The 55,749-nt window shown below is 60.3% G+C and carries 57 protein-coding genes (2 of these 57 cut by a window edge); 24 read left to right on the top strand and 33 right to left on the bottom strand.

What is annotated here, in order from left to right; all coding sequences use genetic code 11:
• Positions 1-1,047: the 3' portion of a PAS domain S-box protein gene (locus ACUCV3_RS01120; RefSeq protein WP_482240287.1), read on the top strand. The gene continues 2,025 nt to the left of window position 1, outside the view; the window shows 1,047 of its 3,072 coding nt (coding positions 2,026-3,072); its start codon lies beyond the left edge, outside the window; the stop codon is at positions 1,045-1,047.
• Positions 1,048-1,095: 48 nt separating this feature from the next.
• On the opposite strand, the gene ACUCV3_RS01115 is transcribed toward ACUCV3_RS01120, so the two are convergent.
• The 6 genes from ACUCV3_RS01115 to ACUCV3_RS01090 all read right to left on the bottom strand — a co-directional run bounded on the left by ACUCV3_RS01115 (position 1,096) and on the right by ACUCV3_RS01090 (position 11,592).
• On the bottom strand, positions 1,096-1,872 hold the full coding sequence (locus ACUCV3_RS01115; RefSeq protein WP_026109575.1) for a Crp/Fnr family transcriptional regulator: 777 nt from the start codon (positions 1,870-1,872) through the stop codon (positions 1,096-1,098).
• 364 nt (positions 1,873-2,236) lie between these two features.
• A complete protein-coding gene (locus ACUCV3_RS01110; RefSeq protein ID WP_293921994.1) occupies positions 2,237-2,866 on the bottom strand; it encodes a hypothetical protein in 630 nt (209 codons plus the stop codon).
• 41 nt (positions 2,867-2,907) lie between these two features.
• Positions 2,908-4,098 carry a DUF932 domain-containing protein gene (locus ACUCV3_RS01105; RefSeq protein WP_293921992.1) on the bottom strand — a complete coding sequence of 397 codons (1,191 nt, stop codon included), beginning with the start codon at positions 4,096-4,098 and terminating at the stop codon, positions 2,908-2,910.
• 113 nt (positions 4,099-4,211) lie between these two features.
• The gene (locus ACUCV3_RS01100; RefSeq protein ID WP_293921990.1) at positions 4,212-8,543 is read right to left on the bottom strand and encodes a strawberry notch-like NTP hydrolase domain-containing protein; all 4,332 of its coding nucleotides are present in this window, start codon (positions 8,541-8,543) and stop codon (positions 4,212-4,214) included.
• Positions 8,544-8,665: 122 nt separating this feature from the next.
• Entirely contained in the window at positions 8,666-10,672 is a 2,007-nt protein-coding gene (locus tag ACUCV3_RS01095) for a ParB/RepB/Spo0J family partition protein (protein ID WP_293921988.1), read from the bottom strand.
• A gap of 32 nt (positions 10,673-10,704) precedes the next feature.
• Positions 10,705-11,592: a DUF7146 domain-containing protein gene (locus ACUCV3_RS01090; protein WP_026109727.1), complete on the bottom strand. Its 888-nt coding sequence runs from the start codon at positions 11,590-11,592 to the stop codon at positions 10,705-10,707.
• Positions 11,593-11,772: 180 nt separating this feature from the next.
• Here ACUCV3_RS01090 and ACUCV3_RS01085 point away from each other — a divergent pair, with 180 nt between their 5' ends.
• From ACUCV3_RS01085 to ACUCV3_RS01065, 5 genes are all read left to right on the top strand, one after another.
• On the top strand, positions 11,773-12,573 hold the full coding sequence (locus ACUCV3_RS01085) for a helix-turn-helix domain-containing protein (RefSeq protein ID WP_293921984.1): 801 nt from the start codon (positions 11,773-11,775) through the stop codon (positions 12,571-12,573).
• Between the two features lie 62 nt (positions 12,574-12,635).
• A complete protein-coding gene (locus ACUCV3_RS01080) occupies positions 12,636-12,986 on the top strand; it encodes a hypothetical protein (RefSeq protein ID WP_017503688.1) in 351 nt (116 codons plus the stop codon).
• A gap of 65 nt (positions 12,987-13,051) precedes the next feature.
• Positions 13,052-13,480 (top strand): hypothetical protein, encoded by a 429-nt coding sequence (locus tag ACUCV3_RS01075; protein WP_017503687.1) that lies wholly within the window; start codon positions 13,052-13,054, stop codon positions 13,478-13,480.
• A gap of 32 nt (positions 13,481-13,512) precedes the next feature.
• Positions 13,513-14,049 (top strand): JAB domain-containing protein, encoded by a 537-nt coding sequence (locus tag ACUCV3_RS01070; protein WP_017503686.1) that lies wholly within the window; start codon positions 13,513-13,515, stop codon positions 14,047-14,049.
• A gap of 64 nt (positions 14,050-14,113) precedes the next feature.
• Complete coding sequence (locus tag ACUCV3_RS01065; RefSeq protein ID WP_293921980.1) at positions 14,114-14,536, top strand: helix-turn-helix domain-containing protein; 423 nt, start codon at positions 14,114-14,116, stop codon at positions 14,534-14,536.
• A gap of 113 nt (positions 14,537-14,649) precedes the next feature.
• Here ACUCV3_RS01065 and ACUCV3_RS01060 read toward each other — a convergent pair whose 3' ends face one another.
• The 4 genes from ACUCV3_RS01060 to ACUCV3_RS01045 are packed head-to-tail and all read right to left on the bottom strand — an operon-like array spanning position 14,650 to position 20,760.
• Entirely contained in the window at positions 14,650-17,862 is a 3,213-nt protein-coding gene (locus ACUCV3_RS01060; RefSeq protein WP_482240374.1) for an error-prone DNA polymerase, read from the bottom strand.
• Complete coding sequence (locus ACUCV3_RS01055; protein WP_157228574.1) at positions 17,862-19,673, bottom strand: DUF6504 family protein; 1,812 nt, start codon at positions 19,671-19,673, stop codon at positions 17,862-17,864. The genes ACUCV3_RS01060 and ACUCV3_RS01055 overlap by 1 nt, the downstream gene beginning before the upstream one ends.
• On the bottom strand, positions 19,588-20,349 hold the full coding sequence (locus ACUCV3_RS01050; protein ID WP_026109607.1) for an ImuA family protein: 762 nt from the start codon (positions 20,347-20,349) through the stop codon (positions 19,588-19,590). The genes ACUCV3_RS01055 and ACUCV3_RS01050 overlap by 86 nt, the downstream gene beginning before the upstream one ends.
• A gap of 12 nt (positions 20,350-20,361) precedes the next feature.
• Positions 20,362-20,760: a hypothetical protein gene (locus ACUCV3_RS01045; RefSeq protein WP_157228575.1), complete on the bottom strand. Its 399-nt coding sequence runs from the start codon at positions 20,758-20,760 to the stop codon at positions 20,362-20,364.
• Positions 20,761-20,891: 131 nt separating this feature from the next.
• Here ACUCV3_RS01045 and ACUCV3_RS01040 point away from each other — a divergent pair, with 131 nt between their 5' ends.
• Complete coding sequence (locus ACUCV3_RS01040) at positions 20,892-21,065, top strand: DUF6771 family protein (protein WP_293921977.1); 174 nt, start codon at positions 20,892-20,894, stop codon at positions 21,063-21,065.
• Positions 21,066-22,418: 1,353 nt separating this feature from the next.
• On the opposite strand, the gene ACUCV3_RS01035 is transcribed toward ACUCV3_RS01040, so the two are convergent.
• Positions 22,419-22,796, bottom strand: coding sequence for a hypothetical protein (locus tag ACUCV3_RS01035; protein WP_157228576.1), 378 nt, complete (start codon positions 22,794-22,796; stop codon positions 22,419-22,421).
• 77 nt (positions 22,797-22,873) lie between these two features.
• Between ACUCV3_RS01035 and ACUCV3_RS01030 the strand changes: the two genes are divergently transcribed.
• Together ACUCV3_RS01030 and ACUCV3_RS01025 are read left to right on the top strand one after the other, a co-directional pair.
• A protein-coding gene (locus tag ACUCV3_RS01030) for an IS5 family transposase (RefSeq protein WP_086012830.1) occupies positions 22,874-23,634 on the top strand; the annotation gives its coding sequence in 2 pieces (ribosomal slippage) (positions 22,874-23,207 and positions 23,207-23,634; 762 coding nt in all).
• A 612-nt stretch (positions 23,635-24,246) separates the two neighbouring features.
• Entirely contained in the window at positions 24,247-24,501 is a 255-nt protein-coding gene (locus ACUCV3_RS01025; RefSeq protein ID WP_017503124.1) for a hypothetical protein, read from the top strand.
• A 445-nt stretch (positions 24,502-24,946) separates the two neighbouring features.
• Here the strand turns inward: ACUCV3_RS01025 and ACUCV3_RS01020 are convergent, their stop codons facing one another.
• Complete coding sequence (locus ACUCV3_RS01020; RefSeq protein WP_017503125.1) at positions 24,947-25,864, bottom strand: NAD(P)H-hydrate dehydratase; 918 nt, start codon at positions 25,862-25,864, stop codon at positions 24,947-24,949.
• Positions 25,861-26,619: a histidine phosphatase family protein gene (locus ACUCV3_RS01015; RefSeq protein ID WP_017503126.1), complete on the bottom strand. Its 759-nt coding sequence runs from the start codon at positions 26,617-26,619 to the stop codon at positions 25,861-25,863. The genes ACUCV3_RS01020 and ACUCV3_RS01015 overlap by 4 nt, the downstream gene beginning before the upstream one ends.
• A 152-nt stretch (positions 26,620-26,771) precedes the next feature.
• On the opposite strand from ACUCV3_RS01015, the gene ACUCV3_RS01010 reads away from it, so the two are divergent.
• From ACUCV3_RS01010 to ACUCV3_RS00990, 5 genes are all read left to right on the top strand, one after another.
• Positions 26,772-26,981 (top strand): hypothetical protein, encoded by a 210-nt coding sequence (locus ACUCV3_RS01010; protein ID WP_081600971.1) that lies wholly within the window; start codon positions 26,772-26,774, stop codon positions 26,979-26,981.
• Between the two features lie 123 nt (positions 26,982-27,104).
• Complete coding sequence (locus ACUCV3_RS01005) at positions 27,105-28,223, top strand: DUF3182 family protein (protein ID WP_017503711.1); 1,119 nt, start codon at positions 27,105-27,107, stop codon at positions 28,221-28,223.
• The gene (locus tag ACUCV3_RS01000; protein WP_026109732.1) at positions 28,220-29,014 is read left to right on the top strand and encodes an alpha/beta hydrolase family protein; all 795 of its coding nucleotides are present in this window, start codon (positions 28,220-28,222) and stop codon (positions 29,012-29,014) included. The genes ACUCV3_RS01005 and ACUCV3_RS01000 overlap by 4 nt, the downstream gene beginning before the upstream one ends.
• Before the next feature lie 99 nt (positions 29,015-29,113).
• The gene (locus ACUCV3_RS00995) at positions 29,114-29,557 is read left to right on the top strand and encodes a pyridoxamine 5'-phosphate oxidase family protein (RefSeq protein ID WP_026109733.1); all 444 of its coding nucleotides are present in this window, start codon (positions 29,114-29,116) and stop codon (positions 29,555-29,557) included.
• Positions 29,557-29,754 (top strand): hypothetical protein, encoded by a 198-nt coding sequence (locus tag ACUCV3_RS00990; protein ID WP_017503714.1) that lies wholly within the window; start codon positions 29,557-29,559, stop codon positions 29,752-29,754. The genes ACUCV3_RS00995 and ACUCV3_RS00990 overlap by 1 nt, the downstream gene beginning before the upstream one ends.
• A gap of 49 nt (positions 29,755-29,803) precedes the next feature.
• Here the strand turns inward: ACUCV3_RS00990 and ACUCV3_RS00985 are convergent, their stop codons facing one another.
• Complete coding sequence (locus ACUCV3_RS00985; protein WP_313326191.1) at positions 29,804-31,702, bottom strand: glycoside hydrolase family 15 protein; 1,899 nt, start codon at positions 31,700-31,702, stop codon at positions 29,804-29,806.
• Between the two features lie 109 nt (positions 31,703-31,811).
• Here ACUCV3_RS00985 and ACUCV3_RS00980 point away from each other — a divergent pair, with 109 nt between their 5' ends.
• Complete coding sequence (locus tag ACUCV3_RS00980) at positions 31,812-32,705, top strand: SDR family oxidoreductase (protein WP_026109644.1); 894 nt, start codon at positions 31,812-31,814, stop codon at positions 32,703-32,705.
• 107 nt (positions 32,706-32,812) lie between these two features.
• On the opposite strand, the gene ACUCV3_RS00975 is transcribed toward ACUCV3_RS00980, so the two are convergent.
• The gene (locus ACUCV3_RS00975; RefSeq protein ID WP_026109643.1) at positions 32,813-33,247 is read right to left on the bottom strand and encodes a DUF3597 domain-containing protein; all 435 of its coding nucleotides are present in this window, start codon (positions 33,245-33,247) and stop codon (positions 32,813-32,815) included.
• 125 nt (positions 33,248-33,372) lie between these two features.
• Here ACUCV3_RS00975 and ACUCV3_RS00970 point away from each other — a divergent pair, with 125 nt between their 5' ends.
• On the top strand, positions 33,373-33,945 hold the full coding sequence (locus tag ACUCV3_RS00970; RefSeq protein ID WP_017503310.1) for a DUF4142 domain-containing protein: 573 nt from the start codon (positions 33,373-33,375) through the stop codon (positions 33,943-33,945).
• 227 nt (positions 33,946-34,172) lie between these two features.
• Here the strand turns inward: ACUCV3_RS00970 and ACUCV3_RS00965 are convergent, their stop codons facing one another.
• From ACUCV3_RS00965 to ACUCV3_RS00935, 7 genes are read right to left on the bottom strand one after another with little or no spacing between them, the layout of a single operon-like run.
• Positions 34,173-34,484 carry a response regulator gene (locus tag ACUCV3_RS00965; protein WP_081600982.1) on the bottom strand — a complete coding sequence of 104 codons (312 nt, stop codon included), beginning with the start codon at positions 34,482-34,484 and terminating at the stop codon, positions 34,173-34,175.
• Positions 34,485-34,523: 39 nt separating this feature from the next.
• Complete coding sequence (locus ACUCV3_RS00960; protein ID WP_017503308.1) at positions 34,524-34,820, bottom strand: hypothetical protein; 297 nt, start codon at positions 34,818-34,820, stop codon at positions 34,524-34,526.
• Between the two features lie 11 nt (positions 34,821-34,831).
• Positions 34,832-35,926, bottom strand: a complete 1,095-nt coding sequence (locus ACUCV3_RS00955; RefSeq protein WP_017503307.1) for a catalase family protein — start codon at positions 35,924-35,926, stop codon at positions 34,832-34,834.
• 28 nt (positions 35,927-35,954) lie between these two features.
• Positions 35,955-36,137, bottom strand: coding sequence for a hypothetical protein (locus tag ACUCV3_RS00950; protein ID WP_026109641.1), 183 nt, complete (start codon positions 36,135-36,137; stop codon positions 35,955-35,957).
• A 9-nt stretch (positions 36,138-36,146) separates the two neighbouring features.
• On the bottom strand, positions 36,147-36,929 hold the full coding sequence (locus ACUCV3_RS00945) for an SDR family NAD(P)-dependent oxidoreductase (RefSeq protein ID WP_026109640.1): 783 nt from the start codon (positions 36,927-36,929) through the stop codon (positions 36,147-36,149).
• Between the two features lie 11 nt (positions 36,930-36,940).
• On the bottom strand, positions 36,941-38,131 hold the full coding sequence (locus ACUCV3_RS00940) for a zinc-dependent alcohol dehydrogenase (protein WP_017503305.1): 1,191 nt from the start codon (positions 38,129-38,131) through the stop codon (positions 36,941-36,943).
• A complete protein-coding gene (locus ACUCV3_RS00935; protein WP_482240286.1) occupies positions 38,131-38,706 on the bottom strand; it encodes an SRPBCC family protein in 576 nt (191 codons plus the stop codon). Before ACUCV3_RS00935 ends, ACUCV3_RS00940 begins: the two co-directional genes overlap by 1 nt.
• Before the next feature lie 290 nt (positions 38,707-38,996).
• On the opposite strand from ACUCV3_RS00935, the gene ACUCV3_RS00930 reads away from it, so the two are divergent.
• The 3 genes from ACUCV3_RS00930 (at position 38,997) to ACUCV3_RS00920 (ending at position 41,222) form a co-directional block, all read left to right on the top strand.
• Positions 38,997-39,785, top strand: a complete 789-nt coding sequence (locus tag ACUCV3_RS00930) for an alpha/beta hydrolase (protein ID WP_017503303.1) — start codon at positions 38,997-38,999, stop codon at positions 39,783-39,785.
• Between the two features lie 154 nt (positions 39,786-39,939).
• Entirely contained in the window at positions 39,940-40,596 is a 657-nt protein-coding gene (locus tag ACUCV3_RS00925) for a DUF6766 family protein (protein WP_017503302.1), read from the top strand.
• Between the two features lie 113 nt (positions 40,597-40,709).
• On the top strand, positions 40,710-41,222 hold the full coding sequence (locus tag ACUCV3_RS00920) for a hemerythrin domain-containing protein (protein ID WP_293922949.1): 513 nt from the start codon (positions 40,710-40,712) through the stop codon (positions 41,220-41,222).
• A gap of 307 nt (positions 41,223-41,529) precedes the next feature.
• On the opposite strand, the gene ACUCV3_RS00915 is transcribed toward ACUCV3_RS00920, so the two are convergent.
• Positions 41,530-42,087, bottom strand: a complete 558-nt coding sequence (locus ACUCV3_RS00915) for a PRC-barrel domain-containing protein (RefSeq protein ID WP_051035826.1) — start codon at positions 42,085-42,087, stop codon at positions 41,530-41,532.
• Between the two features lie 483 nt (positions 42,088-42,570).
• Between ACUCV3_RS00915 and ACUCV3_RS00910 the strand changes: the two genes are divergently transcribed.
• The 4 genes from ACUCV3_RS00910 (at position 42,571) to ACUCV3_RS00895 (ending at position 43,591) form a co-directional block, all read left to right on the top strand.
• Positions 42,571-42,774 (top strand): hypothetical protein, encoded by a 204-nt coding sequence (locus ACUCV3_RS00910; protein WP_017503140.1) that lies wholly within the window; start codon positions 42,571-42,573, stop codon positions 42,772-42,774.
• Positions 42,775-42,860: 86 nt separating this feature from the next.
• Entirely contained in the window at positions 42,861-43,118 is a 258-nt protein-coding gene (locus tag ACUCV3_RS00905) for a hypothetical protein (RefSeq protein ID WP_017503139.1), read from the top strand.
• Positions 43,119-43,131: 13 nt separating this feature from the next.
• Complete coding sequence (locus tag ACUCV3_RS00900) at positions 43,132-43,302, top strand: DUF2256 domain-containing protein (RefSeq protein WP_375188345.1); 171 nt, start codon at positions 43,132-43,134, stop codon at positions 43,300-43,302.
• An 82-nt stretch (positions 43,303-43,384) separates the two neighbouring features.
• Positions 43,385-43,591: a DUF3253 domain-containing protein gene (locus ACUCV3_RS00895; RefSeq protein WP_293922950.1), complete on the top strand. Its 207-nt coding sequence runs from the start codon at positions 43,385-43,387 to the stop codon at positions 43,589-43,591.
• A gap of 7 nt (positions 43,592-43,598) precedes the next feature.
• Here the strand turns inward: ACUCV3_RS00895 and ACUCV3_RS00890 are convergent, their stop codons facing one another.
• The 8 genes from ACUCV3_RS00890 to ACUCV3_RS00855 form a co-directional block, all read right to left on the bottom strand.
• Positions 43,599-44,708, bottom strand: a complete 1,110-nt coding sequence (locus ACUCV3_RS00890) for an extracellular catalytic domain type 1 short-chain-length polyhydroxyalkanoate depolymerase (RefSeq protein WP_445949892.1) — start codon at positions 44,706-44,708, stop codon at positions 43,599-43,601.
• Positions 44,709-45,062: 354 nt separating this feature from the next.
• Positions 45,063-45,968, bottom strand: coding sequence for a glycosyltransferase family 2 protein (locus ACUCV3_RS00885; RefSeq protein WP_293919451.1), 906 nt, complete (start codon positions 45,966-45,968; stop codon positions 45,063-45,065).
• Entirely contained in the window at positions 45,968-46,549 is a 582-nt protein-coding gene (locus ACUCV3_RS00880) for an SAM-dependent methyltransferase (RefSeq protein WP_017503135.1), read from the bottom strand. Before ACUCV3_RS00880 ends, ACUCV3_RS00885 begins: the two co-directional genes overlap by 1 nt.
• Entirely contained in the window at positions 46,546-47,211 is a 666-nt protein-coding gene (locus ACUCV3_RS00875; protein WP_051035824.1) for a PIG-L deacetylase family protein, read from the bottom strand. The genes ACUCV3_RS00880 and ACUCV3_RS00875 overlap by 4 nt, the downstream gene beginning before the upstream one ends.
• Positions 47,208-48,314 carry an acyl-CoA dehydrogenase family protein gene (locus ACUCV3_RS00870; protein WP_017503133.1) on the bottom strand — a complete coding sequence of 369 codons (1,107 nt, stop codon included), beginning with the start codon at positions 48,312-48,314 and terminating at the stop codon, positions 47,208-47,210. Before ACUCV3_RS00870 ends, ACUCV3_RS00875 begins: the two co-directional genes overlap by 4 nt.
• Positions 48,311-49,360, bottom strand: coding sequence for a hypothetical protein (locus ACUCV3_RS00865; RefSeq protein ID WP_017503132.1), 1,050 nt, complete (start codon positions 49,358-49,360; stop codon positions 48,311-48,313). Before ACUCV3_RS00865 ends, ACUCV3_RS00870 begins: the two co-directional genes overlap by 4 nt.
• Entirely contained in the window at positions 49,357-50,277 is a 921-nt protein-coding gene (locus tag ACUCV3_RS00860; RefSeq protein WP_017503131.1) for a glycosyltransferase family 2 protein, read from the bottom strand. The genes ACUCV3_RS00865 and ACUCV3_RS00860 overlap by 4 nt, the downstream gene beginning before the upstream one ends.
• Entirely contained in the window at positions 50,274-51,380 is a 1,107-nt protein-coding gene (locus tag ACUCV3_RS00855) for a glycosyltransferase family 4 protein (protein ID WP_017503130.1), read from the bottom strand. Before ACUCV3_RS00855 ends, ACUCV3_RS00860 begins: the two co-directional genes overlap by 4 nt.
• Before the next feature lie 324 nt (positions 51,381-51,704).
• Between ACUCV3_RS00855 and ACUCV3_RS00850 the strand changes: the two genes are divergently transcribed.
• Positions 51,705-52,487, top strand: coding sequence for a transglutaminase-like domain-containing protein (locus ACUCV3_RS00850; protein ID WP_017503129.1), 783 nt, complete (start codon positions 51,705-51,707; stop codon positions 52,485-52,487).
• 349 nt (positions 52,488-52,836) lie between these two features.
• On the opposite strand, the gene treY is transcribed toward ACUCV3_RS00850, so the two are convergent.
• On the bottom strand, positions 52,837-55,230 hold the full coding sequence (gene treY / locus ACUCV3_RS00845; protein WP_293919452.1) for a malto-oligosyltrehalose synthase: 2,394 nt from the start codon (positions 55,228-55,230) through the stop codon (positions 52,837-52,839).
• Positions 55,227-55,749, bottom strand: partial view of a 4-alpha-glucanotransferase gene (locus tag ACUCV3_RS00840; protein WP_157228591.1) — the 3' end only. The gene runs 1,271 nt beyond the window's last position; the window shows 523 of its 1,794 coding nt (coding positions 1,272-1,794); its start codon lies off the right edge, out of view — the gene reads right to left on this strand; its stop codon occupies positions 55,227-55,229. The genes treY and ACUCV3_RS00840 overlap by 4 nt, the downstream gene beginning before the upstream one ends.

The raw sequence follows: 55,749 nt of genomic DNA, 5'->3' as shown, positions 1-55,749 counted from the left end.
ATTATACAGCGTCGCGTGATGCAGGGGCGCGTCACCGAACTCGATCGATACATCGCCGGCGCGTCTAACGCCGCTAACAGGGCAGCGGGCCTCACCCACCGTCTGTTAGCTTTCTCCAGGCGCCAGCCGCTCGATCCCAAGCCCGTGCGTGCCAATAGGCTCGTAGCGTCTATGGAGGATCTCCTGCGCCGGCCCCTGGGCGAGCGCATTGAGCTCGAGCTTGCTCTCGCCGGCGGATTGTGGATTACCAAATGCGACCCCAATCAGCTTGAAAGCGCGATCCTCAATCTTGCGATCAACGCTCGCGACGCGATGCCAGATGGGGGCAAATTGACGGTCGAGACCTGCAACGCCCATCTCGATAGCGCCTACGCTGCGCGCCAGCGGGGGGTGAATCCGGGCCAGTATGTCTGCATCTGCGTGACCGACACCGGCGTGGGCATGGATGCTGACACCATTGCCAAAGCATTCGAGCCCTTCTTCACGACCAAGCCGATCGGTCAGGGCACCGGTCTTGGTCTATCGATGATCTATGGTTTTGCGCAACAGTCTGAAGGCTACGCAAAAATCTACAGCGAGGTCGCAAAGGGCACGACGTTCAAGCTCTACCTGCCCCGCTTCCGCGGCACCGAGGAAACGGATGAGCGCGCGCCTCAGCTAACCGACGCGCACATGGCTGACGCCGGCGAGGTCGTCCTTGTCGTCGAAGACGAACCGATCGTCCGCGGGCTGATCGTCGAAGAGCTTAAGGAACTGGGCTACCAGGCGCTGGAGGCTGCGGATGGGCCAAAGGGCCTCGAAATCCTTCAGTCCAGACGTAGGATTGACTTGCTGGTGACCGATATCGGGCTGCCAGGCCTGAATGGGCGACAGGTTGCTGATGCCGCGCGCGATCTGCGCCCTGAGCTCAAAATTCTCTTCATGACTGGCTACGCGGAAAATGCGGCTCTTGCCTCTGGTTTCCTTGAACCAGGAATGGAAATGATAACCAAGCCATTCGCGATGGAAGCGCTCGCAACGCGGATCAGGGCAATGATCGAAGGGTGACAGCCGACCCCATCGAAACCAATTCGTCCTATTCATATGGATCGATTCTTAGCAGGCCGCGGCAGCCGAAGAAATAGAACGGCCAGGCATTTGTGAAGTGCGGGTCGTTTTTTGATCCTGGGAATGTCTAATCAGTCCGGCTGCGAGCTCTATCGCGTTCCAGTCCGTTATCTGAAGGCGACCGCGGGAAAGTGCGAGAACGCCGTCCTCCCGCAAACTCTTCAGCATCCGGTTGACATGAACCGCCGTCAGCCCTGTCAGATCTCCCAGTTGCTCCTGTGTCCAAGGCCATTCAATGGATTGAGATTGGCTCGCACCCGACGCCCTTTGTCGCGAAGCCATTTCGCAGGCAAATCTAGCTATACGCTGCCTCGCATTACATCGTCCAAGACTTACCAGGCGCGATTGCAGCAGAGCTAGCTCAGCTGCTGCCTCTCGGCGAAAGGCGGCTCCAACATTAGGAAATTCAATAAATATCTGGTCCAGCGCATCGAGAGGAATCAGCGCTACCATGACTGGCGTTATAGCGATGACATCCCGCATTTCCTCAGCAAAGCCGGGATCTACGTTAGCGACGTCGCCCGACAGATACACACTCAAAATCTGGCGGGTGCCAGCCCTCGTCGTCTGCTGCTGGCACGCGATGCCTGTCAGCATCACGAAGGCGTTCTTAGCGAAATCTGTTTGCCGGGAGATAAATGAGCCGCGTTCATAGTTCATGACCCGCAAGGACAGCGCTGAAATTGCTACCGATTCTGCATTCGATAAATGCGAGTGAGTGGTAAGCTTTCGCATTAAAATATCTGGGGCGGAGATGTTCTGCATGACGGTCTCTAAACAGTAATCGCTCGCCATCTTTTACCCAACGAAGTCAGGCTCAGGCAGCACATTAATACATGTTAGCCCGCCTTGTTCCGTCATATGTCCAGGAGGTTGAGGGCCATCCGATGCTGTCTACCATGGCCGCGCGCGCCCTTGGACACCGAGGCTGAAGCCACGCGCGTAGAGGCCGAATGCGGTCCTGGCCATGTCCCGTGATGCGTCGCGCGATATGAGGTCGAGGAAGTTCCCCTCTTCGCCCCTCAGCTCTAGCATCCCAGAATGGGCGTCGAGGCGTATCAATGCGACGCGCGCCGAGTTCACAAGGCGCGCGTTGAAGCGATGCACATATGCCGCATCGGGCATCGGACTAGGCATGATCACCTCCTGTACCGGGACGGCGGTCTACGCTGTCCGCCGATAATCGCGGCCCAACGGCTTCGACCCATTCGGCGCGAGCGTCTTCGACCGTGTGGGTGAGCGCGTGATCGACGCAGAACAGCTGGAATAAGGTGTCGAAAGCGAGTTCCGGAGAGGACAGCGCGTCTGCTAGGGCGGCGCTGAAGCGATCTAAGGGTGTGAGATCACCCGCCGGCACCCATCGAGCCAGATCATCGCTTTCCGCATTGCAGAGGTCGCAGAAGGTGCAGTCATAGACGCCGGAGATCGCCCAGGCCTGCCGCTGAATGTCCCATCTTGCGCTGGCGTCGCGAACGAGCATGTCGCAACCGCAGTCCCTGCAGACAGGTTTGAGGCCACCGGCAGGCGATGTTGGATCGGGATCGTCGGGAAAACTCGGAACGAAGCTGAAGCTGTACGAAAGATCAGGAATCCGCAGGTCGAAATAGGTCGAACCCTCCGCGGCGAGATAGGCCGCGGTCCAGACGTCAGCCCCGTCCTCGATCTCGAATGAAATGACATCGGAAGCGAACAGGTCGCCTCCACTAAAGAATTCGACATCGATCCGATAGGCGCGCAGCGTCGTGGTCATGTGAGCCATGACAAATCTCCTTGAATTTTGGTCGGGTGGTGCCGGCTCGCTCAGCGAGCGCGTTCGAGCAGCTTGCGGGCCTTGCCTTCGAGCTCCAGGCGTCCGTCCTGATGCGGGCGGCTGCGTGCAAGCGCGGTGATCCCCTGGACGAAATCATAAACCGAAGCCGGAGGATGCCCCTCTTCAGCCAGAACCGTCGCGATGACCTTGGCGGTCTCTGCCTTGGAAAAGCCTTCCTTGCGCAGGAAGCTTTCCCGATCCTCGTCCTTGCGCGCGACGATGGCTGATCGCGCCGCCGATATCCCGTCGATGAACGAGCGCGGCGAACTATCGGCGAAGTGCGCGAGCGCTGGTGCTGCCTCATGCGCGAAGCGGTTCGCCGCGAACTTGGAGTGCCGGATATTCACTTCCTGGAAGTTTTCGACGCCCCATAAATTGCGGTTCTGACATACGGCACGGAGGTAGAAAGTGGCTATTCCCAGTGACTTGCTGCCAACCTCTGAGTTCCAGCAATAAAATCCGCGAAAATAGAGATCCGGCTCCCCATTGGGCAGTCGGCCGGCCTCGATCGGGTTGAGATCGTCAACCAGGAATAGGAACACATCCCTGTCCGAAGCATAAAGCGTTGTCGTGTCGCTCGTCACATCGACACAGGGGTTGTAGGTCATCGATCCCCAATCGAGCACGCCCGGCACCTTCCATCTTGTGTCGCCCGTGCCATTGCCCGCGATCTTCATCACCGCGGCGACCAGTTCATGATCCCAGATGCGACCATAATCCGGTCCGGTGACCGCCCGCAGTTCGGCCCGGCCATCGTGCGTCTGGAGCAGCTTCACATGCTCGGCCGGATGGCGGATGAGGCCATGCTGGAGGTTGATGCCGGCAAGCGCGGCGGGAAGTTGCCGCAGATAGGAGGCCGGGGCGCCAACCAGGCTGCACAGCTGCCCGAACGACCAGTTGGTGGGTGCAACCGGTGCGCTGTCACCGGGAAGAAGGAGCGAAAGCCGTTCGGGCTGGTCGCTACGGGCCTCGACCCGCACCGTCCGGCTCTCGATGATCCGCGTCGTCGCCCGTTCCGCGCGCGAGCGCACGCTGGCGTAGAGATCGTTCAGCGAGAGATAGCGCTCATCCTGGGGGCGATTGAACCATTCGGACGAAACGCGAGAAACAACGGTCCCGCGGGATATATCGACGCGATAAGGCTGCGCCTGCTGGCGCGGGGCAGAAGATAGGGCGTTCATGAATGCCTCCGAAGGTGGGAAAGTTGGCGATCCCGCGCAGCTTCCAACCGCGCTTCGCCGCCGCCCTTCCCCACCCCCCTTCCCTTCTGCTCGCCTGACTGGTCGGCGCTGCCTCAGGCCGCCTTCACGCCAGCAAGCCGGCTCCATTGCTCGCCGGTGCGGACGATCTGGTCGAGGATGGCCTCGGCACGGTCAGTGGGCACGAACAGCCTCGTCTTGTAATTGATGATCTCGGTGAAGCAGCCGATCGACTTCAGCCAATCCCGCCGTGCGGCGGGAAAATCACGAATTTCGAGCCGTCGCGCATCGTTCATATGGACCTGCACCAGTCGTGCAGTATCCATGCCGACGATCGGAACCCCTTGCCTCCCTCTGGCGCCAGCGATCATCTCCGCCGGGCTCAGCACAGTGGACATGTCGACACCGAAGGAACGGGCGAGTTTCTCCAGTCCATAGGGCGAAATGATGCGTCCGAGCAGCGAGTTGCCTTCCGCGTCAGTAACCCGCCAGACCCGCATATCGTCATCAGGAAGGCGATCCCAGACCGGAAGCAGGAGGCCGGTTGCCATGCTGATCGTTTCAACGTCGAGCTTTGATCGGGTCTCTTCGACCTCTGTGTCCCAGAGGCGTTCGAATTCCTCCTTATCGACAGGAGACCAGAGGCTCTCCTGTAGGGCGGTATCGCGGATGCGGTCGCGGCCGGTTGGACGAACAAGCTGCCACATGGCGATCGCATTGCCATCATTGTCCATACTGCTCCAGCTTGGCACCCGGAGTGCAACGCGACCCGACCGACCGTTGCGCAGCCGAATAGCTTCGACACCGCCATAATCACGCTCCAGCCGCAAGAGGCTGAGGGCACGCTTGCGAAAATGCAGTTCGATCCGACTAAGCCGTGTTTCGGCGCCCGTCACAGGATCACGCCGCAGTACCTGCTCGTCGAGGAGGGCCATCCGCTCTGCCTGCATGGTTTCGACGCCGACATCGAGCGTCCCGGCCTCACGCGCCGCATCGATGCGCGCCCGGATCAGCGCCATATATTCCTCGAAGATCGCATTCTGGATCGCGATCCGCAGAGCCAGCAGGCGATTGAGCCATCGCTGGATAGGCGGGAGATCATCGAGCAGACCGCCGCTTTCCTTGTCCAGGAGGCGCAGGCCCGTCATGTCGATGAAGGCGGCAAGGGTCGTGCTGGTGAGCTTGCCGCGGTAAAGAAGATGGTACCACTGGATGAGCGCATCGCGGGCATAATCGCTTTCGAGATTGTCCGAGGGGTCGAACATATTCTGTCCGCCCGTCTGTCGCTGGCCGCGAGTGAGGGCGCCAAGGCTGTCGAGCCGCCGCGCAATGGTGCTGATGAAGCGGCGCTCGCCCCGGCAATCCGTGGTCACTGGCCTGAAGACGGGCGCACTCTCCTGATTGGTGCGGTTGGAGCGACCAAGACCCTGAATGGCGTTTGCCGCGCGCCATCCAGGCTCCAGCAAGAAATGGATCCGCCGGCGGTCCGCGGATTTGCAGTTGCGATCGGCATGGTAGCTCCGCCCCGTGCCGCCGGCGTCGGAGAAGACCAGTATCTGCTTGGCCCCAGACATGAAGGCTTCGGCTTCAACGATGTTGCTTCGACCGCTCCGGCTTTCGACACGCTGGCGGCCATTTGCGTCAACAATGAGCCGTCGGGTCCGTCCGGTCACTTCCGCCACGGCTTCGGTGCCGAAATGTCGGATGATTTCATCGAGCGCCGAGCCAATTGGCGGCAAGGCGCAAAGCGCCTCGATCATCTCGTCACGCATGGCGAGGGCCGCCTGGCAGAAGACAGGGTTGCCAGCCTCATCGACCATCAGTTCGGAGCGCTCTGCATCGTCGCTCCCCGTGATGATCTTCATCATGCGGACTGGGAAGGCCGTCTTGAGGTAATCGATCATCGCCTCCCGAGGCGATAGTTCGATATCGAGGTTGGCGCGCTCCTCGGCAGACAGACTTGCGAGCCGTCGCCCCAGCATGGCTTCGGCCGTCGTCACAAGCTGGATAATCGCATGATTGCCTGCATCAAGCTCTCGGGTCACGGCATCGATCAGGCTGGGCACTTTCATTGCGATCAGCAATTGCGCGAAGAAGCGTTGCTTGGCGCTCTCAAACCGCGAGAGCGCAGAGCCCTTGGCCTGGGCATTGAGCGCCTTGTCCTCCATCCGGTCGACGATGTTGGTGAGCGCGAGCACTTCATCGAGATTGCGGTGGATGACGGCCCAACCATCGGCATAAGCGTTGTAAGTCTCGATCTGGGCCGGGGTCAGCGGATGAACGAGGGGATCATATTCAACGCCGCGGAATGTCAGCGCGCGCGCCGTGTAGAGCCCAAGGGCTTTCAAATCGCGCGCGACGATTTCCATCGCGGCGATCCCGCCCTTCTCGATGCCGCCCATGAAAGCGGCTCGATCATCGAACGACGTGCCCGCCCCCCAAAGGCCCAGGCGGATCGCGTAGCAAAGATTGGCGGGGTCGGTGGCGCCGGTCGCCGAAATGTAGAGGACGCGGGCGCGTGGGCGCAGGTTCTGAAGGCGAACGCCGGCCAGACCCTGCTCCGACCCCTTCTGGGTGCCGAACTTGGTTTCGGTGCCTGCGGCGTTGGCCATTTCGTGCGCTTCATCAAAGCAGATGACGCCTTCGAAATCATCTTCGAGCCAAGCCAGCAGCTGCGAAAGGCGCGAGGCCGTGTCATGGCGCTGGGACCGCAGCGTCGCATAGGTCAGAAAGATGATGCCGCTTTCCATCGAGATCGGCGCCCCGAATGGAATGGCGTCCAGCGGCTGGATGTCGATCGGCAGGCCGCCCAGCGCCGCCCAGTCACGGCGCGCATCCTCGATCAGTGCCGAGCTCTTGGATATCCATATCGCCTTGCGGCGACCGCGGCTCCACTGGTCCAGGATACAGGCTGCGACCTGCTGACCTTTGCCGACGCCAGTGCCGTCGCCGATGAAAAAGCCCATGCGATAGGCGCGCCCCGCACTGTCAGGCATAAGCATCGTGCCAGCTTCATTGGGCGCGTGGAGACCGGGCAGATCGCGCTCGAACGCCTGTCCCGCGTAGACAAGGGTTTCGAGCTGCGCGTCCGACATCGCGGTGACGGCGCAGCGGGGCAGCATCGGGACATAGGTCGGCGCGGGAGGAAGGATCGAGGACATTGCGATCGACTCGACGAGCTGGTCGGGATGCGGCTTTCCGCCCGGAATATCCATCCGCGAGAGACGCCAGGGCACATAGATGCCGATCTGCTCGTCGGCGGACCGCGGCGTTTCGCGAACAGCGTAAGCGAGCGGTTCTACCGTCGTATCCAACGCGGCGGTAGCGCGCGGCCTGAGCTTGCGTCCAATTGTGGTTGAAGGCAGCGCTATCAGCGGCGCATGGGTTCTGACAGGCATTCGCACCGGGATCCGTGCTTTAGTCGTTCCTGCCGGCTCACGCTGCGCGCTATCGAGCGATCCCAGCCTTGGCGGCATCGAAAGAATATGCGGCAGGGCCGCTCTTATGTCTGGCACGCAAATCCGTTCTTGCGCGCCGGTCCAGCCCTTGTCGTAGATCATCAGACGGACCGACACGCTGGTGCCATGCTTTGCAAACGGCCTGCCCTGGATCGTGATTTCCACGCGCGGCGGGACAAGGTCAGCGACAGCCCGGTAGCCTTTCTCCCCGCTTCCATCATGGGCAAATGCCGGCGACATGATCGCAACGCATCGGCCGCCGGGCGTCAGACGCGCGAGGGCGGAGCGAAGATGCCGGGCACCGGCATGCGCGTCGCGTCCCCGCTGTTCGCTGCGGGCGAAAGGTGGGTTGATAAGCACGACATTGGGCCGCACGGCTGTAGGTAAAAAGTCGTCGATGAACTCGGCATCGTAGCAGCTGACTTCGGCACCTAGGGCCTGCCCAAGAAGGCCGGCTCGCACGGGATCGCGTTCGTTCAAGAAAAGGCCCGCGCCCGCCAGTCGCGCAAAAATGGCCAGCAGCCCGGTACCAGCAGAGGGTTCAAGGATCAGATCGTCGGCCCCGATGACGGCAGCGCGTGCTACGAGATAGGCCAGTGGCAACGGCGTTGAAAATTGCTGCATGTCGACCTGGCGCTCCGATCGGACCGACTGGGTTGGCAGCCGCTCGGATCGCGCCAGCAGGTCAGCAAGGACAGCTTCGGGCGACGCCTCGTTCAGCGGATCTCGCATGAGCGCCAAGGCCTGAGCTGTCTCCAGCGCGTCGAACGCCTCGCGCAGCGACCAGACGCCCGTCGCGTCGCCAGCACCGAAATAGGCGGTCATCAGACGGGTGAGACGGTGCCGGCTGATCGGCTGACCGCTCGCTATGAGTTCGCAGAGGTCCTTCGCGACCGAAGTGAGAGTCCAGATTTTTTGATCGTGCGGCCCGGTGCCAGCGGTAACGGCGGCGAAATGATCTGAGGTCATGGCAAGCTCCTGATGCCCGTAGCCGAACGGCTCCAGGCGAGATTGTCGGACGGCAGGGCCTGCCCGACTTCGATGTTCGGAAAATTTGGGCGAGGCTCGCATGCGGCCCCGCCCACGATCGTTCAGGCCGCTTCGGGCAAGTCGCTCTGCTGATCAGCGGACGCAGGCTCGCCGTTGGGGGACTGCGGCTCGCTTTCCGGGGGAGCGAGATCCTCAAGCGGACCAAAGCGCATCGCGTCCGGTAGCCATTGCATCGCCCGATCCTTGATATCGGCCTCGACGATGATTTGGCCGCCAAAGAGCTTTTCGGCAGAAAGCGCGAGATCATGCTTCTTCAAGCCGCTGTACCGGCTGCGCAGTTCGGCCCCGCCAACCTCGTGGAAATGGTCCAGGATCGTTGGCTTGGCTACCCGATCGAAATAGCGTCGCGCGGTCGGACGCCACCATTGCGCAACATCGATGTCGAGCTTGGTCCCGAGGTGGTCGATGAGCATGGCCGAACGGTCACCTGCGGGCACCGCATGGAGGGTTCTGGCAACCGCCCAGCCAAGCCAGGCCGCCCGCGCCGTATCGGCGAGCGCACAGAAAGCGTCGTACCGTTCGCATATCCCGCCTGCATCGATCCAGCTGCGGTCGAGGCCCGCCTGCAATTCATCCCAACTTTCCGCGGCGGGCGTGTCGCTCTCGAAATTGCCGACGCGGGTACTGGGCACGGTGGCGCGCAGATCGCTCGGCATGTCGTAGCGATAGGCAACCGCCGCGTCGGCCATGATGAAAGCGCCGAGGTCGAGAGCAAAATGGGGATCGCTCGCGACATGGACCCGGAGGATTTCCGTCTTCATGAGAGCCAATTCTTCTGCCAGCTTCTGGCTTATCGGCGACCGTCCGGAAGCCTCATCGACCGGCTCATCGGCGCTCTCATCCTCCTCCTGGGATTGGGTATCGGCATCCTCGTCGACCTCCGGTTCAGGCTGCGGGATCGCGTAGATTTGTTCGTGAAGCCGGGGGGTGCCGTCATCGCCGATCACGAGATAGGCCAGCGACGTAGCCTTCTGGTCGGCACCGAGGACCGGCGGGCGCTCAGTCAGGCCCTGATATTCCGATTCCAGCCCCTCGATCCGTTCGATCTCTTCGTCGGAATAGCCATCTTCATCGGCATTCTCGGCAATTGTCTCCAGCTCGACCTCGATCGCGCGCTGCCGCTCTTCCTCCTCGGGAGTTAGCTCCGCCGGTTCACCCTCGATTGGATCCAGGCCGATGGTTTCCATGTACGGGACACGGCTGTGGCAGACGACGCGCAGTTCGCCAAAGCCCTCGGTTGATCTCAGCGCCGCGGCCGCTGCCTCCAGGCGTTCCTGCGCCAGCGTTTCGACTATGTCGCTGTCGATCCAGTTTTCGCTCGCATTGTCGGAGAAGAGATCACCGTCGATCCTGCCACCGGCGGCGAGGTAGGCGTCGCGCCCGACGAGCAGGGCCTTGGGATCATTGCCGCGATAGAAGCCGGAGATCAGGCGGCGCCGGATTTCCGCGCAGTTCGTGGCGTAGTAGCCGTCGGCAAGTTCTTCGAAGACGGCTGCCTGGCGGGCTGTGTCGGTGATGCTGCCATAGGCCTTCGCCACATCGAGCGTAATGGTCCCATCAGCGAGGGCGTCAAAGACGGGATCCGCAAGGCCAGCAAGTCGCAGACGCCCCAGCACGAAACGCTCGGTGAGCCCAAAACGTATGGCAACGTCGGCCGGGCTCTTCTTCTCGGTCTCCATGATCGTCTGGAACGCGCGGCATTCCTCTGCCGGCGACATGTTGAGCCGATTGAAATTTTCAACAAGGCTGATTTCTGCCGCATCGTTCCGATTGCTCAGCAGCTTCACCGTCACCGGGTAATCGGCCGGCAGCTTGCCCTCATCGATCAGTGCCTTGAGCTGCGTGAGACGGCGACCGCCGGCGGTGATCTGATATTCGCCCTTCTTGCGCGCCACCGGCAGGCCAATGAGGTTCTGGATGATGCCGCGTGCGAGGATGCTGGCCTTGAGTTCGCTATCGGCCACGGGGTCAGTCCGCTTGCGGACATTGGAAGGAGCGATCGAGAGCTTGGAAGCGGGAACCTGAATGTCGGGCAGTGCCTGGGACATGAGCTTTCTCCTGTTCGCGGGCGCCCTGACCATCAGGCCGCATTCCGCTCCCATCCCAACCTCACTTTCCCTCCTGCCCGCAGCATGTCGTTCCAGTCGTTGAATGGCGCTGCCGGCCAAAGGACAATGATCTCGCGTTCCGGAAGTGCGTAGCTCTGCAAAGCTTTGGTTACGGCCCGCCTGCCCGCATCGTCGTTATCGGCGAGGAGGATCAGGCGCTTGATGCGGCACGGTATCTCGATCCGATCGAATCGCTCGGCGCCAAGGCTCGCCCAAACCGGGATGGAGAGAAGCAAGGACGCGGATAGGGCATTTTCCACGCCTTCTGCCAGACCCAGCGTATCCATCGGTTCGAACAACTGCACGGCATCTCGATATAGCGGACCGAGCGCGCGCTTTGTCCGGCTGAGCAAAGCCGGCCGACCATTGGGCTGCAGAAATATCCGTTGGACAGCTGCCAGTCGGCGCGGTTGCCCGACAGCGACAAGCAATGCGGGCAACCGTCGAACCGCTCGACCTCGACCTAAGGGTGTGGCCGGGTGGTAGCGCATGAGATCATGGATCGCCGGAATTGACCGCTTGCGCAGATAGCGCTCCGCCGGAGTGCCGCTGACAGGTCGTCCTTCGCGCCAGAGACGAGCGGCATATCGCCGCATGTCGGTGGCAGGCTGGAGGCGCTCGAACTTTCGGCTCTCCCCACCTGGCACATCGAGCTTTTCGCGCCTGAGTGCGGCCAGAATTTCGGTAATTGTGCAGCCGGCAAAACATTTGAACAGGAGGCCGGTCCGACCGCACCGTACGGACAGGCTCGGCGTGCGATCCTCGTGAGCCGGGCATTGGCACATGCCCCACCCGTTGGACCAGACGCCCCCGAGTCGCCGGACAATGTGCTCTCCGGCTGCAGCCATGTCAGCGCTCATGGCAAACTCCGCGAGTCAGATGCCATAATGCTCGCATCAGCGGGATTGCGATGCCGAGGAATGCGCCAACCGCAGGGGCGTGATCGCTTTAAACTTACAACATGCTTTCGCCCGAGCCAGTGCTCCTGCGAGAGGATGGTTTCGAGACAACTCGACAGACCAGCGGCCAAAGGGCTGCACATGGGGGAAATCCTGAGGTTAAAAGAAGCCGACCTCTCCCCTCTTCCTTTTCTCCTGTTCGTTCCCAGACGGTACGCCAATGGCTCTATGCCATTCGATATAAGAGCGTTGCTTTTGCGTGTCAGTTTGATGACACTCATAGCTTATCGAAACGGATCGGCCACCTCGCCTGGCTCTCCCGGCTATGGTCGCCGACGCATGCAAGGGTCGGGTCGCACCGTGACAAGCAACATTTTGCCTCCCGAGCTGGAGAAATATCGCGCCGCCGTCGAGTCGCTGAGCGATCGTCAGCGTGAATGTCTAGCGCTTGTTGCGCGAGGGATGATTTCCAAGCGAATCGGACCCAAGCTAGGCATCATGCCCGGCACGGTCGACAAACATGTTGATAAAGCTCGGGTTGCGCTGAATGGGATGAGTCGCGCTGATGCAGCGCAGATCGTGCTGGCCTTCGAAACCGGCCGCGAAATTCAATTTGTCGATACCTATTTTTTACCACCCCCCGAATCGCTGGTAATTTCCTCCAAGGTCGAGAGAGCGGCAACTATCCCTGCTGATCACGAAGCGGATGGGCATCCGGATGATGATGGGCAGCTTGTTGAGGAACAGGGAAGCTATTCGCTCGAACGCCTCACAACCTCCCTCGTCGACTGGGTCCCGCTCCGCTCAGGCAGGAGACCGAGTAATGACCTGAACCAATCAAAAGCCATCGTTACCGTAGCGGCATTGGGCGCCTTGGGGCTCCTGCTTGCCGGCTCGGCCATATCGCTTCTTACGGTCATGGACAGTTTCGCCCACCCGTAAGGCACCATCCGACAATCAATTTCATGAACCATGCATTCCTGTGGAATGCGGGAGGAGACATCATGCCCAGACAACGTCAGATTATCGCCCATTCGATCGCGCAGCGGATGCACGCTGCGGAGGAAGCTATCGACCTTGCGGCGGCTCGCATCGCCGAACTCAATGCCGCCCTTCCCCTCGCCCGTCTCGAAGGGCGCCTGGACGCAGCGATCGGGCAGGACGCATTCCAGTCCTCCGCCTCGGCCATCATGCTGGTTGCCAAGACGCGGGCAGAGCTCGTCGCGACCCATGACCAGCTCAAGCGCGTGAGTGACGACATCGGTCTTGGCGAGCAGGCCTATGGCGATGTCTTCAAGGTCGCAACTGGCCAAAGCCAGCAGCCGGCGGTACCGAACCATCTCCGCGCCGCCTGAGCGACGATCGTCAAGCGCTTGACTGGGAACGACACTTCCGTTTCGAAGTCGATATGACCAGACAAATGATGTTCGTCGGACTTTTGGTCGTGAGCTCGATTTATGGGTTCGCAAAGGGTGGCCGGCCCGAGCAGATCGGGGCGGCAACCTTTGTGAGCGGCGTCATCGCCAGCATTGCGCTCGCCCATCCCATTGCCTTCCGGTTCCAGGGTGTCGAGCACGGCATGCTCTTTGTCGACACGGCCATGCTGGGTATTTTCTTATGGCTTTCTTTCAAAAGCACGCGATTTTGGCCGCTTTGGGTTTCGGGAATGCTGGTAGCCGAACTTTCGATCCACATCATGCGCGTGGCTGTGCCGGCTGTGGTGCCAAAAGCCTATATGGATGCCGTGGCGCTCTGGAGCTGGATTGCCCAGATCATTCTGATTGCCGCGACCTGGCGACACCAGCAACGGCTGGCCCGGCTGGGTGTCGACAAATCCTGGAAGACCTGATCGGTCTGGGAGCGCCCGATCGCGCGAGAGAATTGTCTGACCGGCTTCTCGAACGATTTGGGTCCTTTCCCGAGGCCCTCAACGCTACGGAGGGGGAGCGCGTCAAAGCTGTTGGTGGCGATGATCTGGAGGGGCTGTTTTCATCGGTTCGAACGGCTATCCACCACGTCCTGCGAGATCGCCTTCCACGTGGAGCCGTGCTGGCCGATGAGCCCGCCGTCCTTGATTATCTGAGAGGCGCGATGGCGTTTGCCCCGCAAGAGCAGCTTCGGGTACTCTATCTCAACGCAGGCAATGAGCTTCTATGCGACGAGGTAGCCAGCATCGGCTCCGTTTCCGCTGTCCATATTTACCCGCGCGAAGTGCTCAAGCGCTGTCTTGAGCTCGGCGCGACCGCCATCATCGTTGCGCATAATCATCCATCTGGTCGTCTTGTAGCCTCCCGGAGTGACAGGATCATGACCCGCAAGCTCGTCGAGGCCGCCACAGCGCTGGGTGTCGCGGTGCACGATCATATTCTTATCGCCCGGGAGGGCAGCCTGAGCTTTCGTAGAAAAGGATTTTTGTAGGCAGGCGCCGCAGCGATCGGCCCGGCCGAGCACGCGCAGCGCCCTTAGCAAAGGGAGAAAGACAATGCCGTATCAAGTCGTTGCTCGCATGGATGCCTGTCGCAAGCTGGTGACGATGCGTAAAGCTCTTGGTGACACGCTGGGCTATCGCTATTGCGCCAGTCCCGTCTGGGACATGCTTCTGGAACTCTATATTGCCGAGAGGGAGGAGAGGGTCGTCTATCTCTGGTCGCTCTGCAGTTTCGCAAATGTCCCGTTCCCCACAGCATGTCGCAAGGTGTACGAAATGGAGAAGATCGGTCTGGTCCTTTGCAACGCGACCGATCGGGACCGACGCGGAATTAAGGTTAGCCTGACCGAGAAGGGGCAAGGGGTCGTCGAGTCGCTTCTGGACCGGCTCGCCGAGATTTACCAAACCAACACGGGAATGCGCGCCGACATTCCCGCGCTTGTCAGCGCGGACAAGCGCACCAGAAACGCCAACTGATTATGTGCAGGTGACGGTCGCGCCCGCCCGTTGGCATCTGGCTTGAGAGTCCACTTCGGCCAGATCCACCGAATTCCAAGAGGCAGCCGCAAGCCCTCCACGCAATGATCTGTTCAGTGAAAATTGCGCGATTGAAGCCGCAAACAAGGTGCATCATCTCTCGCTGCCCGCTTCGACAAGTCTGCTTCACCATCGCTGGCGGCGCAAGTGGCGGCAGACAGCTTGGCTTCACCGATCGATCTGAGAAGAGGGGTATAGTCGATCACGCGATCTATGATGATGTGCGTGACAATCCCCTCGCGCTGCAACCGCCCACGCAACCCGACCATTGCTGATGCCAAGACCGTCCGCCGCTGCGCCTCAAACCGGTCCGGCCACAATATGCCATTCGCGATCCCGGTTTCATCTTCGATCGTGATGAACAGAACACCTTTAGCCGACCCCGGCTTCTGCCGCACAAGGATGACCCCCGCCACCTCGACATGCTGCCCGTCCTTCACCTGATCGAGTTCGGCTGCAGACTTGACCCCGCGCCGTCGCAAATCCTCGCGCAGAAACGCAAGCGGATGCGCCCGAAGCGAAAGCTGAATGGTCCGATAATCTTCGACCACCTCCCTTCCCTCGCTGAGCGGCTCCAGCGTCACCATGGGCTCGTCCCCTTCCGGACCGAACCGCCCTTCCCGCGCGTCGGCAGCCGCAAAGAGTGGCAGGGGTTTGTCGCCCAGCCCCTTCACGCGCCAAAGCGCCTGCCTTCGATCATGGGCAAGGGCGTGGAATGCATCCGCATCCGCCAGCCGCTCGATGGCGGCCGGCGGCACCCCTGCCCGTCGCCAAACGCCTTCGACGCTATCGAAGGGCGCGTCCCCTCGCGCCGACACGATCATGGCGCCGTGCAGGTTGGAAAGCCCACGTGCCATACGCAGCCCCAGCCGGACGGCGAGGTATCGCCCGCGTGTTGGCTCCAGCGTGCAATCCCAACGGCTGCGGTTGATGCAGGGCGGCCGCACCTCCACGCCATGGGCACGGGCGTCCCGCACGATCTGCGCAGGCGCGTAAAAGCCCATGGGCTGCGCGTTCAACAGAGCCGCGCAGAAGATATCGGGATGGTGGCACTTCATCCAGCTCGACGCATAGGCGATCTTGGCAAAGCTCGCCGCATGGCTTTCGGGAAAGCCATAGGACCCGAAGCCCTCAATCTGCTTGAAGGTGCGCTCGGCAAAGTCGCGCGGATAGCCGCGCCCCACCATGCCCTCGACCAGCTTGTCGTAAAAATGGCTGACGCCGCCGGTAAACTTGAACGTCGCCATAGCGCGGCGCAGCTGGTCGGCCTCAGCGGCCGTGAACCCGGCACCGACAATGGCCACCTTCATCGCCTGCTCCTGGAACAGCGGCACACCCAGCGTCTTCTGCAGCACGGCGCGCAACTCCTCGCGCGGATATTCCGGCTTCACCTTGCCCTCGCGCCGCCGCAGATAGGGGTGCACCATGTCGCCCTGGATCGGCCCGGGCCGAACGATCGCCACCTCGATCACAAGATCGTAGAATTTCTCCGGCTTGATCCGCGGCAGCATTGACATCTGCGCACGGCTCTCGATCTGGAAGACTCCGAGCGTGTCCGCGCGCTGGATCATGGCATAAACGGCCGGATCATCTCGCTGGAGTGTTGGCGACGCCATGGTCATGGCGACGCCGCGATGCTCCGCCAGCAGCGCAAAGGCCCGGCGCATACAGCCCAGCATGCCCAGACCCAAAATATCGACCTTCATGAACTTCAGCGCATCGATGTCATCTTTATCCCACTCGATGACCTGCCGGTCCTCCATGGCTGCAGGTTCGATCGGCACTAGCTCATCCAGCCGGTCCGAGGTCAGGACAAAGCCGCCAGGATGCTGCGAGAGGTGGCGCGGTGTGCCGATCAGTTCACGCGACAGCTCCAGCGTCAGGGCAAGACGCGGATCGCTGGTGTCGAGATTGAGTTCGCTTGCCTGATCGTCGCGCACGCCTTCGAGCGACCATCCCCACACGAGCCCCGCGAGCGCCCCGGTCATGTCCTCGGGCAAACCCAGCGCCTTGCCGACCTCGCGCACCGCGCCGCGGGCGCGATAGCGCGTTACCACCGCCGTCAGAGCGGCGCGGGTGCGGCCATAGGTCTCATAGATCCACTGGATGATCTCCTCCCGCCGCTCATGTTCGAAATCGACGTCGATGTCGGGCGGTTCCTTGCGCTCGCCCGACACGAACCGTTCGAAAAGCAATTCATGCTTGATGGGATCGATCGAGGTGATGCCCAGCACGAAGCAGACGCAGCTGTTCGCCGCCGATCCCCGCCCCTGGCAGAGAATGCCCCGCCTTCGCGCTTCAGCGACGATGCTGTTCACGGTCAGAAAATAGGGGGCATAGCTCAACTTTTCGATCAGCCCGAGCTCATGGGCAAGCTGATCGGCATAGGCTTTGGGCACGCCATCGGGAAACATGCGGGCCGATGCCGCCCCCGTCAGCCGCTCCAGCAATTGCTGCGGCGTTTCGCCCGGACTTGCTTCCTGCGGATATTGATAGCGAAGCTGATCGAGGTCGAAGGTGCAGGCATGCGCGATGTCGGCCGTTGCTGCCAGCGCATCGGGATAGGCGGCAAAGCGCCGGGCCATTTCCGCGCCGGACTTGAGCTGCCGATCGGCATAGCGCTCGCGCTTGAACCCCAGCGCATCGACGGTGCAATGGTGACGGATCGCGGTCACAACATCCTGCAACAGCTCGCGATCATTGCTGTGATAGAGGATGTCACCCAGCACCACCGATCGCACATGATGCGATCGCGCCTGCGCATTGAGACCATGAATCCGGATCGCATCGTCCGGCCTTCGGCGCAGCGACAGCCCAAGATAGGCGCGATCGCCAAATGTAAGGTTTAAACGGCAGAGCGCTCGTGCATTGGCGTCGTCGGGCAGATCGGGAACAAGGATGGCGATCAACCCCTCGTGCCATTGTTCGACATCCTCCCAATGCAGCTCGCAGGCCCCCTTCCCTGCTCGCGCCTTGCCAACGGACAGCAGGCGGGTCAGCCGCGACCAGGCGGCCTTGTCGGTTGGATAGACCAGCAGGCTGGTGCCACAGGCAAGATCCAGCCGACAGCCGGGGATCAGACGGACGCCGGTTTCCTTGGCCGCTTGCCAGGCGCGCACGATCCCGGCTACCGAATTGCGATCGACGACGCCCAGTGCCGGTATCTTGAGCCAGGCGGCCTGAGCGAACAGTTCGTCAGGGGAGGACACGCCACGCAGGAAGGAGAAATGCGTGGTGACCTGAAGTTCGACATAATCCTCGCTCATCATCCGAACACACCATGGATGTGCCAGGAGAGATCGCCCGACCGCAGATTTTCGCCATCGCCGCGCCGGAACACCCAGAAACGCTCGCCCCGCTCATTCTCCACCCGGAAATAATCGCGCACGGCATAGCTCTCGCCGCGCCGACGCCACCATTCTCCACGAATACGCTCCGGTCCATCTGCCCGCACCACGACATGGGCGACCCCGCGCCAGACGAAGCGGCGTGGCGGCTGGTCGGGAAGCTCGGCCATGACATGGTCGATCCGCTCTGGCCGCCGCAGAATGCGGGCGGGCCGTGGCCATAAGGTCGGCCAGGGCATAGCGTCAGCCAGTGGCGCGATGCGCCCAACGCCGCGCTCGGGTACATCACTCTCGCGCATGGTCGGACGGTAAATGGCCCCCTGCCCCAGCCGAGCAACGATCTGATCGACGAGGAGTGCGATATCCGCCGCTTCGCCCGTCCCCAGATCGGCGTCGATCGCCGTGGGCGCCAGGGATTCGCTGCGCAACGCGAGCAGCCGCATGCGTTCGATGCCGAAGCCTGGATCGATGGTCTCGATCTTCATCGCGAGCAGCCGCAGCATATGGCCGATGTCGCGCGTGCCGCGCGCGGTCCCGACCGTGACGATCTGTTCTTCCTTGTCCACCCGCTCGCAAACAAGACGCAGAAGCCGCACGCCAAGCCCCAGTTCGCGCAATGTCCGCGCCAGATCATCGGCAAGGTCGGCCATGACCCGCGCGATCGTCTCAGCCGAGCCAATGGGTTCGGCAAAGATCCGCAGCACCTGCGGCAGTTCGAATGGGACAATGCCGACGAGCGGCTCGCCAACCCGCCCGATTGCCTGGTCGAGCCGGTGAAGCAGACTGGCCCCAAAACGGCGGCCGAGCGGCGCGCGCGGCATGGCGATGAGATCGGCGATGCGCTCGATCCCGAGGCGCTGGGCGGCGCTGCGCTGGCGGTCATCGAGCCGCAGTGCCGCTACCGGCAAGCTGCTGATCGCTTCCAGTTCCCCATGCACGTCGCAGATCGCAATGCGCTCTTTGCCATAGCGGGCGAGCGCATGGGCAGCGCCCGCCGTGCCCGCTATAGCGATGCGCGCGTCCAACCCGATCCGACGGCAAAAGCCGATGATCCGCCGCGCCATCGCCTGCTCGCCTCCGAAGAGATGGGCAACGCCGGTCAGGTCCATGAGCAGCCCGTCAGGCGCGTTGACCTGTGCGGTCGGCGTCCAGCGCCGCACGGCGAACAGCGCGAGCCGTTCCAGCTCCCGCACATCTCCCACCGGGTCAGCGTCGCGCGTATCGAGGCCGGGCACCATGGCTTTAGCCTGGGTGAGCGGCATGCCGGAAAAGAGACCAAGGCTTGCAGCTTGCGCGTCGAGTGCGGCGATCACCATGCGCTGCTTGTGAAGGATGCTGGTGACCAGCGGCGATGCGTCTGGCTGCGCATGTCCAAGGGGCTTCAGATTTGGCGCTGCCGCTTGCTTGCCCGATTTGAACGGATTGTCGGCCGCCTCCGAGCGGCGACCGAGTTCACGCGGCGAGGGACGTTGATGCGCAGGCAGGCTATCGATTTGTTCCTCGCGCGTGCCCATCGCGGCGCCCGCCCCGGCAGTCTGCGCCCAGCGCGCGCCAGGACGCCACCCGCCGCCACGTGGGCAGGAGCAGGACGAGCCGTCTTCCTCTTCGAGCGGAAGGACGGGCAGTTGGAGCGCAGATATCCGTTCAGGCGGCCTGCCGGTCCTCGCCTCGTTTCGGCGCAGCCGATCGACGGCGAGGCTCGGCAGGAACAGCGAGGCGACCCGTCGCATCGCAGCCCTCCAGTAGCCAGTTATCAGGATCCCCGCCGCGCTGGCGCACCAGTGACACCTGCCAGCGCGAGCGACCGACGCCAGATACCGGCAAGGGATCGGACGGCGCACAGCCGATGCGCCAGCGCGTCAGCGCAGAGGAAGGTTGGCCCAGCGGATCTTGCGCGGACCGTCGCCAGCGCCGCAGCAGCAGGGCCGTGGTGTTTCCCTCCTCAGCCGCCAGTTGCAGGCGACGCGTGGCGGTCATGCCGATGCGGGTAACCTCGCATACCACGGCTGCCAGTGCGCCATGGCGCAGCGCCTCTTCCATTACGGCAAGAGCGTGGTCGTCCTTGCCGGCTTCGACCTGGATCAGCCGGGTCGCCGGTACACCGGCGCAGGCAAGGCCGGGCGCGAACAGGTCGGGCTGGGACATGATCCAGAGAATATCGCCTTCCGACGCTCTGGCCGCGATGCCCGCAGTGAAGAGGGTGGCGGCGGCGTCATCGCCCAGCGCGCCGGTGTCGCCGGCAATCTCGTGCAGCGCGGCGCGCACCAGCCCGCCTGCTGCCAGGCGGTCATCGACGGCGGCAATACCGAAGGGCAGGCACGGCACATCGGCCCGCGAAACCGGCGCTATAGCCTGGATTTCGGCAATAAGGGCTTGCAGCCTTTCCGGGCGCGGGACAGTCGGCATGATGGATGAGACTCACGTGTTCTCTATATGTTCCTCTGATACTGTCACGGAGTCAATTGATCGAGATTTCAGTGGCGCATGTGCCTGATGCGCGTCACAAAAATCTGGTCCGCCAAAAAGCGGCCCGCCGTCCTCAACTGGACGGGCATTTTGGCCTTCATCATCTGAGCCGCGCCACTGAACGGTAAATCTCCGCTCGATGGCTGCGGCAATTCGCTCGACGATATCGAGGCGCGCGCCGCGGGAACGGGCAAAATTGCGATCGGACAGAGCCCGGCGCAGCCAAAGTGGTGCCATCGAAAGTGCGATGGAAATATCGACGCGAAGCTGATGCGCGCGCCCCAGCCGCTCACGGCCCTCGGGCACGTGAAGGTCATCGGCTAAAGGGCGATCTGGCTCATCTGATTCCATGATCGACGCCTAGAACATATCAAGAACGCAACGTGCAAGAGGCGCTGCGAGTTATCCACAGATAATTGGAGAGATGCCGTGTGACCGCCCGCTATTGCGCCAATACGCATTGACGCTCATAGGCGATGACCATGGACGACCATATGAAAGCGATCATCGAACGGACGGTCGAGCGCGCGCCCCAATGGCTGCGCAATGATCTTGGCGGCAAGGATGCGAATGCCCGCCGCAGCGCTGAAGAGACGCTTGCGGCTATGATCGCCAACGCACTGAACGAAGGGGCCGGCGAAAAACCGACGACCTGATTTCTGAGAGGAACCTGATCAGTCACCACCGTCAGCTTGAATATCCACGCTCGGCCTCTCGGTTGAGTGTGCCACCCTTCCCCCCTTTGGCTGGCAACTCCCTGAACCTTGGCCCCGTGTTTTAGTTTGCTCCGGCGGCGTTTTATTTCGCCTGCGAGACAGAACAGAGCTTCGGATGTAGCACGCCGACGACCAGTATCTACCAATCCGTGGTGCTGACATGGGAAGATCGGCTGACCCGTGCAGGGCGCGTTCGAGCGACACGTGCCGAGTGCCGGTTGGGATGGTTGGCGGCTAGACGGATTTTATCATGAACTTCAATACGGGACTTTCCTCAACATAGCCTGGCGCAAGCCATCCAATCGGGTTCAAAAGCCGAGGATGGACCTCCAATTTCCGCACAGAACTTCTCCTGAAGCATCGAATTGGCGCGGTCCTGACGGACACGGCTCCATCTCCACTACGCTTCGACCAAGCCACCTTCAGTGTCCTGTCCCATTCGGGCAACGATCCCCGCGCGAGGTGCGCCAGGTGGCGCGGCCCTTCCCACATCCTCGATGCTGACGAAATCCGCAGCTGTGTTCGTTTCCACTGAGAATTGACCCGGGTAGGGCGTAAATTTCCATTGAGAATTGACCCATGCTCAACTCGTCCCTGGCTTTGACAAGCGAAGATATATGGAGTGATGGACATGGCTAGTGAGCGTTATCCGGCGCCGACATTTTGGCGATCATGTGCCGATCCGGGAGATAGCGCGCCGCACCCCACTATTACCAAGCGCGTCCCGTGCGCGGTCAAAATCAGCGGGCGTATTTGGGGTCAAGTCGTCCGCGAAATACCTCATATGCGATAACGACGAACCACCTTCGCCTGCCCTCCGACATGAAATCATGGACCGCTTCGACAGTCCGCCCGAACCGTTGGATCATTTGTCCTATGTCGTCGATTACGTTGGCATCCCGCTGCTAATCGCCCCCCCCAGCAGACGATAGCGCTGACATTGGCGTGGAGCGTCCCCTCCCCCTCTATCCCAACATGATCCTTCGCCTTGTGCGGTCCTTCACCATGTCGCTAGACGCATGTTGAAGAGCATGTACCTGCGCCGTCGAGCAGACGATCAGTTGGGAAGATGGCGCGCGCTTCTTCCCCGATTTCCATCGTCCAGAAATACTCCGGAACGCGAACGATTTTCCGCATGGGGATGGAAGCGATCAGCGACACAATCCTGATCTGAGACATACCCCGTTGGGGTTATTCGCTGCGCTGCAAAATGTGCTATCCGATTCGCGCGACCCGACGGTTTGTCTTCACGATCGATCGTTCACTGGCCCCGTCCGAAATGGCGGGGCCATTTTAGTTGATCGTTGGTCGCGTGAGACTGAAGTCTTCAGCGGCGATCAGCATCAGAAAACTTCCATCGACTTGGACCAGGGCGCCCCGCGCGAAGGCCTTCTGGGCCGCATCGGCGATCCATCCGATCATCCCGCCGAAAGCTATCAGCACTTCATCATCCGCAGCTTTGGTTGCCGCTAGCATTTCGCCTTCAGACAAAATGAGCATCCCTGAGAGGCCCTCGAACGTCGCCGGGATCCGCATCTCGCCATCGGCCACTTCACCGGCAGCCCAATCGACCTGGAGTGTATCGCTGTCCATCCGTGGAGAATGACGCGCGCGTAGGGCGCCATCAAGATATATATAGAGAGAAGCTTTTGCGGCGCGAAGCTTCACCAATCTAGGCTCAGGACCTATTAAATCGCTTGCGGTGATAGCGAAGGGTTGATTCAATGACGGCGTGAGGAGACGTCGTGATGAGTGACCTGCTCTGGTTGTCGGAAGCGCAGATGCGCCGGATCGAGCCATATTTTCCGCTATCGCACGGGGTGCCACGGGTGGACGACCGTCGGATCATCAGCGGGATCATCTTCGTGATCAGGAACGGCCTGCGGTGGCGCGATGCGCCTGCCGATTATGGCCCGCCGAAGACGATCTACAACCGCTTCATCCGGTGGAGCCGGCTCGGCGTGTTCAACAAGATCTTCGCGGCCCTCGCGGCGAAGGGCGGCAAGCCCGACCAGTTGATGATAGATGCAACCCACCTGAAAGCACACCGGACGGCGGCAAGCCTGCTCAAAAAGGGGATGTTCCCAGACGTATCGGACGCACCAAGGGCGGCCTGAACTCGAAGCTCCACACCGTCTGCGACGGCAAGGGCCGGCCGCTGGTCATGCTGCTGAGCGAGGGCCAGATGAGCGACTACAAGGGCGCTGCCCTGATGCTCGACGCCTTGCCTCCCGCCAAAGCCTTGCTCGGCGATCGAGGCTATGACGCCGACTGGTTCCGCAAGGCGCTTGCGGAGCGCAACATCACCGCCTGTATTCCCTCAAAGAAGAACCGGAAGGTGCCAATCCCGCACGACGCTGCGCTCTATCGTCAGCGCCACAAGATCGAAAACATGTTCTGCAAGCTCAAGGACTGGCGGCGCATCCACACCCGATACGACCGTTGCGCCCACACCTTCATGTCCGCCATCTGTATCGCCGCCGCCGTCATCTTCTGGCTCAATCAATGAGTCCTGAGCCTAGGTAGCGCCTCGCCACCCCCCGTGTTCCATCGTCGAACTCTTGCGCTCCCCCGTAATCGGCAGCCAGGCGCTCCTTCAGCAAAGTCGAGGATCGAAGCGCCGCCTCGTCACAGCTGAACGCAAAGCGTTCTCCATTGCTCCGCATGACACTCATCGCAACGGCTATTGGCCTGCTCTTGAACGCGATCATAATCGATAATGCAGTCTTACAGTTTGCAATTGCCATGATGTCTGCGACCCTGATCTATGAACTTGCCTACGCTTGGCGATGCGCTTGGAAGCGGGAGGCGGCCGCTCGCTACAGGTTTGAAGAGATTGAAGCGGCCAGCATAAGCTCAGAAACGTCTGGCCCAGGCCGTTGAGCCTTGGATTTCATATTCAAATGCCGAAAATGGGCTTCTTACCGGCCGCCGGCAATCTCGCACCGACGAAACAGCCAACAAGAGTGTCTCCACGAAATTTATCTGAAAGGCGAACAGATCTCGCGGCCGTGAGTTGAAAGGATAGTTATTCACTGGGCCGGAAGTTGGCAAGCGGCTGTCCTGAACCGACAAACGGCGATGACGGATATTTTTCCTACTATCACTACTAGGGAATGATATGACGGAAGAAGAACTTCATGCGCTAAGATTTCAGGCTCTCGTCACGACCAAGCTGGCGCAGACAACGCTGGAGTTCGTCATCAACATGGCAAGATTGCAGGGCTTGTCGCTTGACCTGGAAGGGGCCGCTCAGGCCCACCTGAACTGCGAGGTCGATCAGAGCCTAGACCCGGCAAGTTTTGCGATCGAGCGCGATGCACGAACGGCGGTCGCGGAGATGCTATTGGCTTTCGCACGAAAGGCCGGGAATTAGTCCAAAAGCCTGATAGAATGTTGCTAGCGGCGTGGCGCGCGCCGCTTGCGACCCTTTGTCGTGATTTAGCGCCCAATTTTTCGGTCCTAGGTGCGGTCGGTCCGCGAAAGGGCAAGTCGCGACCCTTCTGAGACACTCAGAGATCAAATGCTGATCCCTAGGTGCAGAAGGTCCGCTATCGCGGCAGGTGTCGATCAACTCACTCCATTCCCCTCTATCAAGATGGACGGGAGCTTTTTGTAGCGGTGCAGACGTTTGTGTCTGCCACAGATTTCAATCAGCAGCGGATCGGGGCCCTCGCAAAGTCAGGAAGTCGCTTGCCAGCAGCACCAGTACTCGATCCGGGGCAATAGGGGACGCGACGCCCACGGTCGGGAGAATCACGGAAATCCATGTTTCATGCATCTGCGGATCGATTGCTCACGCAGGCAAAAATGGACGGCAGCTAGGGTAGGACATCCTCACCAGAACCCTGAGTTCGCATGGTCTTCTCAATGAGAGCAGGAATGAGCGGTAAAAGCTCGCGTGCCAGAAAGCCGACCTCACCGATTGTCTCTGCAAGGATGTTGCCGGCTTTCCCATGGATCCAAGCACCCCAGGCGGCAGCCTGAAATGCAGTCGCACCTCGAGAAGCAAGACCCCCTATGAGTCCAGCCAGCACATCGCCGGAGCCTCCCGTACCAAGCCCGACGCAGCCCCCCTCATAAATGAGACATCGGCCGTCAGGTTGGGCCAGATAACTAATATCTCCCTTGAGGAGTATGACGGCGCTCCATCGCGCTGCCATTTCAACCGCTATCGCTGCTGGCCTCGCCTTGATCTCTTCGATCGGCAGGCCGCTCAGCGCCGCCATCTCTCCATGGTGAGGCGTGAAAATCGCATCCTTGCTTACTCGCCACCGTGATGGGCCGAAATGACGCAATGAAACCAAGGCTGCAGCGTCGAGAATGAGACTGCCAGGGAAATCGAGGCTATCGAAAAGACTGGCGACAAATGCCCGCGCCGCCTTCCCCGTGCTCATGCCTGGTCCCAGGATGATCGTGTCGCACGCCGTGATTCGATCCTTCAATATTTCCGCTGCTGCGGGGGCGATTTCTCCGTCTTCGTCGGCGGGCAGCGCGATCATGGCTGCCTCCGGGACGAGCACGCCCAGCGACATTGCCGAAGATAGCACGGTCGCCATCTGCAGCTTTCCCGCACCTGCGCGTAGCGCGGCTTCGCCGGTAAGGCGAAGCGCACCGGGCACGAACTCGGCCCCTCCAACCACCAGGACGCGGCCGCGACTATTCTTGTCGGCGCCTTGCGCGATCGCCGGCAGCGGATGTCGCTTCAGCCACGCCTCGTCGAGCTGTCGGCAACTCATCCGCGTACACCCGCTATGGCATCGGGCGCGCGGGTCACGGGCGTGTCGTCCTGCTCGACCGGGGCTGTCACATTGTATCGACCAAGCAATAGCCCTCCATCCTTGCCCTTCTCCGCGTTGAATGCATATTCGGTGATGGCGCAGTTGGCGACATCGCCTTCACGGTCGACCTCCAATATCTCGGCCTCGGTCATGCCTTCGATGATGTATCGCAAGCACAGCACCACTACCTGATGGGTGAAGATCATCACATGCCGGTCCGCATGATGAAGCGCGATCGTATCCATGACGGAGCGCAGTCGCAGAATGACATCGCACCAGCTCTCGCCCCCTGGAGGGCGATGATAGAATTTGCCTAGCAGCCTGCGAAATTCTGCTTGCTGCGGCTCGATGCTGCTTACCCCCATAGATGTCAGCCCATCGAGGATGCCGAATTCCTTTTCCCGCAGCCTCTCGTCAAAGCAGATGGGCACATTGCCTGCGCAACCTCCGGCCTGACGAAATAGATCTGCGGTCTCGCAGGCGCGCCGATAGGGAGATGCAAGGAGAACATCCGGACGCTCATGCGGTGCCTCGCCGGCATACCAGCGTCCCAGCGCTCCAGCCTGGTCGCGGCCCAACTCGCTCAGGGGCACGTCAGCATCTCGCTCGGACAAATCTATGCGGTCGACATTGGCCTGCATGGCGGCATCCCGCGCGACATTGCCAGCGCTCTGGCCATGCCGAACGATCGTCAGTTTCCTCGGCCAATGCATCTGCTTCACCGCTTTTCTCCTTTTTGAAAGAAATGGATGGGCTGGCCAAATGATCCCATTTTCGCGTGCGGGAGATGAAGCGCGATCAAGGATATTTCGCTTCTCCGTTGAGTTCACCAATATGAGAGGACCATATTAGCCGGGAATCACGCATGCGTGATGATGTCGAAGCGCTGACACTCATGGCGGAGGAAATTTCGCTGCTCCGCGACCTTTCCACGCAGGATAAAAGCGATCCAAGCTGGATCCTGGTACGAGCCTGCGCAGACCATATGTGTGAGATTTTGGATCATTTTGCGGGCGACCAGGGGCATTTAAGTGGCGAGATGCCTTGGTGGCGCCTATTTCGGAAAAGGCCCTGACACTGCCCTGACCCAGAGCCGCAGATCAGGGAAGCCTGGTTTGCAAGGTCAGGGATATAATGTCCGAGCCTGGGGTTGTTGCAGGACTGCCGCTTGGCGGCCCCTCCAAGTCCGTGAGGCCCAATGGCTCGCTCGCATCAGACCCATTTTGTGAAGATCCATCCCACCCAATCCATTGCCTTGAACAATGAACATGACAAGGCCTCACGGAGCGAACTTGCCCGCAGGATTGCCCGGCTCGGCGAGACAAGATTTGTCGATCATGACATGCCGGGTGACCAACAGCTATCAAGCGGCAAGCCGGACACACTCTTCATTCCGACCGGCACGGTCGATCTCTCAACGGCAAGAAAACTGGGCATCCAGGCTGAGAGCCAGATCTACGGTGGCGTCGTGCCGTTTCCCTTTGTCGGGAGCAAGGTCATCACGCATCCGGCCTTCGGGGACGACCCTGCAATTCCCGCCGGATGGCGCGCTGAACTGGGCTTAGCTCTTGCTCCTCACGTTCTTTCGGGCTGGTCGGCCTTTACTTTCGATGCGGTTCGCGATGCCGCTCTTGATATGCTCGGGCGTACGGCGACCCGTCTGAAGGAGGTCGAGGCCACTGCCGGACTAGGCCAGTTCGTCGCGACGTCGGTCAAGGATTTGGACGAAGCGATGGCCCAGCTCGACGAGGCTGCCATTTCGAAGCATGGCGTGGTGATCGAGGAGAATCTTGATGACGTTGTCACCTACAGCGTCGGCACGACGCGCCTTTTTGGCGAGGCGATTTCCTATTGGGGCACGCAGCGGCTCACCACCAACAACAGTGGCGCGACTGTCTATGGCGGCTCCACTCTTCATGTCGTGAGGGGCGGTCTGGAACGGCTTGTGAGCCTGGGTCTGGCTGACGAACTGCAGCAGGGGGTCGATAAGGCGATCGCCTATGACGCTATCGTCTCACGATTCTATCCGGATTTGCTGGCGTCTCGCCGCAATTACGATGTCGCCGCAGGCGTCAATTCCTACGGCGAACGCCGCATCGGCGTGCTCGAGCAGAGTTGGCGTGCCGGCGGCGCGAGCGGCGCGGAGATCGCAGCGTTCGAAGCCCTGGCGCGTGATCCCGGCCGATCGGCTGTGACGTGCATGACGATGGAGATTTATGGCGAGGTAGACGCTGCTCCGGACGGCAGCATTATCTATTATAGCGGGGTAGATCCCGTGGCAGGACCGATGACAAAATATGCGATGGAGCTGGAATGACAGGTAGTCAGCTATCCTTTGACGTCGAGGGCGAGAGCCTGGAAGCAACCTTATTGTCGCCCGACAAGCTGGTCCCTGGCATTCTTTTCATCCACGGATGGGGCGGTTCGCGCGAACAAGACATGGTGCGAGCCGAAGAGATCGCGCAATTGGGCTGTATCTGCTTCACCTTCGACCTGCGAGGCCATGCCAAACATGCCGAAGAGCGCAATGTCGTGACCCGGTCGCACGGTCTTGCAGATGTGACGGCGGCTTATGATTATCTCGTCAAGCAGGACCAGGTCGATCCGTCGGCGATTGCGGTCGTTGGCACCAGCTATGGTGGCTATCTTGCGGCATTGCTGACTGCGGCTCGCCCGGTCAACTGGTTGGCGCTTCGTGTTCCTGCGCTCTATCCTGACGAACATTGGAATGTGCCCAAAGCGAAGCTCGACCGCAATCTCATCAATGCCTATCGGGCGCGCTTTCGAACGGGCCGGGAAGACAAGGCTCTGGCCGCTTGCGAGCACTTTGCCGGCGACGTTCTGATCGTTGAATCGGAACATGACGATTATGTGCCGCACGCGACCATCAGCTCCTATATGTCGGCGTTCCACAACAGCAATTCGCTGAGCTATCGTATTCTAAAAGGCGCTGATCATTCGCTGCGGGATGAAGCTGGCCGACGGGCCTACAATCAATTGCTGCTCACCTGGATAGAGGAGATGGTCCGGGGCGGCCGCCGCCCGTCGTCGGACGCCCAGGCAGAGGCTCAACTTCCATCGCAGGCGAGGAAGCTCGCACAAAGCTGATCCTGTCCCAGCGGATGCGTTCTTACAGCGGCGCTTCACTGTGGGGTGGCCGTTATTCCTGTTCGTGCGTTGATGCCGCAACAATAGAAGGAGACGGCCATGTCCATGTCGCTCGAAGATCTGTCGCGCAAGATGAAGGAGATCGATTTCGCGATGCTGGCCATGCATACGGGCGGTGGCGCGATCGGATCGCGTCCGATGAGCAATAATCGTGAGGTCGATTATGACGGTAGCGCCTGGTTTTTCACGGAAGAGACCACGCTCATGGTGTCGGATATCAAGGCCGATCCGGCAGTAAATCTAAGCTATCAGGGCAAATCAGGCTTGTTGGGACAACGCCCCTTCTGTCTGGCGGTGGAAGGGACAGCCATGCTCATCCGCGACAAGGACCAGTTTGAAGCGCATTGGACGAAAGGCCTGGAACGGTGGTGGCCGCAGGGTCCGCAGACGCCTGGCCTCGTCCTGATCCAGGTGATTGGCGAGCGCGCGCATTATTGGGATGGCGAAGAGGAAGGCGAGCTATCGCTGGAGGGCGCTCACTGATGGTATCGGATGAGAAGCCCTCGCCGCGCCGGCTCGCGAAGGCCGGTGCAGTCTTTTGCGGCGTGATCATTGCCCTGTTCATCATCATATTCGTCGCGAGGAATGTCTGGCATGGCGAGGAACTTGAGCGGGATCAGGCCACTGGCAACAACGTCGCGACCGAGCATACCGGCCCATCCTATAACCAGCAGCCTTGAACCGGACAGCTTTCAAAGGAGCCTGGAAGCTGGCCCTGTTCGCTGGAGCCTAGCCTCTGCTAGCCTCCAGCGACATGAGAGCCTGAATAATAGCCAGATGGGTCAGTCCTTGCGGCATGTTGCCCAGATATTGGCCTGACACAGGGTCGATCATTTCAGGATATACGCCAGCTGTGGGCGCCAGTCCCTCAATCGCTTCGGCAAATGCCCTGGACGCCGCTTCAGGCTGGTCGAGTAGAATTTTGGCCTCGACCATCCAGAAGGTGCAGGCGAGGAAGCAGCCTTCTTCTTTCTCTGCTCCCGAATAGCGATAATGATAGGGTCCAAAGCCGAGCTCCCGATCGATCGCCTCGACCGTTCGACGCAGGCGATCCCGTCCATCGAATCCAAAGCGCACAGCAAGGGCGAGGGATGCATCGAGGCGATCCGAGCCTGGATAGAAACTATAGGCGCCCAGGCTCTCGGACCAGCAATGTTCCGTTATCCAGGCCTCGATCCTGTCTCGTTCGCGTGACCAGCGATCGCGGCAAGTCGTCGGCAATTGTCCTGCGTCAGCCAGCTCGACGGCGCGGGCCAGAGCCTGCCAGCAACTGATTTTCGACATGGTATAATGCTGCTCCTGGGCAAGCTCCCAGATGCCGCTATCCTTCTGGCGCCAGATGTCCGCACATTGATCGGCAAGATGGGCCAATATCTCTGCGCTGCGCGCGTCCAGAATATTGCCATGGTCTACGAAGCATGCCGCGGTCTCGAAGATATCGCCATAAATTCCATGCTGCCGCTGATCCGTGGCGCGGTTTCCAGCAACAACCGGCTGTGAACGGCGATAGCCGGGCAGGTCGACTGTCCGGACGTCTGAAGCTGCGCCGCCCCAGATCGAATAGCAGACGCGCGGCCCCACTTCCTCGATTTGCTTGAGCAACCAGGTCAGAGCAGCCTTAGCCTCCGCCTGGGCACCAACGCGCAGGAAGGCGTTGATGGTATAGCCTGCGTCGCGGACCCAGGCGAAGCGATAGTCGTAATTTTTCGGTCCGCCAATCCGTTCAGGAAGAGAGGTGGTCGCCGCTGCTGCGATCGCTCCACTGGGCGAAAAGAGCAGGAGTTTGAGGGCCAGGGCACTTCTGACCAATGCCTCCCGACATGGTCCGTCACATTGGACCGTCTTCGCCCATGTGCGCCATTCGTCATCCGAGCCATCGATCCGGGCATCTATTTCGTCAAGCGAAGGCGCAACCAGCGGCTCGTCTTCGCCCGCCACGATCGCGAGCAGCTCCCTCCGGCCCGCCTCGATCGTCAAACTTGCGGTCGCCCCACTATCGCCCAGATGCTCGATGATCACGCCCGATCCCCGCAGAAAGAGACCCAGCACGCCGCCGACATGGAAAACATCATGGCCACCGACTTTCTGCATATAGGGCGAAGCGGTTCCCGCCCGATGGCCAAGCCTCAACGCGATGTCGAAATGTACCGAGCCTTCCAGCCCCTCGATACGTCGCGCCAATTCGCACCAGGGCAAGCGCCCCGCAGAACCGCTGTTGAGCGTTTCGACCATTCGCGCCTTACCGCCAGCGGTCGTGAATATAGTCTCGAGGACATTACTCTCTGGACGATATGCCCGCTCGACCTCGAACGCTTCACGAGGCGTGATGGCGAAATAACCGCCCTCCTGCGGGTCAACCAACTTGTCGAACAGGGGCGGAGAATCGAGATTGGGGACACACCACCAGTCGAGCGACCCATCGCTACCGCTCAGGGCCACCGTCCGGCCATCGCCCAGGGCCCCATAATGTTCGAGATGGAGGTAGTTTTCCGCGTCGCGCCGGGGGCGAGCGTTGTCGAGCCGGATTATGTTGATAGCGACGATTCCCTTTAACTGATTGCAGGGGAGAACGCACGAGAGGCGGCCTGTTTTCCTGATCCAGATCAGAACTATGAATAAGATTGCCATCCTGCTGAGCCGGTGTGGAACTGGATGGCTCTGCGGCTCGTAGTTTGCCGTGTCGCCTAGAACGGCAAACTGGACTGTCGTCCATCATCCCCATCAGCAAGGAGCGAACATGGCAGAGCGTCTCACCATGCAGGACCCGCGCGCACAATATCCCAAGCCCCCATTTCCCGAGCAGCCGCAACCGGTTCCCGGCATCGCCGCGAACATGGATCCCAAGCCTGATCATGGTGAGGAAAGCTATGCCGGCTCGGGTAAACTCAAGGGCCGCAAGGCACTGGTCACTGGCGGCGACAGCGGCATCGGCAGAGCCGCAGCGATAGCCTATGCGCGCGAGGGCGCCGATGTCGCCATCTCCTATCTTCCAAGCGAAGAGGAAGACGCAAAGACGGTCATCGCCCTGATCGAAGCAGAAGGCCGCAAGGCGGTCGCGCTGCCTGGCGACATTACGGACGAGAATTGGTGCCGCAAGCTCGTCGATGAGGCGGTGAATGGCCTTGGCGGGCTTGACATTCTTGTCATCAACGCTGGCCGCCAGCAATTTCGCGATGACGTGGAGGCCGTGAGCTCGGAAGATTTCGACCGCACGCTCAAGACCAATCTCTACGCCATGCACTGGATCACACAGGCCGCTGTGCCGCATCTTCCCGCAGGTGCGTCGGTGATCACCACCGCCTCCGTCCAGGCCTATGAGCCCTCTGCCATATTGCTCGATTATGCCACGACAAAGGCGGGCATCGTCGCTTACACCAAGGCTCTGGCCAAGCAGCTGATCGAAAAGGGCATCCGGGCAAATGTGGTTGCCCCCGGTCCATTCTGGACGGTCTTGCAATCCAGTGGCGGTCAGCCGCAGGACAAGGTCACCAAGTTCGGTGAGCAGAGCCAGTTCGGCCGCCCTGGTCAGCCGGTCGAGATCGCGCCCGTCTATGTGCTGCTGGCCTCGCAGGAGGGCAGCTATATCACCGGTGAAGTCTATGGCGTGACCGGCGGCGCAGGGATCGCTTGAAGCGAGTATGGCCCCGCGTCACCGCGGGGCCAACGTCCCGACAGATATGGTTCTGAGAGGTTAACGCCGGGCCGCCACCTCAAGAAGGAGCGGCACGGCCAGAGGCCTTAGTCGCGCAGGCTATCGGGAACCACGCCGCCATTTTCAGCGAGTTTCGCCATCACTGCCCTGTGCAGCGCGATATTCTGCTCTGCGCTGCCGTCAGCGCCCTCATGAACAGCCAGCTCGTCGGCCAGTTGCTTGCGCGCTGTAAGGCTGGAATCGAGATCGAGGAGCTTCAGCAGATCGACGATCGAACTTTGGTAATTTCCACCGCCGCCCCTAGCGTCGGCCATGGCCGAAAGGACCACGCCGACATCGACCTGCGGCAGCGAGGCTGCCTCAGGTGAGGCGGTGGCCGTGGCGGGCGACGCAGGGGGCGTAATGGCTGGCGGGGTCGGGCTGGCGGTCTGAACATTCGTGGCCGGTGCAGGAGCGCCATTGCTTGCCTTCTGGTCATCATGACCAAAAATCTTGTCTCTGATCTTACTGAAGATGCCCATGTTCCTGTCCTCCATGTGATGGTTCAATCATCACCAAACGGCGGGTGGCAAAGAAGGCTCCCATGGGAACGAGCTTGGACGCGGAGGGTTGACGTTCCGACAGAGGATGATCCGGGAGACGATCGATGAAAATGCAGTTCGCGACGGTGGCGATATCATTGGCAGCGCTGTTACTTGGCGGATGCGGCAAGAAGGTCGATACGACGCCCAACAACGCCGCGGCAGTGCCGATGAACAGCGTCAACGCCTTCGAACCGGCGCCGGTTGCGGAGAGCACAGGCCAGATGTTCGCCAATGCGGCAGCATCGAACGATACATTCGAAATCGAAAGCTCGAGATTGGCGCAAGCCAACAGCCAGTCGACGTCCGTCAAGAAATTCGCGGAGTCGATGATCAAGGCGCATACCGATTCAACGGCTAAGCTTGGCCAGGCTGCGAGCGCCGCGTCCCCGGCTATCGTGCCCAAACCAATCCTGACTTCCGAGCAGCAACAGTCACTCGATGCGCTCAAGGGCAAGAAAGGTGCCGACTTTGATGCCGCCTATATCGAAGCGCAGACCAGGGGACATCAGGAGACGCTCGACACGCTCAAAGCCTATTCGGCCAATGGTGACGTCCCCTCGTTGAAGGAGTTCGCGACCAAGCTTGTTCCCATCGTCACCGCACATCTCAACATGGCGAAGGGTCTCAAGTCCTGAGCGAAGGTTCCTTTTTCAGAATTTCTGCGTGTACGGACGGGCCATGGCGGTGATCGCCCATGACCCGGCTCCCTGCCCCTTCGATCTTGCATGAGGCAGATCGAAGGGGCTTTTGGCCCTGCCAGCAAATGCCGCGTCGAGGAAATCGCGCGTTCATCCTCATGAAGGCACCCGACACGCAACGCGGCGACGCCTTCATATTCTTACATCAAGAGCGCGGGCCAATCTCAGGCGGCCGCATCGCGGAGGATGCGAGATAATACCGAATACGGTTTATGGAGAAGCGGAAATCCGTGCCCGCTATATTCGGCCAGGGCATGGCCATAGCCGCTGGTGAGCACTATTGTCTTGTCGGGCCAGCGCGCACGGATTTTCTTGCCCAGTTCCACGCCATTCATGCCCGGCATGACGACATCCGAGAATATGATATCGACATCGTCGTGAGCGATTTCCAAAATGGCGATCACCTCGAGCGCATCGGCTGTCCGTTGGGTTACAAACCCCGGATCGCCAAGCAGTTGAGACGCAAATCGGCCGATCTGGTGGTGTCTGGTTATGATTGCCCATGGAGCAGGAATTCACGCGGCGCCTTTACGTCTCCGCGTTTCCCAACCCTTTTTCGCGGCAGCCGACCGGTCGGAAGCGCTCTGGCTGGAACCGCCTTTGCGTCCGCCCTTGCGCGAACTGTCATGATTTTCAGCCTTGCCGCGTCCGGAACCCGATTTGTTTCCGCCGCCCGATTCCTTATTGACCGTTGCCCAGGCGCGGCGCTCGGCCTCCTTGTGGGAAACGCCGCGATCCTCATAGCCCTCTTCGATATGGGCGGCCTTGCGTTTCTGCTTGTCGCTATAGCTCGACTTGTCACCTTTCGGCATCGCATCTCTCCTTATTCGGCATCGGGTAGCTGCGCATTTGACGGCTCATGGAAAGGGCAGCCGTTCAACCGCCCGCGCAGCTCGGACGACGCAGCATAGGCCACTTTGCGCGCTCGCATCACCGCACCGAGCGGACGATGCGCCTTGATCCCATGCCAAGGATTGAACGCTGTCTGATCGTCGAGCACCCGCGCTCTGCCCCAAGTCCAGCTCGGCTGTGGCGCAATGCTGATGACCGCGACCGCAACATAGGGATTGTCCTCGTCAGGCCAGGCAACCGACGCATCCTCGATCGGATTGGCAGCAAGATCACGGGCAAGCTGAACGCGTATTTCCCATTCACCGCCTTGCGCCGCCAGCAGGCTGGCAATCTCTTCGCGCAGCGCATCGTCACGACCGGCGATGTCGATTTCCTGATCTTCGAGCGCCTTGAAATTCTCTGAGAGCGGGACGACGCCAAGTTTGGCGATATAGTCGCCATAACGGATCGGCGCCTGGGTGAAGAAGCTCTCGCCAAGGGGGTGGGTGTGGCGATGGCCGCCAAGCTGTTCGAGCAAGGCACTCTCCCCGCCCAGTGCTTCGACGCCCTTCTCGGCCGTTCGAAAGACGGCAGATACTGCCTTCTTGAGTCCTTCGACCTTGTCGGTGGTCTTGGCGAGCAGCTTCAGGTTCGCGAGGAACTTCTTTGGACCCGGGGTCGGAAAGGCAACACCATTGGCGAACAGGAAGTCCTGTGTACTGTCGCCTTCGCTCCCTGCCAGCCGCTCGCCTTCGACGCCGACGAGCTTGATGGCAAAGCCACGGATCAATGAGACGCTGTCAGGCAATATATCGCCAGCACCAGTGGATATTCTTACCAAAGCATCAAAGCTCTTCGGCTCGGCAAAAACGCCTTGCGCGTAGTGAGGCGGCAATCCTTCAAGCACGCGAACGCGCGCCTGAAGGAGGGCATGGCTCTTGGCATGGACACCGCGAAACCCGTGGCCCAGATCACGATATGTGGTCTCGATGATCTGGCGGAAAGTGTCCGCCAGTTCGGCATTTACGTCCGCCTCATCCTGGTCAATCCGCTCGATGTCGGTCGTATAGGGGATCGGGCTGCTCATCGGGCCTCCGGCGATAGTTTGAAACATCTCAATCCGGGCGCGCGTTGTCGCGATCCTCGGCCGGATAATCCTCGGGTTTTACCGTGCCGACATTGGGCCGGTCCTCCACCTTTTCGGAGGGTTTCCCCTTGGGCCGATCATCCTCAGCCTCATGGTCCGGACGGGCATCGCCGAGCGGTCCTCGCGCTACTCTACTGGTATCCTTGGACATTCTGGCCTCCTATTGCGCACTGCCGGGCTCAGCCATCTTGCGATGCTGCTCAGCCAAAAACGATTGTCGCACTATACCCGCTGCTGCGACCTGCAGCTTGTTCGAAAAGCCCGAAACGATATGGCCCTTTCCCGCCAAGAGCGCGTCCCAGCCATCCTTTGCAACCTTGGCCGGATCGGCCTTGTTGTCGTCGGCACCCACTGAAGTGTCGGTTCCCAGGCCGGCGCGGTCGAAAAATTCCGTATCGGTCACGCCGGGCATCAGCGTCGTCAGCGTGACGCCCTCATGATCCTTGAGTTCATTGCGCAGCGCTTCGGTGAAATTGTCGATGAAAGCCTTGGTGCCGTTGTAGACCGCGTTGAAGCTGCCGGGGATGAATCCAGCGATCGAGCCAGTGACGAGGATCTTTCCCGCATCGCGCGCCACCATCGGACTGAGCACCTTGTGAAGGAGGTAGATGGTCCCGGTGATGTTGGTGTCTATGACATGGCGCCAATCGGATAGCTGCTGGTCGAGAAACGCATGTCCCAGGCCATGCCCGGCATTGGCGCAGAGCAAGTCCACCTGTCGCCCGCCGGCACGATCGAGCAATTGATCGACGCCCTGTACGGTAGAAAGATCGACCTCGAGCGTATCGACCGCGACACCAAAACTTGCGAGTCCAGCCGAGGCATCGGCAAAGGGCGTGTCGGCAACCACGAGGAGATCATAGCCATCTGCGGCCGCCAGTTTTGCCAATTCAGCGCCAATCCCGCTGGACGCGCCGGAGATGATTGCGAATTTACTAGCCATGTCTTTTCTCCTCACGCCGCAACGCGATCAAAGGCGGGCTTCAGCACGATCTTGGTCACTTCATTCTGCTGGTCGTGGAACATCTTGTAGCCCATGGGAGCATCCTCCAGCCCCATCCGATGCGAAATGAGGAAGGTCGTGTCGATCTTCCCTTCGACGATCGCATTCAAAAGTGCGGGCATATAATGCTGGACGCTGGTCTGGCCGGTCTTGAGCGTCAGCCCTTTCTCCATGAAGGCGCCCAGCGGGAATTTATCGACAAAGCCGCCATAGACGGCCGGCATGGAAACGCGGCCGCCCTTGCGGCAGGCATGGATCGCCTGTCGGATCGAATGGGTTCTGTCGGTACCAAGAAACATCGACGCCTTGATCTGATCGACCACATTGTCGAGGAAGAAGCCGTGCGCTTCGAGGCCAACGGCGTCGATGACTGCGTCGGGACCGATGCCGCCAGTCATCTCCATCAGCGCCTCATATGTCTTCGTTTCTTCATAGTTGATGGTTTCCGCGCCGAAGCGCTTCGCTAGCTCAAGGCGATGCGGGAAATGGTCGATCGCGATCACCCGATGCGCGCCCATCAGGAAGGCGGACTGGACCGCGAACAGGCCGACCGGTCCGCAGCCCCAGACCGCGACGGTGTCGCCCGGCTCGATATCGGCATATTCGGCCGCCTGCCAGCCGGTTGGGAGAATATCGGAGAGGAAAAGGACCTGGTCATCATCCAACCCATCGGGAACGACGATCGGCCCGACGTCGGAAAATGGCACACGGACATATTCGGCTTGCCCACCTGCATAGCCGCCGGTCAGATGGCTGTAGCCGAACAGTCCGGACATTGGTTGGCCATACATTTCCCGGCCGATATCCTGATTGTCGGCGGGATTGCCGTTATCGCAGGCGGAATATTGATGCTTGCCGCAATGGTAGCAGTTCCCGCAGGCGATGGTGAAAGGCACCACGACCCGCTGCCCCTTCTTCAACGTCGATTTTGCACCGGTCTCGACCACTTCGCCCATGAACTCATGGCCAAGGATGTCGCCGGCTTTCATGGTCGGGATGTAGCCATCATAAAGATGCAGGTCCGAACCGCATATGGCGGTCGAGGTGATCTTGATGATGGCGTCGCGCGGATTGAGGATTTCAGGGTCGTCGACGGTATCGACGCGGACATCATGCTTGCCGTGCCAGGTTAGCGCGCGCATCAGTTCTTCTCCTCGGCAAATTGCTGTGCTGTGCGGGCGGCAGTGGCGACCTCGCCGGTTTCCATGAGCTGCTTGAACCGCCGCAGATCGCGCCGCGCCTGAATGGCCGGTTCGCGCTGGAACATCTTGGCGACGATCTTGCCGATGAAGCCGGCGGGCGGATCATAGGTGATGGTAGCCGTGACGATCGTGCCGCGCTCGCCCGCGTCGCGAAATTCGATTCGACCGCTATTGGGGACGTCAGCGCCTTCGACAGAAGCCCAGGCGATCAGCTCACCGTCTATCTCTTCGGTGATGACCGCGTCCCATTCTACGGTCTTTCCCGCCGGCGCCTTCACCACCCAGTGGGAGCGTCCAGCGGCGAGGACGTCCACGCGCTCCACATTCTCCATGAAGCTGGGCAGCCGGGTGAAGTCGCGCCAATAGGCAAAGAGGTCGGCGCGAGGGCGGTTGATGGTCACGGACTTGCCAATGAGGCTTCCATGATCCGCCCCCTCGATTGCGGTTGAAGCCTCTTTCTTCTGCTCGTTCGACTTTGCAGTGGCCGCAGGGGCATCGTCTGTCGCATGACTCATGGGCATAGCTCCTTGGGCATGGGAAATAGGCTGCGCCAACATGGATGGGCGCAGCAAAAGCGAGCCTTGGTCTCGCCGCTACTCAACGCGACTGCCGCAGCAATAGTCCCATAAACACGGGGATAAATCTTATTGATGGAGATCAGTGTTGGAGCCACAGCGGGCGCCGGGTTGCGCGATAAACGGCCGCACGAGGGTCTTCAGGCGTGAATGCCCTGCTCTCTGGCACTGGAACGGACGGTAGCCTGGACCGTTCGCCTGGGCGTCCCCCACCAGTCGAGGAGTGATCCATGAAAACCGTGATATTCGTCCATGGCATGTTTCAAAATCCTGTCAGCTGGCGCAAATGGACCCACTATTTCAGCGAGAAGGGCTATGAGTGCGTGGCACCGGCCTGGCCGCTTCACGCAGGAAACCCACTCGATCTGCGTGAGAACCCGCCTGAAGGTCTGGGCGACCTTCGCCTTCGCGAGGTGATCGAAGCGGTCGAGGCCCAGGTGCGTCGTTACGACCTGCCGATCATGATCGGTCATTCGGTCGGCGGGCTCATCACCCAGATCCTGCTCAGTCGCGGATTGCTGTCGAGCGGCGTTGCCATCAATTCGGTCGCCCCCAACGCAATTATCGATCTCGATTGGGGCTTCATCAAAAACAGCGCGATCATCGCAAACCCTCTGAAGGGCAATGCGCCTGTGCTCATGGACGAGAAGACCTTCCGTGATGCGTTCGCCAATAGTTTGAGCCCACCGGACGCAGCAGCCGAATTCGAGGCGACGGCGACGCATGACAGCCGCAACATTCTGCGCGATTGCATGGGCGAAGATGGCCGGATCGATCTCGATGCGCCGCACGCGCCCCTGCTGCTGATCGGCGGTGAAGAGGATCAGATCATTCCCGCACATCTTAGCGAGAAAAATTTCAGGGCCTACACGGACGTAGCGAGCCTGACGGAGTTTCTGCCCTTCGCCGGCCGCAGCCACTATATCTGCAATGAACCGGGCTGGCAGGATGTCGCGGAAGCCGCCTACCAGTTTATCGAGCCCAACAGCGCCGCAACCAGCGCCGGCGCGATCATCTGATAGCCCCCGCCGGCCCGAAGGCGAGCGCCGTGCGAACCGGCGCAGACTTGTCCATTCGACCCCGGACCGCTGCACCCGGGGTGTTACGTGGCAATCTTTACCGACGGTCCGCGAGCCAGCAAGCCGTCACCCAAAGGATCATGAGGATTGGAAGATGGTCATGGTGCGGAACAACGGACTGACGCTCGTCCTGCTGTTGTTGTTTGGGGCGAGCATTATCGGACAATGGATCGCGGGCTGGCATGTTCAGGTCGAAGATGCGCACCGTCATGGCGAACAGGCGCTTTCGCTCAGCGCCTACAGCTTCAGCCCCGAATTTCTCTCCAGCGTCTTTGAGAATTGGGAGAGCGAGTTCCTGCAAATGTCAGCCTATGTGGTGCTGACCGCTTTCCTCGTCCAGCGCGGTTCGGCCGAATCCAAGGACCCGGACGGCCCGCCGCGAGACGCAGACCTCGATCTCCAGGCGAGCAAGCCCGGTGCACCGAAAATCCTGCGATGGGGGCCAATCTGGCGCGCTCTCTATGCGCAATCGCTCGGCCTGGCTCTGGCCGCCCTTTTCGTCATCTCTTTTGTCATCCACTGGAGCCAAAGCGCCAGGGTGGCAGCGCAGGATGCAATAGCACATGGAGAACAGCCGCTGACAACGATAGCCTATCTCGGCGATCCTCAGCTTTGGTTTGAATCCTCCCAAAACTGGCAAAGCGAATTTCTCTCGACTGCCGTTCTGGTGCTTCTATCCATTTTTCTGCGCCAACGGGAATCGCCGGAATCCAAGGCTGTAGCAGCCCCTCATAGTCAGACGGGCGAGTAAGCAGATGTGGATGGCTCCATACTCCCGGCCTCCTTCCTTTTTGCGAGTCGTTAGCGAGGAACCATAATTGGTGCCGACTGCTTCATTGGCCATCACCCCATAGGAGAATTAGGATGGCCGAGCCGCAATTCACCGATGCGATCGCCCTGTTAAAGGCCGACCATCGCAAGGTCGAGGATCTGTTCGAGAAGTTCGAGAGTGCCAAATCCGCAGACCGCAAGCAGGCGCTGGCGCACGAGATTTGCGTCGAGCTCAAAATCCACACGCTCATCGAGGAAGAAATCTTCTATCCCGCCTTCCGCGGGTTGATCGAGGACGACACGCTCGACGAAGCCTATGTCGAACATGATGGCGCCAAGGTGCTGATCAACGATTTGGAGGCCGGGTCGCCAGACGACGCTTTCTACGATGCAAAGGTCAAGGTGCTTTCGGAAGAAATCAAGCATCATGTCCATGAGGAGGAAATGCCGTCGGAGGGCATGTTCGCTCAGTGTCGGAAGACGGATGTCGATCTTGTGGCACTCCGCGACGCGATGGCTGCACGCAAGAAGGAATTGCTTGCGCAAGCAAAGGCAGACGGGCTGCCCGCTGCAAAGCCGACAGCTGTGAACCTGCTCGCAGCCTAATCAGCCGGTAAAACGCAATGGGCCGGCGTCTGAAAATGGCGACGGCTCATGTCTTGCAACCGCCATCCGACGCGATCCTTCACAGGAGCGGTCAGCCTCTCCGTGTAGCAAGACTCCGCCTGAAGAGCGCTGGCGACATCTCCCCCGATATACTTGCAGATGGCGCTGGCGAGTTCCAGGCCGTCCCCGGAAATTGGGGGAAGGATATGTTACAGCAGCAATGCCCCTTTCCGCCATGTCGAGGCCGCGATCTGCGCTCACATTCCGGCACAGATATGGGCGGTATCGTAAAGGTCGTGAAGAAACCTCATTTGCTCCGCCTCTCGTCAAACTCCGCCGGTGCCGCGGGCCATTCTCCCTCGGGAAGCGGTGCCAAACGATCGAACCACGCGCGTGAGCGCAGCAGGGTCAGCCGAGCACTGGCAAAGTTCATATCCGTCCAATCCACAGCGCGAAGCTCTTCATCCACGCCCGCCCAACCGCCAGACGCAACCACGACGTAACTTACCCTGCCGCTCTCGCAGGACACGAGGGCTTCGACTGCATGTCCGATTGTCTCGCCTTCAGCATCAACGACCGGCATGCCAGCGACGCTCGTCGCGGTGAAAAGCGTTGGATAGAGGGACCGCTGGCTTGCCAGGGTGGCGGACTTACCGCCATCTTCATAGGCGCGCTGCTTGCCAAGCCAGCGCCAGACGCCAATGAGATTGACCAGAGTTAGAAATCCGTTGGTGGCAAGCAGATTCGTCTGTCCCGAAGAGAAACCGACTATCGACCAGGCGATCGATCCCAAGGTGAAGACCCCGAAACCCCAGCCCGTGACGCGTGCGCCCAGATTGGCTGCGGTCATCATGGCCGCAATCATGGTGGCGGCAGGGGCAATCCAACCGGCGAGATCTTCCAACTCTGGTAGCTCCATGATCAATAGGTGAGAAGCGACCAACGCGAGGCGGTCTAGCTGGTGCCGGATCGAAGGCAGATTTCTGAGATTTCTCTTTGCATATACGGCGGCAGCGGTTTTGCCGAGCAGGGGCCGTACCAGGCCCGCGAGAATAAGCTCCGCTGGTGGAAGGGGCATTTGGCGATGGTCGCGATCAAAAACGCTCCGAACAATTCATAACACGGCGCCCAACGCCTGAGCGCTCCGTGTATGACTCGCGTAATTCCGGTGCCAGTGTCGATCGGCGTTCCTGCGCAAAGGTAACTGAGGGTCATAAAGCAGGAGATGGCGCTAGTCCGCTTCAGTCGATGCTGCGCAATTGGCGATCTGCCTCGTACGCATCAGTCGATAACAGTGGAACCTCACGCGATGTCGCGCGCTCCTCTGATCTCAACAAGGAAGCAGGTTATGATCACGGAAATCATCGGTGCGGTCATAGGGTCCAAGCTGGACCAGCGGGACGGCGACAGCGGCGCGAAGGGAGCCGTTATCGGTTACTTCATGCCGCGCATTGTCGGTACTGTGGTAAAGGTCGGTCTGCTGACCGCCATTGGGTACGGCGTTGTGAAAGCTGTTCAGGGTTTCGAGTCAGAAAATGATGCAAACTGCTGATAGCTTGGCAACAGTGCTGCGCTGAGCCATTCGCCGGAGGCACGCGCTGCCGATGTACGGAGTGTCAAATCTTCGAGGTGGTGGTCATGGAAGAGGATTATGCGCGTGGCCGCCGGGATGGTCTGAGGCTGGCCCTGTCGATCCTGGCGGCAGAAGAGGCGAAATGGGCAGCTCTGCTGGGCGAGAGCCGATCATGGCGAACCAACGTCACGCGTGAGGTTCGGCACAAGACATTGCAGGTTGCACAACAGCGGCTGCGTACTGCGCTAAACCGCCTGACGCCCAAATCCGACCAGGCCCTGGACCCCGAGGTCGCTCGGGCACTCGAGGAGATCGGGCTCTAATCCTGATCCTGTCATGACCCACCACAAGCTGAAGCTTTCCTGGAAAATCTGCACTGGCTGCGGACCCTCGTTCATCTGGCGCACGAGATGGACGCGGTATTGGGCGCGGGTAGATTCTGTTCCGAGCGTTGCTGCCCGCCTGGCACCGCCTCAGGCCGGGCACCATCCTTACCTGACCCGATGACCTCTGACATTGCCCTTGAGCGGATAGAGAATGCGCGAAACAAGGTTTTACATTTGCTCGCCGCCGCACGGGCCAGGCGACAATCTGTCCAAGCGAGGTCGCACGGATGGTTGCCGGTAAAGCGAACGCTGATCCCAAAGGGCCCTCGTGGCGTGAAGAAATGCCGGTCGTCCACGCCGCAATCGATCAGCTAGTAGCCGAAGGGTTGGTCGAACTGAGTTGGAAGGGAAAAGTCATGGCGTCGCGCGATGGTCCCTATCGGATCGGCCGTATGCAACCCATGAGGTGAAATCTGCTCAGCGCATGAGGCCCGCAGCCCGGAGCGCATCGTGGATGACTTTTTCTACGCCTGCCTTCCCTGACATGGTCGGGCATGAAGGTTCGGAGGGCAACGCTTCCAATCGATTTACCTTTGATACCGGCAGACTCGGTGTGCCCTCCCGAGCTTTGCCGACCGATTGCGCGACAGTGCGCTCCGTGCCAGCTATTAACAGGTTCCAGGACGATGCGATCCTGCGAGTGGATGAGATACCCGCTTCGAGCATATGCGGCATTGCCATGCCGCAAGCATCCGGCCCGCTCGTGGAGAGTGGTGTGCCGTGGCCCATCTTGGCAATGCGATAATCCTCGATAAGCGGGCGTCCGACTGCATCGTTCCAGGAGCGCCTGCGGTGGCCCGCTATCTGCTCTGAAACGTCCGGTGCCGGCTCAAGACCGTGGACCGACAACCACTGAGCAAGAATTGCCTCTGCATTGGAACTGCTGACTGTCGCATCGGCGCTGCCGTGCCATATCGAAATGCGTGGCCAGGGGCCGGAATGGGCCGACGCGCGACGGACCCGATCACCCAGATCCTCCGCGTCGAAAGCTCCACATCCGCGCATGGTTTCAAGCGCCTGCGAGATATTCGACGCCAATCCGTACGGCAGGCCGGCGATGATCGCGCCGCCCGCAAACAATTCCGGGTAGCTGGCAAGCATGACAGAGGTCATTGCGCCCCCTGCTGAAAGACCTGTCACGAATATGCGCGACGGGTCGACCCCATGGCTATTCACCATCGCCATGATCATCTGTCGGATGGATAGCGCCTCGCCCAGATCGCGGCCATTGTCTGTGGGAGAGAACCAGTTGAAACAGAGATTGGGGTTGTTTGCGCGTCGCTGCTCTGGAAATAGCAGCAGGAAACCGTGCTCATTTGCTAATTGTGACCAGCCCGCGCCGCGATCATAGCCTTCGGCGGTTTGCGTGCAGCCATGCAATATGACGACCAGCGCCGGTTTCTCAGCAATCTTCTCGGGCACATAGATTTTGGCGTTCAACGCGCCTGGGTTGGTCCCAAAAGCATCGAGGTCCACCAGGCGACTGGGACCAGCGGATAGAGCCTGGAGCGAGTGGCTGGCTCGCATGGCTGCCAATCGGGCGATTGTAGCGGATAATCTAGACATACGAAAATCTCCTATCCTGCAACAGCAGCCGTTCACTCGCGACAATTTGTTTATGCTGCACCGCACAATATGGGGGAGTTCGGCCAGCACGCAAGGCGTGGCGCCCTGATCTTCATAATATCGAGAGCAATATATTTGTCGGCATATTCATGGAGGCGCGTCGTGCGAGCTAAGTTACGAACATGAGATAGGAGCGAGCGGTTGCCCGGCGCGGTCCGCGACTCCGCGCGCCAGGCCATGACGATACGCAATCAGTCTTGCTAGGCAGGAAGATGGCTTCGGCGCCATTCCACCCCAACGTAGGGCAACCGCCAGTCACTTGGGCGAAATGTCAGCCCTCTGTTCGGCATGGTGATAGTTACGGCTTTGTTCTGATGTCCAGTCTGCCGGTTCAACCTTTGAGCCCATCATCTCGGCTCGTGTCGGTGCGCGAAGCTGGACAAGCTTATCTCCTTGGCGCTGCACGATGCCCAGACGCTCAAACGCTTCAAGCCAGCCCTCCATCGGCCAATGCTTCCAGCGCGCATGGAAGCGCCGTGCATTTCGTACAATATCATCGAGATGCTGCAGCGGTGGATCATGACTGTCATGATATTGGTGACAGGCTATGGCCTCACCGACAAATAGCAGCTTCAGGCCAGCTGCCACTGCTCTGAACCCGAAATCCGTGTCTTCAGCGCCGTAGCCGATGAACCCTTCATCGAACCCGCCCAGCGCCTGGAACGTCGAGCGCCGCAGCGCGAAGGCAAGCGACCAGAACAGTCCGGCATTAGCCTCTTCTCTTAAGCCTTTGTCCGGAAATAAGCGCACCGGATGCGCGCGACCGCGCTTTAGCAAGTCTGTCTCGTTCCAGCAGTCGCGGGCATCATCTGGGCCAAGATAACGGATATCCGCACATAGAAGGGCATCATATTCGCTTAGGGTATCAGCCAGGATCCCAATGCACTGTCGCATGGGGATGCAATCGACATCCAGAAACACGAGCCTGTCATGACTGGCCAGCGAAGCTGCTCGATTTCGCGCCGCTGCCAGCGGGAGGCCGTTGGCCTCGAATTGATCAATATGCACGCGAAACTGAGCCGGTGGCAATGTGACCGGTTCATCGCTCATATCGACGACGATCAGTTCATTGGGTTGACGATCACTCCGCTGCAAGCCGGCTACAAGCTGCGCCAGATGCAGGCTACGGTTGCGAACGATGGTGAGGACGGAAACGCCCATTAGCAGCGTTTCCACAGGTCTAGTCGATATGTGTCGTGCCGTTCGGCCAGCTCCACTTCGAAATTCGAACCGAGTTCGGTCCAAAGAGCCTCGACCGCCTCGTCGCCACTATGAGGGTAATCAGTCTCTCCGGTATAATGGACAAGGATTATACGGCCGCCGGCAGCAACCTGATCGCGCAACCATTCACCTGCCCGATCAAGATCTACAAGGTCCCAATAATAAGCGACCTCGGACAAAATGACGAGGTCGTAGCCTTCGCCATCCGGTGTATCGTGCGGAAAGGCCATCTGCGCGAGCGTGACGCCAGGACGGTCGCCCACCCGCTCTCGCGCCTTTGTGAGCGCCTTGGTGCTGATATCGATTGCCAGCAGGCTATCGCACATTGGCGCCAAATGGCTGGTCAGAACACCATGGGCACAGCCGATCTCAAGCGCACGGGCATATCGGCGGTCCGCCAGGACATCATGGGTATGGGCGAATTTGGCGGCTTCATATTTGCTGGATGCAAGATCCCACGGATCATCATTTGAGGCGAATATGTCATCGAAATATTCCGCCTTGAGGCTGGTGACGGTCATTGTCGATCCCTTCTCAATGTCAGTATGTCCCGTGCGGGCATGCGCAGCTTCTCGCGCGGGAGCCTGAAGCCATCGCCCATCATCGGCGACATCTGGCTGCGATGCGCCAAAAGCGCCTGTCGCCTGCGTCCAACAGCCATGGAAGGCGTCGCAATCCGTCGGGCAAAGGGCGGCGGATCGCTCCACACATGATAGGCGAACAATGTGACTGGCCGCTTTGCCCGGCGCGTCGCCGCCTTCGCAAGTCGATAGGCGGCGACATGGTCGCAATGCGTTTCGCTGTAGTCGGACACTGCAATCGCATCGATCCGGCGCCAGCGGATGAACGCTGCCAGTCTATCGGCATCTCGGCTGAAAATCTGGCTATCGACAGGATGGGGTTGGGCATCGCGCCACCCCATCCAGATCGCCGGGGCGGCGGCAGCATTTAATCTCCCAATGGCGTGCCGGGCTTCCTTGCGCCGGGTGATCGCAACGCGCGGCGTACCTTCGGGGTGCGATCCCGCCCCGTCGGTCAGGTAGACGATAGCGCCTAATCGATCTCTGGCGGCGCAATGCGCTATCAGCGCGCCGGCCCCCAGCGTCTCATCGTCAGGATGGGGTGCCAATATGAGCCAGCGCGCCTGCGACCAGCGGCTGCGCGAAAGAAGCTCGGTGTTCACCACAAGCGTTCGCCCTCAACCCAGATATCGTGGTCGAGAAGTGCCTTGGCGGCCTCATCGCGGGCATGATCTGGACCTGCCTGCCGCAGATAGAGAGATAGGTCGCGGACGATCTTGTCAGCACGTTGCCCGTCTAGGGCACTTTGTGTCCCGAGGATCCGCGCGGCGGCCTCCATTACAATGAACCCGGCGTCCTCGACGACACCGCGTGTCATCCGAGCCACGGCGACGGCATCGTCATGACCAGATGCGAAACGCTGTGCAGCTTCCGCCACCCAGAAGCCAGCGGTTCGGACAGCAACGGTGGCATCGGCGAACCGCGCGCGCTGGACAGGATCCTCGCGCGCCGCGTCGCGCATGGAGCGACGAATTTCTGTGACGAGCGCTTCAATTCCACCAAGCTGCGCGGCGCAAAAGCGCCATGCCCCGGCGGTAAAACGGGGATCCTGGTCATAGTCACCTGGCTTGCCCAGCAGCATGTCAGGTTCGACCGTTACGTCGTCCAGCACATAGCGTCCGCTCACGCTCGCGCGCATGCCTCGTACACGCCATCCTGACAGGTCCGCGCGGACTTTCTCATCAGCGCGAACAATGACGAGCCGACGGTGCTCGCCTTCACTCGCGGCCGTTACAAGCGCATAATCAAGCCCCCCAGCCCCGCTGGCAAATATCTTCTCGCCAAGTAGCGAGGGAACAGTCTCTCGCGTCAATCGGACGCCGGGAGATGGCTCGGTCGCCCAAACTCCGAACCATGCTCCGCGATCGAGGGCATTTGCCAGCCAGCGGAACTGATCGGGCACCCCATACCATTCGAACAGGGACAAAGCGTTGACATGGCCTTCGTAGAGCCGAGCAATGCTGAGATCGCCGCGTCCCACTTCGCGCAAGGCCTGCGCCATCGCACGGCAGCGCGCTGCCTCGTCTTCGAAGGGAAGGCCCCCGCATATTTGGGGGGCAAACCAGCGATGGTGCCCGCTTTCGATCAGGGCCGACATGCTCTCGCAGGGGAAGTTGGGTGCCGCATCATAGCGCGCGCCCAATATTGCCAGCCGATCGACAATATCGATCGTTCCGGGGTCCTGACTTTGGATATCGGGGATCACGTAGCACGACTCCTGTCTGCCGGCGATGTGCCGGCAAGGTCATTCAACCAGCGGGCGATGGGTTCGGCTCCACCTGTGTCCATCAGGCAGTCGGGCCAACATCTGGCGCGCTCGATCGCCTGATTGATCATTCCCGGCCAGTCGCCTGCTGGCGGCCATTCAAAGCATGCGATCGCGCCACCTACAGCCGAAAGCTTTTCCGCCTTCGATACCTGTTCGTCAAAGGGACGTGGTTCGGGCACGCAGATGAAGGGACGACGCGCGCTCAATACCGCGCTGACAACGCCGTCTCCCCCACCCCCGATAACGACCGCTGAGGCTGCGATCTGTGCATCGGCATCTTCGACCCATCCCCGTAATTCCAGATTGTCCGGAAAGGATGCAGGCGCCGTGCAGGGGCCAATGATGCGAAACTTACGCTCGGGTGTCGCACGGGCAATTTCGGCCCATCTATTCCCGTCAGAAATGCCGCCCCCTCGCCCAAGGACAATCAATACGTCGCCATCACGTTCAATTGCCTCGCTGCGCGCTGATCGGACAATGCCAGGAGCGTAGATGGTCTTTTTGCGGATCCAGCCGGGGATTTCATCATCGTCCAAAGCTTCATGGAAGGGGGCAAGCAGAGCAGTTGCCCCGCGGAAGGCTTCAAGATGTGCAGCATCAAGTCTTCTGCCGTTCAAACGGACATAAACAGTGGGCACGGATGCGAGACGGGCTAGCATTGCCACCTCGGCCGATACGTCTACCACTATCAGGCGCGGCCGCGCCTGCGCGATCCAGGCTGCTATCAGTGCGGTGCGCTGCCGGATTCCCTCATGGTCCAGCGGAGCATAATGGAGCGACAAAGGCCGCTGGGAGCCGTCGATACCCCAGAACCCATCATCGAGGCGGTCATCAGGCAGTTCAAGACAGGGAAGGCCTTCAGTCCGGGCCATCAGCCCGGTCCCCAGCAGCGTGACGCTCCCCAGCGACCGACAAAGTGCGATCGCGCGTTGACGGTGACCGTCGCCATGATGATGGACGTAATAGCCGATCGGGCGGCTCATGAGATAGCGGCCGGCCTCGGAAGCGGCATGTCACAGGGCAATGCAGGCAGGGTGCGTTCCGCCTCTACAAATGCCGCTGCGCTCATTTCGCGCCTGGCCTGAAACCGCCATCGTGCGCGCGCCTCCCAATGCGATAAAGCGGGGACGAAAGGTGTGTCTCCCCTCTGTGCGCAGCCCAGCCATTGCCGCATATCAGCCGACATGCCGCCATCGGCGCGCCCCACGGTGCGGGATGATGCCCGCGTCCATACGGCATTGGGGTGAACCAGTTTGCCGCCCACTTCGATCGCTGCTTCGACCAAGGCACGGTCCTCTCCTGTGCGAAGGAGTGGCACGCGGCCTGCGCGGATGTAAAGATCTGCCGATAGCGCAAGGCTCGCGCCCGTATGATCGCCATGCCGGGGCGGCATGTCCCAATCAACCGGATCGATCGCATCCTCGATTGCGCGCACCGTCCGCCAATAGGCCTCGAAGCGACGACGCAGCGAAAATATTTCCGGTGCTTGAGCGGCCTCCAACTCATCCAGTTCGATCCGGCCGCCAATGATCCGATCCAGGGCGAAATGCGCAAGGTTGGCATCGACCCAGTCTGCCGGAGGCCGGCAGTCAGCGTCTGTAGAAATCAGCATACCACGCGGGCCCACTAATTCGGCGCCAAGATCCATCGCGGCACGGCGAGCAGACCCGGCGTGCGCAAGGACGGGGTCGAACTCTCGCTGGATCATTTTGAGCGGGAAGCGGGCGTTGAAGCGCTGCGCGGCGTCGAGTGCGACGGCGTATGTCGCATCTTTGCTGTTATTGACGCAGATTGCGACAGCGAAGGGCGCCCCTGTTCCCTGCCGGGCCAAGGCTTTGATCAGGCGGCCGATATGCTCTGCCTCGTTGCGGGCCGGTACACAGATACAGACCTGCGTCATGCGACATCCGCGACAGGTGGGAGCCCAATATCCGGCGCATTCGGGATCGCGATCGGCGCCATCGCAAGATGCCGATACAAAGCCTCATATTCGTCGACCATGCGCCGCGAGCAGCAATAATGCTCGGCATATGCCCTGCAGGCGCTGCGCTCGAGTAGCGAGGCGGCAAGTACGGCCGATGCGAGAGAGGAAATATTGTCCGGTTCCGCGAGAACGCCGCAATCGGGCGTCAGGAGCGCAGGCAAGCCGCCACGCGCGAATGCGGCGACAGGGGTACCGCAGGCAAGCGCTTCAGCCACGACCAGACCGTAAGGTTCTTCCCAGCGCGGCGTGCAAAGGGCGGCGACGGCACCGCCTACAAGCTTGGACAACGCGATGTGAGAAAGATGCCCGACATATTCGACATCCCCTCCCAATCGGGGCGCGATGAGCTTATCGAAATAGCCCTGGTTCGAGATCGGTCCCGCGATCCGCAAGGGCAACCCCGCCAGACGCGAGGCGTCGATCGCATAATCCAGTCCCTTCTCGGGAACAATCCGGCCATACCAAATGAGATAGGGCTTCTGGTTGGCAATGGGCTGGTAGGGAAAATGCCTGAGGTCGATACCATTGGGAATGACGTGGTGGGCATGCGCAACATGGCGCCACATCGCGGCCGTCGCTTCGGAGACCGCCACATAGGTCATTGGTCCGCGATTGAGCCTGATCCCGCTCTCGAGCCAGCAGAAGGGCGGCGTATGGAGGGTGGTGACGACGGGGACCGACAATGTTTCGGACATGCTGACCGGCAGATAATGCAGGGAATTGTTGTGAATGAGGTCAAATGAGCGTGACCGCAACGCAGTCATCAGGTCCAGATAAGCATGGTGTTCACGAAAGAAGGCGACATCGTTCGCCTCGTCAATACCGGTCTCGAGAAGCGACGTTTCCTCGCAGATCGCTTCTAGCCCCAGACTTGGGTCGGATCGCGTCGAAGCGAAAAGGGTGACGTCATGGCCCCGTTCCCGAAGCGACCGGGCAAGGATATGCGTGTGCATTTCCAGACCGCCAGCGAATGGCTCGCCGATAGCATATTTCAGATGGGCTATGATGGCGATACGCACTCCACGCTCTCCCAGCGACGATGCGCGAGGATTGCGATCGGCAAGCGTTCAACACAAATGCCGCGATTAATTTCCTCAGATTCCGAATCTAAATACCAGAAATCTTCATAATCCAGATCAATCTATAACCTAGGTTTATTTTCCAAGGCGAATGCAACCGCGATTTGCCGTGTCCATTTTATGCCTGCGCTGGATCAACTTTTTTAGTGAGCTGTTTTTATATCTGGTGCGTAGCGAAGCACACAGAACAAAGACTTGATATTTCTAGATATGTATCGGAGTTTGTCTTCGGTTCGGCTCAGTCGCCCAAGGCTTGGAGTTTGCATGAAACTTAGCGTCCATGTTCATCTCGATTACGAGCTGGCTGGTCCAACGGACCTGCTCTTGCAGATCGAGGCCGCTGATATTCCTGAGCAGGCGATCGAATGGAAGGACCTCATCCTTCCCCGGGCGGATCATATCGCCCATGTTCCCGCGCAGGACGGTATCGGCGAGCGGATATGGTTGCGGATGTCCGGTAAGATGGTCGTCGACTATCGAGCCAGGATAGTCGTCAACCGTAATTTGGCTGACTGCCGACAGTTGCAAAGGGTGCCGCCGCATCAATTGCCCGGTGAAACCATTCCCTATCTGCTTTCGTCTCGGTACTGCGAATCCGATCGTTTCCAAAGCTTTGTCGAAGAGGAGTTCGGGACGCTTCAGGGGGGCGAGCTTGTCATAGCCATGCGTGACTGGGTTCATCACCATGTGCGCTATGTTCCCGGCTCAAGCGACGTCATGACCACTGCGGCCGACACCTTCATCTCGCGCCGTGGGATTTGTCGCGATTATGCGCATCTTTTGATTACATTGGCCCGGTCTGCCGGTATTCCTGCCAGGATCGCGAGCGTCTATGCCGTTGGCGTTGAGCCTCCCGATTTCCATGCGGTCGCCGAGATTTTCCTTGAGGGAGAATGGCATCTTGTCGATGCTACGGGCATGGCGCGGGAAGCTGGCATGGCAAAGATCGGCGTAGGCCGCGATGCAGCCGACGTCGCGTTTCTCACGACGTTTGGCGGCGCCAGGTTGATCGATCAATATGTCGCGGTGGAGCCCTGCCTGGAGTGACGGCGTCGGGTTCGACCCGGCTGACCGGACTGCCGGCATCGCGGTCGCTAAAGCGTTTTCTAATCAGATGGAATCACCTGATGACTCGGAAAACGCGTCGAATCAGCGGTCTAGAGCAGTCGAGCTGACGAAGTTGGACCGGAATCTGCTATAGTGCATCCGAGCGGAGGTGCGGTCATTCTCCTGAAACGTGGCGAAAAACTCGTTGTTCGACCTTTCGATCGGCGCGGGTCCTTGGAAAAGCCCCCCCTCCTGCAGCACCAGAACAAAGCTTTGTCAGCCGCGCAGCAGAGCATGAAAAGCGCCCGCAGGAAAATCTGCCCAACAGGGTTTGCGCTTGCGCTCAGATCTAGGGAGCGGTTCGGTCGAGGGACATATAATAGGGTTGCTGAGCGAAGAGTTGATGCGCTGGTATTGAGGCGCCCGCTTCCAGATATGTGTTCTGCCACCATTGCGATGACGGCAGGCAACCAGACTCCGTGATAGCGGAGGTCGCGCGGATGAGGACTGCGCAGGTCAGCTGCGTTGTTTCGTTTCGCCGGGTGAAGGCAAGGATGTTTCCGGCTCTCGGCCCCCTGGCCAGTACAGGCTCGTAGCGGGAAGACGCAAAAAGCGAATAATTGTCCCGGCGCAGTGCCAGAAGCCTCTGAACAAGCTTGATCTTGGCATTTTCTGTCATTTCACCGGGGGCAAGCAAAGCCTGACGTCGCGCATAATCGACGGCGCGGCGATTATCGGGGTCAACCAGGCTCAGATCCTCCAATTCGCAGCCCTGGTAAATGTCAGGAATGCCGGGCAGGCAGAATTTCAGAACGGTCTGCACCAGGCTGTGAGCCTGGGCAGCGGGCCCGATACGTCCGATCAGGCGCTCCATATCGTCTCTGAAGTCGGAGGCTCCAACAAGATCACGTACAAGATGGGCAGCCTTTTCTTCATAGTCGATGCATGGTTCCTCCCAGCTGGAGCGAAGCCGGGCCTCCCGGAGCGCCTTTTGTTGCCAGGCAAGGATGCGATCCATATAGGCAAGAGTATCGCTTGAGCCGTCCCAAGTGCCAAACAAGGTCTGGAAAAGCTGATAGCAATCGGCAGGATGAATGTCGCCATGATGCGTCCTGGCGCGTTTAATCCATCCTTGGACATGATGCTCCCAGAGATCTGGCACGCCGCTGAGTACCGCAATGCGGGCGCGGCTATCCTCACCGCGCTTATGATCATGGGTCGCGGTCGCGAGCATGGCCGCCGGGAACTCGCTGGCCCGCTGAAGGACCCGGCGATGAAATTCCGCCGGCGAAATGGAAAATTCCGCCGGCGCCGATCCAACCTCATTGGCTGACAATAGTGGTGCCCGGCGATAAAAGGCGGTGTCTTCCACCCCCTTGGCGGCTATCGGCGCCGAAAGCTGCTGAAATCGGCGTACAGCCTCGGCCGCAAGCTCGGACTGGCCAGGGCCATCACCGGCAAGCCATGCCAGAATCTGCTGTCCTACCGGTCTCTCGCCGGGGGGCAGAGAGGGCTTTGCCGCTTCCCACGCCTCGAGCCTCACTTCCTCGTCGCTTGCAGGAGCCGATTGTCCGTCGCCATAAGTGCGATAGACAGGAAAGGCCTGCAGTAGGCAGCTGATCGATCGGCGCAACATCGGCTCCGTCCACGCCATGATCGCGGCTTGTCCGCTGCTTTGGGCGACGGCGCTGAAAGCGTGAACGCAGGCAGCCAGCTGCGCCTCGAACTGCCATTCGAGCATGTCGCGTTTCGCGCGCCGGACGACATCTTGCGGGTCGGACTGATCAGGATCGAGGGCCTCCCACAGGCTTGCGAGAGGTGTTTCGCCAATGGGGTCGTGCAGCAGGGCCGTGACATCGCGCATGAAATCATAACCGCTGGTCCCCTCGACGCCCCAGTCGGGAGGAAGCATTTCCCCGGGCCCAACTATCTTTTCAACGAGGATGATGGCGCCGGGACGGATCTGGTCCATTCGCGATCGCAGACGGCGGCAATAACGCGCAGGGTCCGACAGGCCATCGACATGGTCGATGCGCAGCCCGTCAATCAATCCCTCCTGATAGAGGTGGAAATAGAGGCCATGCGTCGCCTCGAAGACGGCCGGGTCTTCAACCCTCACGCCAGCCAGATCGTTGATTGAGAAAAATCGGCGCCAGTTCAGCTGATCGCCAGCAGTACGCCAATGAATGAGGGCATAATGCTGTGCTTCCGCGATAGTCGCGATATCGCCCTGCTGGGGTCCGTCTGGACGCAGGGGAAGCTTCTGCTCACCATAGAGCAGTAGATGGGGTGCTCCCGCTGATCCAACGACGAGATCGCCCTGCGCGATGACGGCAGCCAGTGGCCCGCCCAATATGGGAAGCTTCAGGGGACCGTTCCAGTCTATATCGAAATAGCAGGCGAACGGACTGGTCGGGCCCAATCGCAATACATCGTTCCACCAGGGATTTTCGCCGCCAGCTACCCCCATATGATTAGGGACGATGTCGATGATGATGCCCATGCCATGGGCTCGCAGGGCTGCAACCAGTTGGCGGAACCCGTCCTCGCCGCCAAGCTCGGGATTGATCCGGGTTGGGTCGATGACATCATAGCCATGGGTTGAGCCCTGGCGCGCCGTGGTGATGGGAGAAGCATAAAGATGGCTCACGCCCAGATCCGCGAGATAGGGTATGACTGCCCGGGCAGCTGCAAAAGGGAACTGCTTCGTCAGCTGGACCCTGTAGGTCGCGCGCGGTGTCATGGCTGAACCCTTTTTTGCAAAGCGGTCTTCGGACGGATCGTGGAGAGGCAGGCGATACGTTGCTGGACATCGGGGTCGGAAAGCAGCCTTTCGATCGGCGCGGGAAGGCGGCGGCGCCAATTGGGATGTTCGTTCGTGGTGCCCGGGAGGTTGGGCTGCTCGGCAAGGCCAAGGAGATCTTCCATCGGCACCAGCAACAGAGGAGCAGTTGATCCCGCCAGAAAGGCAAGCGCGCGCTCAATGACAGGCGCCGCGTCATCATCAGCGGGCTGCGGCGCGCCCCCACCGATAGCGGTCCATAGCGCTGATCGGGCCTCGGCCCGTTCGGCAGGCGTCTCCCCTCCGCGATCAAGCCTGCGGTTCCAGTCCAGATCGCGACCAGTCCACCAGCCCGTGATTGTAGCGATGTCGTGTGTTCCGCTCATGGCCACGGAACGTTCGGGATAGGCTGATGCTGGCCGAAATCCTTCTTCGCCACGGGTGAAAGGCAGAACGGTCATGCCATAGATATTTGCCTTT

The sequence above is a fragment of the Sphingobium sp. VMM genome, assembly GCF_056790315.1.
Note: the sequence above shows the minus strand (reverse complement) of the source record. Positions and strands in the feature narration are given on the sequence as shown.

Excerpts from the sequence above, each read along its gene's own strand:
- ACUCV3_RS01115 (WP_026109575.1), bottom strand. The coding sequence starts at position 1,872 with ATGCAGAACATCTCCGCCCCAGATATTTTAATGCGAAAGCTTACCACT.
- ACUCV3_RS01110 (WP_293921994.1), bottom strand. The coding sequence starts at position 2,866 with ATGGCTCACATGACCACGACGCTGCGCGCCTATCGGATCGATGTCGAA.
- ACUCV3_RS01105 (WP_293921992.1), bottom strand. The coding sequence starts at position 4,098 with ATGAACGCCCTATCTTCTGCCCCGCGCCAGCAGGCGCAGCCTTATCGC.
- ACUCV3_RS01100 (WP_293921990.1), bottom strand. The coding sequence starts at position 8,543 with ATGACCTCAGATCATTTCGCCGCCGTTACCGCTGGCACCGGGCCGCAC.
- ACUCV3_RS01095 (WP_293921988.1), bottom strand. The coding sequence starts at position 10,672 with ATGTCCCAGGCACTGCCCGACATTCAGGTTCCCGCTTCCAAGCTCTCG.
- ACUCV3_RS01090 (WP_026109727.1), bottom strand. The coding sequence starts at position 11,592 with ATGAGCGCTGACATGGCTGCAGCCGGAGAGCACATTGTCCGGCGACTC.
- ACUCV3_RS01085 (WP_293921984.1), top strand. The coding sequence starts at position 11,773 with ATGGGGGAAATCCTGAGGTTAAAAGAAGCCGACCTCTCCCCTCTTCCT.
- ACUCV3_RS01080 (WP_017503688.1), top strand. The coding sequence starts at position 12,636 with ATGCCCAGACAACGTCAGATTATCGCCCATTCGATCGCGCAGCGGATG.
- ACUCV3_RS01075 (WP_017503687.1), top strand. The coding sequence starts at position 13,052 with ATGATGTTCGTCGGACTTTTGGTCGTGAGCTCGATTTATGGGTTCGCA.
- ACUCV3_RS01065 (WP_293921980.1), top strand. The coding sequence starts at position 14,114 with ATGCCGTATCAAGTCGTTGCTCGCATGGATGCCTGTCGCAAGCTGGTG.
- ACUCV3_RS01060 (WP_482240374.1), bottom strand. The coding sequence starts at position 17,862 with ATGAGCGAGGATTATGTCGAACTTCAGGTCACCACGCATTTCTCCTTC.
- ACUCV3_RS01055 (WP_157228574.1), bottom strand. The coding sequence starts at position 19,673 with ATGCGACGGGTCGCCTCGCTGTTCCTGCCGAGCCTCGCCGTCGATCGG.
- ACUCV3_RS01050 (WP_026109607.1), bottom strand. The coding sequence starts at position 20,349 with ATGCCGACTGTCCCGCGCCCGGAAAGGCTGCAAGCCCTTATTGCCGAA.
- ACUCV3_RS01045 (WP_157228575.1), bottom strand. The coding sequence starts at position 20,760 with ATGGAATCAGATGAGCCAGATCGCCCTTTAGCCGATGACCTTCACGTG.
- ACUCV3_RS01040 (WP_293921977.1), top strand. The coding sequence starts at position 20,892 with ATGGACGACCATATGAAAGCGATCATCGAACGGACGGTCGAGCGCGCG.
- ACUCV3_RS01025 (WP_017503124.1), top strand. The coding sequence starts at position 24,247 with ATGACGGAAGAAGAACTTCATGCGCTAAGATTTCAGGCTCTCGTCACG.
- ACUCV3_RS01020 (WP_017503125.1), bottom strand. The coding sequence starts at position 25,864 with ATGAGTTGCCGACAGCTCGACGAGGCGTGGCTGAAGCGACATCCGCTG.
- ACUCV3_RS01015 (WP_017503126.1), bottom strand. The coding sequence starts at position 26,619 with ATGCATTGGCCGAGGAAACTGACGATCGTTCGGCATGGCCAGAGCGCT.
- ACUCV3_RS01010 (WP_081600971.1), top strand. The coding sequence starts at position 26,772 with ATGCGTGATGATGTCGAAGCGCTGACACTCATGGCGGAGGAAATTTCG.
- ACUCV3_RS01005 (WP_017503711.1), top strand. The coding sequence starts at position 27,105 with ATGGCTCGCTCGCATCAGACCCATTTTGTGAAGATCCATCCCACCCAA.
- ACUCV3_RS01000 (WP_026109732.1), top strand. The coding sequence starts at position 28,220 with ATGACAGGTAGTCAGCTATCCTTTGACGTCGAGGGCGAGAGCCTGGAA.
- ACUCV3_RS00995 (WP_026109733.1), top strand. The coding sequence starts at position 29,114 with ATGTCCATGTCGCTCGAAGATCTGTCGCGCAAGATGAAGGAGATCGAT.
- ACUCV3_RS00990 (WP_017503714.1), top strand. The coding sequence starts at position 29,557 with ATGGTATCGGATGAGAAGCCCTCGCCGCGCCGGCTCGCGAAGGCCGGT.
- ACUCV3_RS00985 (WP_313326191.1), bottom strand. The coding sequence starts at position 31,702 with ATGGCAATCTTATTCATAGTTCTGATCTGGATCAGGAAAACAGGCCGC.
- ACUCV3_RS00980 (WP_026109644.1), top strand. The coding sequence starts at position 31,812 with ATGGCAGAGCGTCTCACCATGCAGGACCCGCGCGCACAATATCCCAAG.
- ACUCV3_RS00975 (WP_026109643.1), bottom strand. The coding sequence starts at position 33,247 with ATGGGCATCTTCAGTAAGATCAGAGACAAGATTTTTGGTCATGATGAC.
- ACUCV3_RS00970 (WP_017503310.1), top strand. The coding sequence starts at position 33,373 with ATGAAAATGCAGTTCGCGACGGTGGCGATATCATTGGCAGCGCTGTTA.
- ACUCV3_RS00960 (WP_017503308.1), bottom strand. The coding sequence starts at position 34,820 with ATGCCGAAAGGTGACAAGTCGAGCTATAGCGACAAGCAGAAACGCAAG.
- ACUCV3_RS00955 (WP_017503307.1), bottom strand. The coding sequence starts at position 35,926 with ATGAGCAGCCCGATCCCCTATACGACCGACATCGAGCGGATTGACCAG.
- ACUCV3_RS00950 (WP_026109641.1), bottom strand. The coding sequence starts at position 36,137 with ATGTCCAAGGATACCAGTAGAGTAGCGCGAGGACCGCTCGGCGATGCC.
- ACUCV3_RS00945 (WP_026109640.1), bottom strand. The coding sequence starts at position 36,929 with ATGGCTAGTAAATTCGCAATCATCTCCGGCGCGTCCAGCGGGATTGGC.
- ACUCV3_RS00940 (WP_017503305.1), bottom strand. The coding sequence starts at position 38,131 with ATGCGCGCGCTAACCTGGCACGGCAAGCATGATGTCCGCGTCGATACC.
- ACUCV3_RS00935 (WP_482240286.1), bottom strand. The coding sequence starts at position 38,706 with ATGAGTCATGCGACAGACGATGCCCCTGCGGCCACTGCAAAGTCGAAC.
- ACUCV3_RS00930 (WP_017503303.1), top strand. The coding sequence starts at position 38,997 with ATGAAAACCGTGATATTCGTCCATGGCATGTTTCAAAATCCTGTCAGC.
- ACUCV3_RS00925 (WP_017503302.1), top strand. The coding sequence starts at position 39,940 with ATGGTCATGGTGCGGAACAACGGACTGACGCTCGTCCTGCTGTTGTTG.
- ACUCV3_RS00920 (WP_293922949.1), top strand. The coding sequence starts at position 40,710 with ATGGCCGAGCCGCAATTCACCGATGCGATCGCCCTGTTAAAGGCCGAC.
- ACUCV3_RS00915 (WP_051035826.1), bottom strand. The coding sequence starts at position 42,087 with ATGATTGCGGCCATGATGACCGCAGCCAATCTGGGCGCACGCGTCACG.
- ACUCV3_RS00910 (WP_017503140.1), top strand. The coding sequence starts at position 42,571 with ATGATCACGGAAATCATCGGTGCGGTCATAGGGTCCAAGCTGGACCAG.
- ACUCV3_RS00905 (WP_017503139.1), top strand. The coding sequence starts at position 42,861 with ATGGAAGAGGATTATGCGCGTGGCCGCCGGGATGGTCTGAGGCTGGCC.
- ACUCV3_RS00900 (WP_375188345.1), top strand. The coding sequence starts at position 43,132 with ATGACCCACCACAAGCTGAAGCTTTCCTGGAAAATCTGCACTGGCTGC.
- ACUCV3_RS00890 (WP_445949892.1), bottom strand. The coding sequence starts at position 44,708 with ATGCGAGCCAGCCACTCGCTCCAGGCTCTATCCGCTGGTCCCAGTCGC.
- ACUCV3_RS00885 (WP_293919451.1), bottom strand. The coding sequence starts at position 45,968 with ATGGGCGTTTCCGTCCTCACCATCGTTCGCAACCGTAGCCTGCATCTG.
- ACUCV3_RS00880 (WP_017503135.1), bottom strand. The coding sequence starts at position 46,549 with ATGACCGTCACCAGCCTCAAGGCGGAATATTTCGATGACATATTCGCC.
- ACUCV3_RS00865 (WP_017503132.1), bottom strand. The coding sequence starts at position 49,360 with ATGAGCCGCCCGATCGGCTATTACGTCCATCATCATGGCGACGGTCAC.
- ACUCV3_RS00860 (WP_017503131.1), bottom strand. The coding sequence starts at position 50,277 with ATGACGCAGGTCTGTATCTGTGTACCGGCCCGCAACGAGGCAGAGCAT.
- ACUCV3_RS00850 (WP_017503129.1), top strand. The coding sequence starts at position 51,705 with ATGAAACTTAGCGTCCATGTTCATCTCGATTACGAGCTGGCTGGTCCA.
- treY (WP_293919452.1), bottom strand. The coding sequence starts at position 55,230 with ATGACACCGCGCGCGACCTACAGGGTCCAGCTGACGAAGCAGTTCCCT.